This window comes from Blautia sp. BIOML-A1, assembly GCF_009883055.1.
GTDB lineage: Bacteria > Bacillota > Clostridia > Lachnospirales > Lachnospiraceae > Blautia_A.
In genome coordinates, this window is the sequence record NZ_WWVR01000024.1 from 1 (window position 1) to 51,316 (window position 51,316).

53 protein-coding genes and 1 tRNA gene are annotated in these 51,316 nt (G+C 42.7%); 48 read left to right on the plus strand and 6 right to left on the minus strand.

Annotated features, from left to right (window positions below; genetic code table 11):
* Positions 1-150: 150 nt before the first annotated feature.
* A complete protein-coding gene (locus GT674_RS11190; RefSeq protein ID WP_161285767.1) occupies positions 151-1,029 on the minus strand; it encodes an aldose 1-epimerase family protein in 879 nt (292 codons plus the stop codon).
* Positions 1,030-1,255: 226 nt separating this feature from the next.
* Between GT674_RS11190 and GT674_RS11195 the strand changes: the two genes are divergently transcribed.
* From GT674_RS11195 to GT674_RS11275, 17 genes are all read left to right on the plus strand, one after another.
* Positions 1,256-1,882, plus strand: coding sequence for a hypothetical protein (locus tag GT674_RS11195; RefSeq protein WP_161285768.1), 627 nt, complete (start codon positions 1,256-1,258; stop codon positions 1,880-1,882).
* Positions 1,883-1,934: 52 nt separating this feature from the next.
* Positions 1,935-2,696, plus strand: a complete 762-nt coding sequence (larB, locus tag GT674_RS11200) for a nickel pincer cofactor biosynthesis protein LarB (RefSeq protein ID WP_161285769.1) — start codon at positions 1,935-1,937, stop codon at positions 2,694-2,696.
* Between the two features lie 8 nt (positions 2,697-2,704).
* Entirely contained in the window at positions 2,705-3,979 is a 1,275-nt protein-coding gene (gene larC / locus GT674_RS11205; protein WP_161285770.1) for a nickel pincer cofactor biosynthesis protein LarC, read from the plus strand.
* A gap of 7 nt (positions 3,980-3,986) precedes the next feature.
* Positions 3,987-4,841, plus strand: coding sequence for a patatin-like phospholipase family protein (locus tag GT674_RS11210; RefSeq protein WP_161285771.1), 855 nt, complete (start codon positions 3,987-3,989; stop codon positions 4,839-4,841).
* Positions 4,842-5,540, plus strand: a complete 699-nt coding sequence (gene tsaA, locus GT674_RS11215; protein WP_161285772.1) for a tRNA (N6-threonylcarbamoyladenosine(37)-N6)-methyltransferase TrmO — start codon at positions 4,842-4,844, stop codon at positions 5,538-5,540.
* Positions 5,541-5,672: 132 nt separating this feature from the next.
* On the plus strand, positions 5,673-5,954 hold the full coding sequence (locus GT674_RS11220; RefSeq protein ID WP_161285773.1) for a DUF2325 domain-containing protein: 282 nt from the start codon (positions 5,673-5,675) through the stop codon (positions 5,952-5,954).
* Between the two features lie 130 nt (positions 5,955-6,084).
* The gene (locus GT674_RS11225; RefSeq protein WP_161285774.1) at positions 6,085-7,404 is read left to right on the plus strand and encodes an aspartate kinase; all 1,320 of its coding nucleotides are present in this window, start codon (positions 6,085-6,087) and stop codon (positions 7,402-7,404) included.
* A 64-nt stretch (positions 7,405-7,468) separates the two neighbouring features.
* Entirely contained in the window at positions 7,469-7,696 is a 228-nt protein-coding gene (locus GT674_RS11230) for an HPr family phosphocarrier protein (protein WP_161285775.1), read from the plus strand.
* Positions 7,697-7,775: 79 nt separating this feature from the next.
* Positions 7,776-10,157, plus strand: coding sequence for an ATP-dependent DNA helicase (locus tag GT674_RS11235; protein WP_161285776.1), 2,382 nt, complete (start codon positions 7,776-7,778; stop codon positions 10,155-10,157).
* Positions 10,158-10,295: 138 nt separating this feature from the next.
* Positions 10,296-11,756 (plus strand): serine hydrolase, encoded by a 1,461-nt coding sequence (locus GT674_RS11240; protein ID WP_161285777.1) that lies wholly within the window; start codon positions 10,296-10,298, stop codon positions 11,754-11,756.
* Positions 11,757-11,961: 205 nt separating this feature from the next.
* Positions 11,962-13,236, plus strand: coding sequence for a sn-glycerol-1-phosphate dehydrogenase (locus GT674_RS11245; RefSeq protein ID WP_161285778.1), 1,275 nt, complete (start codon positions 11,962-11,964; stop codon positions 13,234-13,236).
* 2 nt (positions 13,237-13,238) lie between these two features.
* Entirely contained in the window at positions 13,239-13,733 is a 495-nt protein-coding gene (gene ispF, locus GT674_RS11250; protein WP_161285779.1) for a 2-C-methyl-D-erythritol 2,4-cyclodiphosphate synthase, read from the plus strand.
* Between the two features lie 17 nt (positions 13,734-13,750).
* Positions 13,751-15,160, plus strand: coding sequence for a cysteine--tRNA ligase (cysS, locus tag GT674_RS11255; RefSeq protein ID WP_161285780.1), 1,410 nt, complete (start codon positions 13,751-13,753; stop codon positions 15,158-15,160).
* On the plus strand, positions 15,145-15,570 hold the full coding sequence (locus GT674_RS11260; RefSeq protein ID WP_161285781.1) for a Mini-ribonuclease 3: 426 nt from the start codon (positions 15,145-15,147) through the stop codon (positions 15,568-15,570). The genes cysS and GT674_RS11260 overlap by 16 nt, the downstream gene beginning before the upstream one ends.
* On the plus strand, positions 15,567-16,310 hold the full coding sequence (rlmB, locus tag GT674_RS11265) for a 23S rRNA (guanosine(2251)-2'-O)-methyltransferase RlmB (RefSeq protein ID WP_161285782.1): 744 nt from the start codon (positions 15,567-15,569) through the stop codon (positions 16,308-16,310). Before GT674_RS11260 ends, rlmB begins: the two co-directional genes overlap by 4 nt.
* 16 nt (positions 16,311-16,326) lie before the next feature.
* Positions 16,327-16,926, plus strand: a complete 600-nt coding sequence (locus GT674_RS11270; protein WP_161285783.1) for a sigma-70 family RNA polymerase sigma factor — start codon at positions 16,327-16,329, stop codon at positions 16,924-16,926.
* Positions 16,927-17,027: 101 nt separating this feature from the next.
* Entirely contained in the window at positions 17,028-17,393 is a 366-nt protein-coding gene (locus GT674_RS11275; RefSeq protein ID WP_161285784.1) for a hypothetical protein, read from the plus strand.
* Positions 17,394-17,449: 56 nt separating this feature from the next.
* On the opposite strand, the gene GT674_RS11280 is transcribed toward GT674_RS11275, so the two are convergent.
* The 3 genes from GT674_RS11280 to GT674_RS11290 all read right to left on the minus strand — a co-directional run bounded on the left by GT674_RS11280 (position 17,450) and on the right by GT674_RS11290 (position 20,249).
* The gene (locus tag GT674_RS11280; RefSeq protein ID WP_161285785.1) at positions 17,450-19,117 is read right to left on the minus strand and encodes a glutamine--tRNA ligase/YqeY domain fusion protein; all 1,668 of its coding nucleotides are present in this window, start codon (positions 19,115-19,117) and stop codon (positions 17,450-17,452) included.
* A gap of 314 nt (positions 19,118-19,431) precedes the next feature.
* Complete coding sequence (locus GT674_RS11285) at positions 19,432-19,941, minus strand: Uma2 family endonuclease (RefSeq protein ID WP_161285786.1); 510 nt, start codon at positions 19,939-19,941, stop codon at positions 19,432-19,434.
* A gap of 235 nt (positions 19,942-20,176) precedes the next feature.
* Positions 20,177-20,249 (minus strand) — tRNA-Thr (locus tag GT674_RS11290).
* A 194-nt stretch (positions 20,250-20,443) separates the two neighbouring features.
* Here GT674_RS11290 and GT674_RS11295 point away from each other — a divergent pair.
* The 7 genes from GT674_RS11295 to GT674_RS11330 all read left to right on the plus strand — a co-directional run bounded on the left by GT674_RS11295 (position 20,444) and on the right by GT674_RS11330 (position 28,629).
* Positions 20,444-21,037, plus strand: a complete 594-nt coding sequence (locus GT674_RS11295; RefSeq protein WP_161285787.1) for a Maf family protein — start codon at positions 20,444-20,446, stop codon at positions 21,035-21,037.
* Between the two features lie 4 nt (positions 21,038-21,041).
* A complete protein-coding gene (locus GT674_RS11300; RefSeq protein WP_161285788.1) occupies positions 21,042-21,722 on the plus strand; it encodes an HAD family hydrolase in 681 nt (226 codons plus the stop codon).
* On the plus strand, positions 21,700-22,527 hold the full coding sequence (locus GT674_RS11305; protein ID WP_161285789.1) for an HAD family hydrolase: 828 nt from the start codon (positions 21,700-21,702) through the stop codon (positions 22,525-22,527). Before GT674_RS11300 ends, GT674_RS11305 begins: the two co-directional genes overlap by 23 nt.
* Complete coding sequence (locus tag GT674_RS11310; RefSeq protein ID WP_161285790.1) at positions 22,506-22,763, plus strand: glyoxalase; 258 nt, start codon at positions 22,506-22,508, stop codon at positions 22,761-22,763. The genes GT674_RS11305 and GT674_RS11310 overlap by 22 nt, the downstream gene beginning before the upstream one ends.
* Before the next feature lie 239 nt (positions 22,764-23,002).
* Positions 23,003-25,798, plus strand: coding sequence for a hypothetical protein (locus GT674_RS17425; RefSeq protein ID WP_243149110.1), 2,796 nt, complete (start codon positions 23,003-23,005; stop codon positions 25,796-25,798).
* Positions 25,799-25,926: 128 nt separating this feature from the next.
* Entirely contained in the window at positions 25,927-27,972 is a 2,046-nt protein-coding gene (gene htpG / locus GT674_RS11325; RefSeq protein ID WP_161285791.1) for a molecular chaperone HtpG, read from the plus strand.
* 273 nt (positions 27,973-28,245) lie between these two features.
* Positions 28,246-28,629, plus strand: coding sequence for a sporulation initiation factor Spo0A C-terminal domain-containing protein (locus GT674_RS11330; RefSeq protein WP_161285792.1), 384 nt, complete (start codon positions 28,246-28,248; stop codon positions 28,627-28,629).
* Here GT674_RS11330 and GT674_RS11335 read toward each other — a convergent pair.
* On the minus strand, positions 28,605-29,108 hold the full coding sequence (locus GT674_RS11335; protein WP_161285793.1) for a DUF5721 family protein: 504 nt from the start codon (positions 29,106-29,108) through the stop codon (positions 28,605-28,607). The genes GT674_RS11330 and GT674_RS11335 overlap by 25 nt on opposite strands.
* Positions 29,109-29,263: 155 nt before the next feature.
* Here GT674_RS11335 and GT674_RS11340 point away from each other — a divergent pair, with 155 nt between their 5' ends.
* Together GT674_RS11340 and GT674_RS11345 are read left to right on the plus strand one after the other, a co-directional pair.
* Complete coding sequence (locus tag GT674_RS11340; protein WP_161285794.1) at positions 29,264-30,103, plus strand: DegV family protein; 840 nt, start codon at positions 29,264-29,266, stop codon at positions 30,101-30,103.
* A gap of 83 nt (positions 30,104-30,186) precedes the next feature.
* A complete protein-coding gene (locus tag GT674_RS11345) occupies positions 30,187-30,438 on the plus strand; it encodes a hypothetical protein (protein ID WP_161285795.1) in 252 nt (83 codons plus the stop codon).
* A 96-nt stretch (positions 30,439-30,534) separates the two neighbouring features.
* Here the strand turns inward: GT674_RS11345 and GT674_RS11350 are convergent, their stop codons facing one another.
* Positions 30,535-30,735 carry a cold-shock protein gene (locus GT674_RS11350; protein ID WP_005425201.1) on the minus strand — a complete coding sequence of 67 codons (201 nt, stop codon included), beginning with the start codon at positions 30,733-30,735 and terminating at the stop codon, positions 30,535-30,537.
* 277 nt (positions 30,736-31,012) lie between these two features.
* Here GT674_RS11350 and pyrF point away from each other — a divergent pair, with 277 nt between their 5' ends.
* From pyrF to GT674_RS11455, 22 genes are all read left to right on the plus strand, one after another.
* A complete protein-coding gene (gene pyrF / locus GT674_RS11355; RefSeq protein ID WP_161285796.1) occupies positions 31,013-31,939 on the plus strand; it encodes an orotidine-5'-phosphate decarboxylase in 927 nt (308 codons plus the stop codon).
* Positions 31,940-31,960: 21 nt separating this feature from the next.
* Positions 31,961-32,743, plus strand: a complete 783-nt coding sequence (locus GT674_RS11360; RefSeq protein ID WP_161285797.1) for a dihydroorotate dehydrogenase electron transfer subunit — start codon at positions 31,961-31,963, stop codon at positions 32,741-32,743.
* Positions 32,740-33,645 (plus strand): dihydroorotate dehydrogenase, encoded by a 906-nt coding sequence (locus GT674_RS11365; protein ID WP_161285798.1) that lies wholly within the window; start codon positions 32,740-32,742, stop codon positions 33,643-33,645. The genes GT674_RS11360 and GT674_RS11365 overlap by 4 nt, the downstream gene beginning before the upstream one ends.
* A 78-nt stretch (positions 33,646-33,723) precedes the next feature.
* Positions 33,724-35,073: an MATE family efflux transporter gene (locus GT674_RS11370; RefSeq protein WP_161285799.1), complete on the plus strand. Its 1,350-nt coding sequence runs from the start codon at positions 33,724-33,726 to the stop codon at positions 35,071-35,073.
* 76 nt (positions 35,074-35,149) lie between these two features.
* Positions 35,150-35,626, plus strand: coding sequence for a hypothetical protein (locus GT674_RS11375; RefSeq protein WP_161285800.1), 477 nt, complete (start codon positions 35,150-35,152; stop codon positions 35,624-35,626).
* Positions 35,627-35,648: 22 nt separating this feature from the next.
* Positions 35,649-36,437 carry a hypothetical protein gene (locus GT674_RS11380; RefSeq protein ID WP_161285801.1) on the plus strand — a complete coding sequence of 263 codons (789 nt, stop codon included), beginning with the start codon at positions 35,649-35,651 and terminating at the stop codon, positions 36,435-36,437.
* 91 nt (positions 36,438-36,528) lie between these two features.
* A complete protein-coding gene (pyrE, locus tag GT674_RS11385; RefSeq protein WP_161285802.1) occupies positions 36,529-37,209 on the plus strand; it encodes an orotate phosphoribosyltransferase in 681 nt (226 codons plus the stop codon).
* Positions 37,210-37,247: 38 nt separating this feature from the next.
* Complete coding sequence (locus tag GT674_RS17130; protein WP_192926025.1) at positions 37,248-37,400, plus strand: hypothetical protein; 153 nt, start codon at positions 37,248-37,250, stop codon at positions 37,398-37,400.
* Between the two features lie 35 nt (positions 37,401-37,435).
* Complete coding sequence (locus GT674_RS11390) at positions 37,436-37,912, plus strand: VanZ family protein (RefSeq protein ID WP_161285803.1); 477 nt, start codon at positions 37,436-37,438, stop codon at positions 37,910-37,912.
* Positions 37,896-38,210: a hypothetical protein gene (locus GT674_RS11395; protein WP_161285804.1), complete on the plus strand. Its 315-nt coding sequence runs from the start codon at positions 37,896-37,898 to the stop codon at positions 38,208-38,210. The genes GT674_RS11390 and GT674_RS11395 overlap by 17 nt, the downstream gene beginning before the upstream one ends.
* A gap of 3 nt (positions 38,211-38,213) precedes the next feature.
* The gene (locus GT674_RS11400; protein ID WP_161285805.1) at positions 38,214-38,801 is read left to right on the plus strand and encodes an HD domain-containing protein; all 588 of its coding nucleotides are present in this window, start codon (positions 38,214-38,216) and stop codon (positions 38,799-38,801) included.
* A 40-nt stretch (positions 38,802-38,841) separates the two neighbouring features.
* The gene (locus GT674_RS11405; RefSeq protein ID WP_161285817.1) at positions 38,842-40,860 is read left to right on the plus strand and encodes an aminopeptidase; all 2,019 of its coding nucleotides are present in this window, start codon (positions 38,842-38,844) and stop codon (positions 40,858-40,860) included.
* 111 nt (positions 40,861-40,971) lie between these two features.
* Positions 40,972-41,472: a 5-(carboxyamino)imidazole ribonucleotide mutase gene (purE, locus tag GT674_RS11410; protein WP_161285806.1), complete on the plus strand. Its 501-nt coding sequence runs from the start codon at positions 40,972-40,974 to the stop codon at positions 41,470-41,472.
* 140 nt (positions 41,473-41,612) lie between these two features.
* On the plus strand, positions 41,613-42,638 hold the full coding sequence (gene purM / locus GT674_RS11415) for a phosphoribosylformylglycinamidine cyclo-ligase (RefSeq protein ID WP_161285807.1): 1,026 nt from the start codon (positions 41,613-41,615) through the stop codon (positions 42,636-42,638).
* Positions 42,632-43,261 carry a phosphoribosylglycinamide formyltransferase gene (gene purN, locus GT674_RS11420; protein WP_161285808.1) on the plus strand — a complete coding sequence of 210 codons (630 nt, stop codon included), beginning with the start codon at positions 42,632-42,634 and terminating at the stop codon, positions 43,259-43,261. The genes purM and purN overlap by 7 nt, the downstream gene beginning before the upstream one ends.
* 4 nt (positions 43,262-43,265) lie before the next feature.
* Entirely contained in the window at positions 43,266-44,540 is a 1,275-nt protein-coding gene (purD, locus tag GT674_RS11425; RefSeq protein ID WP_161285809.1) for a phosphoribosylamine--glycine ligase, read from the plus strand.
* Positions 44,541-44,551: 11 nt separating this feature from the next.
* Positions 44,552-45,316, plus strand: coding sequence for an SseB family protein (locus tag GT674_RS11430; RefSeq protein WP_161285810.1), 765 nt, complete (start codon positions 44,552-44,554; stop codon positions 45,314-45,316).
* A gap of 201 nt (positions 45,317-45,517) precedes the next feature.
* Positions 45,518-45,895, plus strand: coding sequence for a GntR family transcriptional regulator (locus GT674_RS11435; protein WP_161285811.1), 378 nt, complete (start codon positions 45,518-45,520; stop codon positions 45,893-45,895).
* 55 nt (positions 45,896-45,950) lie between these two features.
* Positions 45,951-48,422: an ATP-dependent Clp protease ATP-binding subunit gene (locus GT674_RS11440; RefSeq protein ID WP_161285812.1), complete on the plus strand. Its 2,472-nt coding sequence runs from the start codon at positions 45,951-45,953 to the stop codon at positions 48,420-48,422.
* A gap of 161 nt (positions 48,423-48,583) precedes the next feature.
* The gene (locus GT674_RS11445; RefSeq protein WP_161285813.1) at positions 48,584-48,997 is read left to right on the plus strand and encodes an endosialidase; all 414 of its coding nucleotides are present in this window, start codon (positions 48,584-48,586) and stop codon (positions 48,995-48,997) included.
* Positions 48,991-50,388, plus strand: a complete 1,398-nt coding sequence (radA, locus tag GT674_RS11450) for a DNA repair protein RadA (RefSeq protein ID WP_161285814.1) — start codon at positions 48,991-48,993, stop codon at positions 50,386-50,388. The genes GT674_RS11445 and radA overlap by 7 nt, the downstream gene beginning before the upstream one ends.
* A 24-nt stretch (positions 50,389-50,412) precedes the next feature.
* Positions 50,413-51,084: an HAD family hydrolase gene (locus GT674_RS11455; protein WP_161285815.1), complete on the plus strand. Its 672-nt coding sequence runs from the start codon at positions 50,413-50,415 to the stop codon at positions 51,082-51,084.
* The last annotated feature ends 232 nt before the right edge of the window (positions 51,085-51,316 follow it).

The window sequence follows — 51,316 nt, forward strand, 5'->3', positions numbered from 1 at the left end:
GCTTACATCCGCCAAGATGCAACTCAATCATACCTTGAGGTTCTTTTTTATTCAATTGGCGCTTTTAATGAATTACAAGAATGCTCCTTAAAAAGTATTTGTATGGATGATAATTCTATTTTATCTTATGGCCAGGAAAATCTGTGTTTTTTATTTAACAGAGATCATATAAGACTGATCAAAAATTTCATCTGGTTTCAGTTCATTGACGTTTGGTTTCTGAGATAATTCTTTATCGTATCCTGTATTATCGCAGCGGCCCATCCATGGTTCCAGGCATACGAACGGAGCACCAGCAGCGGACCAGATGCCGAAGTTGGGGAATCCATCACAGCTGATCTCTACATAAGGAGTTCCATCCGGAAGGGCAATCCCGGCTTTTGTAATCTGACCGTTGTCAAAGACCAGAGCATCGTGGTCAAACATGTGCTCATCGATCGGGTAGGAGTTATTTTCAAGATGAAGAGTATAGGTTGTGTCAGGAATGACAGTGCCGTATTCTGGATTGAGCAGGTGGTAGCTCAGTTCTTTTGATCCATTAAAGGTGAGGTGATACTGGCTTTGTACGGTATCAGGGAGGACCGGTACGTTAAAGGCTGGATGCGCACCGATTGTGAAGTACATGGTTTCCTGAGATTTGTTTACAACTTTCCAGGAGACGGTCAGATTACGTTCGTTAAGTGTATGCGTGATGTAGAGCTGGAAGATATATGGCCAGTGTTTGAGAGTTTCTTCGGTGGATTCCAGCAGATGTGTAACGGATGTATCGGTCTTGTCCGTGCAGATAAATTCCATATCGCGGGCAAATCCGTGCTGACCGGAAGTATAAGATCTGCCATTGATCAGACAGTGGTCTTCATAATAGCGTCCGACATTCGGAAAGAGAACCGGAGCATGGCGTTTCCAGTAGGCAGGATCGGCATTCCAGAGTACCTGGCGGTCGTTTGTCTTATCGTAGATTTCTGACAGTTCAGCACCGTGATCGGCGATTTTGATACGAAGCTGGTCGTTTTCAAGTGTGTGTATCATAGAAAAACCTCCATAATAAATATTTGATTCAGGGTAACTGTGAGGGTACTGGACAGTTACAGTTTGAAGTAAGTATAGCAGAAATTATGCAGGATAACGACAGAAAAAGAAAAAATTTTCCGGATATTTTTCCGGAAAAAAACAGTATTTAATTTTGCTGCAAAATGTGATATAGTTACTTGCATAGTACCGGTCTGGTGCTGATGATGGGGAGGGGGAAATGGTGATGCAGACCGATTTACATAAGAAAAATGAACTGGATTACTTCTTTGTAGAGGAATCTTACGGTGGAAATCAGGATTTGTTTCCGGAAATTGCGATGAGAGATGGGGGATGTGGTGCAGTGGCAGCTTGCGAGAGCTGTATTTATTTTGCCCGCAGAGCAGGTAAGCATAAACTGTATCCGCATAAACTTACGGAGATTGCATGGGAAGAATATCATGATTTTGCATATATTATGAAGCATTATCTCTGTCCAAGACCGAACGGGATCGATACCCTGGAATTATTTATGGAAGGTTTTGGAGAATATCTGAAGGATGTAAACGAAGAAACGCTCGAAATGGAGGCTTTTCACGGTACCCACAGTTATGAGGAGGCAAAGGATGCCGTCCGAAGACAGATCGACAGTGACAGTCCGATTCCATATTTGCTGCTGAAGCATCAGAACAAAAACGGTCATCTGGAGGATTACATATGGCACTGGTTTATCCTTGCCGGTTACAGAGAAACAGAGGAGGATCTGCTGGTAAAAGCAGTTTCCTACGGGGAATATAAATGGTTTTCACTGAAAGAACTCTGGGATACCGGATATGACAAAAAAGGCGGAATGATTTTGTATCATATACAGTAACGGACAGGGAGGATGCGGCTGGCATGCTCCTTTGTTTTTCAGGAGGTATATTTTGGAAGCAAGAGAAATATTGACTCGGTTTAAACGAAATGAGATTACACTGGAGGAAGCGGAACATTATTTTCGAAAAGAACCCTTTGAGAAAATGGATGATTATGCAAAACTGGATTCGCACAGGGAAATTCGTTCCGGTTTTCCGGAAGTAATTTTCTGCAGCGGCAAGGCGGACGAACATTTTGTCCGTATCTTTCAGAAGCTGTATGAGCAGAACGGAGAGGTTCTGGGAACCAGGGCCTCCAGACACCAGTATGAGCTGGTGAAGGAGCTTCTTCCGGGCGTAGAGTATGATGAGGTGTCACATATCATCAAAATAGAAAAAAAAGAAAAGAAACATACAGGAAAGATTGCAGTCTGTACAGCTGGCACAGCTGACATTCCTGTTGCAGAAGAAGCGGCGCAGACAGCAGAATATTTTGGTGCACATGTAGATCGTATTTTTGACGTTGGAGTCAGTGGGATCCACAGACTTTTTTCCAGCCTGGATGTGATCCAGGAGGCAAACTGTGTGGTTGCAGTGGCAGGAATGGAAGGGGCGCTTGCAAGCGTTCTCGGCGGGCTGGTGGATAAACCGGTGATCGCAGTGCCGACTTCTGTAGGATACGGTGCGAGCATGCATGGACTTTCTGCACTTCTGACGATGATCAATTCCTGCGCAAACGGGATTGCGGTGGTGAACATTGACAATGGATATGGCGCAGGATACATTGCAACACAGATCAACCGTCTTGCAGTCAGAGAAACAGAGGAAGAATAGGAGTTATTATGGGAAAAACTTTATACCTGGAATGTTATTCGGGAATCAGCGGTGATATGACTGTTGCAGCACTTCTGGATCTTGGTGCAGACCAGAAGCATCTTGAGGAGGCTCTTTCCGGTCTTTTGGTTCAGGGATTTCGGATAGAAATTTCAAGAGTTATAAAATCAGGACTGAATGCCTGCGATTTTTCTGTGATCCTGGATCAGGATAACCACGATCATGATATGGAATATCTTCATGGACAAAAGAACATGGAGGAATCTCATGAACATCAGGGCCATGGACATATGCATAAGCATGACCATGAGCATCGAGGAATGAAAGAAATCCGGGAAATCATCCAGAGATCTTCCATCACAGAAAGGGCAAAGCAGACAGCACTCAGGATTTTTGAAATCCTGGCAGAAGCAGAGGCAAAGGCACACGGTGTTTCTGTGGAGAAGGTACATTTTCATGAAGTCGGAGCGATCGATTCCATCGTAGACATAGTGTCGATCGCGGTATGTCTGGATGATCTGGATATTACAGAAGTTATCGTACCGATGCTCTGTGACGGAACCGGATTTATCCGCTGTCAGCATGGCCAGATTCCGGTGCCGGTGCCCGCTGTGGTAAATGTGGCACAGATGCATCACCTTAAGCTCAAGATCACAGATATCGAGGGAGAAATGGTAACGCCGACGGGAGCGGCAGTCGTGGCGGCGATCAGGACTTCAGAAAAATTGCCGGAGAGTTTTGAAATCTTGGCGACGGGACTTGGAGCAGGTAAACGCCAGTATCGCTGCCCGGGAATTCTAAGAGCAATGCTGATCTGCCAGACGGAAACAGAAACACAGGAGTCAGATCGTATCTGGCGTCTGGAAACGGATATTGACGACTGCAGCGGAGAGGCTATGGGACATGTAATGCAGACACTTCTTGAAAACGGTGCGAGAGAGGTACACTATACACCGGTTTTTATGAAGAAAAACAGGCCGGCATATGAACTGGTGGTTCTCTGTAAGAAAGAAAAAATCTCCAGGATGGAAGAGATTATTTTTACAGAAACGACGACGATCGGTATCAGACGGAATGAACTGGACAGGACAATTCTGAGGCGCAGCGAGGAAGAGATTCAGACTCCTGTAGGAAAAGCGCAGGTGAAGATCTGTACGCTTCCGAATGGAACGAAACGGTGCTATCCGGAATATGAAAGTGCAGCCGCTCTTGCAAAAGAGGCGGGATTAAGCTTTCGAGAAGCATATGACAGGATATTAGACTGCTGGAAGACAGAAAGGTGAGACAATAATGAAGACAGGACTGGTTTTGGAAGGCGGAGCAATGCGTGGTATTTATACCGCAGGTGTGCTGGATGTATTTATGGAGCAGGGATTACATTTTGATGGAGTTATCGGAGTGTCAGCAGGGGCACTTCACGGATGTTCTTTTGTGTCAGGGCAGAAAGGCAGAAGTATCCGCTACTTTAAGAAATACAGAAATGACAGACATTTCATGAGTATGTGGAATCTTGTTCATACAGGAGAAATAGTAGGAGAAAAGTTATGCTATCATGACATCCCGGAAAGACTGGATCCATATGATTATGAGACATTTCTGAAGTCGGATACAGAGTTTTATGCGACCTGTTCTAATGTAGAAACAGGAAAAGCAGAATATATAAAAGTGACAGATATGATGAATCAGATCGATGTTCTGCGTGCATCTGCATCTATGCCGTATGTGTCAAAGATTGTAGAATATCAGGGAATGAAACTGTTAGATGGCGGATGTACAGACAGTATTCCGGTAGAACAGTTCAGAAAGATGGGATATGAGAGAAATGTAGTGATTCTCACACAGCACAGAGATTATATAAAAAAGCCTCAGAATCCCAGGATGGCAGAGTTGAGATACCATAAATATCCGGAGTTCGCCAGGGCGCTGAAAGAACGACACCTTGTATATAATAAGTCACTGAAAGAGATCCACCGTCTGGAGGAAGCTGGAGAGGTTTTTGTGATCCAGCCATCAGAAAAACTGAATATCAGTCGTATGGAAACAGATCTCGATGTGATCCAGAGTGTATATGAGCAGGGTATGATGGAGGCGAGAGTCAGAATGAAGGCACTGAAGGAATGGATGGCTGAGGGGAAAGAAGAATAAATGTCAGAACAACATAATATGAAGGTCATAGCAAGGATCCATAATGATTTTCCGACCAAGTTTGGGATACCACATCAGAGTAACCGTCTGAGTGCACTGAAGGCGACCATTGTGTTTGAACCGGAATACCGGGTGGCGGAAGCATTTCGGGGTCTGGAAGATTACAGTTATATCTGGCTTATCTGGCAGTTTTCGGAAGCAGTGAGAGAAAACTGGTCTCCGACAGTAAGGCCGCCGAGGCTTGGGGGAAATACGCGAATGGGAGTATTTGCGACCAGATCTCCGTTTCGTCCGAATCATCTGGGACTGTCATCCGTCTGTCTTGAAAAGATAGAATATCATCCAGAGTTTGGACCGGTACTGCATATTTCGGGAGCAGATCTAATGAACGGAACACCAATTTATGACATCAAACCATATCTTCCGTATGTGGACAGTCATCCAAAGGCAAAAGGAGGATTTACCGATCATATTGAAGAACATATTCTGAAGGTGGAATTTCCAGAAGCTCTGCTGGAGAAGATACCAAAGCCACAGCGGGAGGCACTGCTGGAAGTGCTTGCGAATGATCCTCGTCCAAGATATCAGAAGAATCCAGAGAGGGTTTACGGGATTGCCTATGGTCAGAAGGATATTCGTTTTCAGGTAAAAGACGATATCCTTTTTGTCTGTGATGTGACAGAACAAAAAATCCTTTGACAGACGAAGCAATATATGATACCATACACTTACAGAGGTTAGAATAAGCTAACTAAAAATAGGGCGGACATACTGTGCCGCTTTATTTTAGAAATCGAAGTTAGATAAGAATAACAAATAAGAGGTGAGAATATGAGTATTGTAATTGTTGGTGGAAATGAAAGAATGGTATGTCAGTATGAAGATATCTGTAAAGGGTTCGGATGTAAGGCAAAAGTTTTTGCCAAGGAAAAAGGTGCCATGAAGAAGAAAATAGGTGCACCGGATCTTCTGATCCTGTTTACCAGCACGGTATCTCATAAGATGGTAAACTGTGCGGTTGAAGAAGCAAAAAGAAAATCGATTCCGGTATGTCGGTGCCATACCAGCAGTGCATCTGCTCTTGAAAATATTCTCCGTGAGTACTGCGCATAATAGTTTTTTCAAGATTTTTCGCCAAAATACTTGCAAAACCTTCTGCTTTTCAATACAATATAAGCGGATTTGCAACAAATACTGACAGTGCGGGAACTGTCACGAGGAACACAGAAGGGTGATAAGTATTATGAAAAAAGTTGTAAAATTTGGAGGAAGTTCCCTTGCGAACGCAGAGCAGTTCAAAAAAGTTGGGGATATTATTAAAAGTGAGGAGAGCAGACGCTATGTGGTACCGTCTGCACCGGGTAAGAGATATTCCGGAGATACAAAGGTGACAGACCTTTTGTATGCATGTTATGACAAGGCAGCAGCAGGTGCTGATTTTACAGGAATCCTCAACGAGATCAAAGAACGTTTTTATGAGATCATCAAGGGTCTGAAGCTGGATTTTTCTCTGGAGGAAGAATTCCGTCAGATCGAAGCAGATTTCAAGGCACAGGCAGGTACAGAATACGCTGCATCCCGAGGAGAGTTTCTTAATGGTAAAGTTATGGCGGCATATCTTGGATATGAGTTCGTAGATGCGGCAACCGTCATCCGTTTCGACAAAAACGGAAATTTTGATGCAGATAAGACAGACAGACTCCTTTCAAAACGTCTTCAGAAATGCGAGAAGGCAGTTATTCCGGGATTCTATGGTGGAATGGAGGATGGAACGGTCAAAACATTTTCCAGAGGGGGATCTGATGTTACAGGCTCTCTGGTAGCCAAGGCAATTCATGCAGACCTCTATGAGAACTGGACAGATGTTTCCGGTTTTCTGGTAACAGATCCGAGGATTGTTGAGAATCCGGCGGTTATTGAGACAATTACCTACCGTGAGCTGAGAGAACTTTCCTATATGGGCGCGACGGTTCTTCACGAGGATGCAATCTTCCCGGTACGTAAAGAGGGAATTCCGATCAACATCCGAAACACCAACCGTCCGGATGATAAGGGAACCTTTATCGTAGAGAGTACATGCCGTAAACCAAAATATGTAATCACAGGTATTGCAGGCAAGAAAGGATTCTGTTCTATCAATATTGAGAAATCCATGATGAACAGTGAAGTTGGTTTCGGAAGAAAGGTACTTCAGGTATTTGAAGATCAGGGAATCAGCTTTGAGCATGTACCGTCAGGTATTGATACTATGACAATCTATGTTCATCAGGATGAGTTTGAAGAAAAAGAGCAGCAGGTAATTGCCGGAATCCACAGAGCGGTACAGCCTGACTTTGTAGAGATGGAATCAGATCTTGCTCTGATCGCAGTTGTAGGCCGCGGCATGAAATCACAGAGAGGAACTGCAGCACGTGTGTTTGCAGCACTGGCACATGCACATGTGAATGTCAAGATGATCGATCAGGGTTCCAGTGAGTTGAACATCATTATCGGTGTGGAGAACAGAGATTTTGAGACTGCATTAAAAGCAATTTATGACATTTTTGTTCTGACACAGATCTAAAGCTAAATAAAAAGATCCGGGAAGCCGGGTCTTTTTGAGGTTGAGTTCAGAGGAGAATGAAGAAATGATTGAAAGACAGATTAAATTAAATGAGACAGAAGACGTACAGGAGTTTGTAAAAGAAGCTGCAAAATGCAGTTTTGATATTGATATTTCCTATAACAGAATTATCATCGATGCCAAATCTCTTCTCGGGATTCTGAGCATGGATCTTACACGGGAACTGACGGTCAGATGTTATGGGGAAAGCCAGAGATTTAATGCGGTCATGGATAAATTTGCAATTGCATGATCCTGTTATAAATCCAGGCGGGAATGGGCACATATTCAGAAAAGGGATATGTGCCTTTTTATATAAATGGAGATATAAAATGGAAAAACCGATAATTCGTATTTCAGTCCGAAATCTGGTGGAATTTATTTTAAGAAGCGGAGATCTGACCAGTGGCGGCACAACGGCGGCCGACAAGGAAGCAATGCTGAAAGGAAGTCGTTTGCACAGAAAAATCCAGAAACAGATGGGAAGTACCTATCAGGCAGAGGTTCCGCTAAAAAAAGAAAGTGAATATGAAGATCTGATCCTGTATGTAGAGGGAAGAGCGGATGGTATTTTTTCTGAGGGAGAAACGATCTGTATTGATGAGATAAAAGGTATTTACAGAAGTCTGGACAGTCTGGAAAAACCGGTGGAAGTGCATCGGGCACAGGCACTTTGTTATGGCTGGATCTATATGGAGATGCATGAGCTGGAGAGTATCGATATTCAGATGACCTACGGGCAGCTTGACACAGAAGAAATACGAAGATTTCGAGAAACACTTACCAGAGAGGAGCTTGAGAACTGGTACCAGGAACTTACTGATTCGTACCATAAATGGATATCCTATCAGCTGGCATGGAGAAAACAGAGAAATGAGTCCATGAAAAATCTGGAATTTCCGTTTTCATACCGTAAAGGTCAGAAAGAAATGGTAGCAGGAATCTATCATGCGATAGCAGAAGAAGAACAGATCTTTATTCAGGCTCCGACAGGAATCGGCAAGACGATGTCTGCAATCTTTCCGGCAGTCCGTTCTATGGAAAACGGAAAAGGAGAAACGCTTTTTTATCTGACGGCAAGAACGATCACGAGGACGGTGGCAGAAGATGCATTTGCAATTCTTCGGAAGAATGGCCTGCATTTCAAATCGATCACGATCACGGCAAAAGAAAAGCTGTGTTTTTGTGATGAGATGGACTGTGATCCACAGAAATGTCCTTACGCAAAAGGACACTATGACAGAGTAAATGATGCCGTATATGAACTGTGGACAGAAACAGAGAATTTTGACAGGGAGACGATTCTTGGACAGGCAGAAAAATATAGAGTCTGTCCATTTGAGATGACGCTGGATCTTGCCATCTGGATGGATGGAATCGTCTGCGATTATAATTATGTATTTGATCCAAATGTTTACCTAAAACGATTTTTTGGAGAAAACATAAAAGGAAACTATATTTTTCTGATCGACGAGGCCCATAATCTGGTAGAACGTGGAAGAGAAATGTACAGTGCAGCCATATCTAAAAAGGAAATGGAAGATGTTCGTAAATTTGTCCGTCCATACAGCAGCAGACTGTATCGTATGCTGGGAAAAGCAATCAGGCAGATGGATGCTGTGCAGAAGGAATGCAGCTTAACAGGAAAAGTTCTGGAAAATGCAGGAACGCTGCCAATCACTCTTTTGGGTATTCAGGGAGAGATGGACAAATTGCTGGAAGAACCACCGTCACAGGAGTTCAGAGATGGGATTCTGGATTTTTATTTTGTAGTGCGTGATTTTTTGAATATCTCGGAACTGACAGATGAAAATTATGTGACGTATGTTTTGAATGGCGAAGACGGAAAGTTTCGGATGAAACTGTTTTGTGTAAATCCGGCAGCCAATCTGCAGAAATGTCTGGATCGTGGCATCAGTACGGTGTTTTTTTCGGCAACACTTCTGCCCCTTCCATATTATAGAAAAATGCTGAGTACGAGAAATGAAAATTTTGGAATGTATGTAAATTCTCCCTTTGAGGAGAAAAAAAGATGTCTTCTTCTTTGTCGTGATGTCAGCAGTAAATATACAAGAAGAGGATATGAGGAATATCACAGGATCGCAGAGTATATTGCAAGAATGTCCTGGCAGAAAAAGGGAAATTATATGATCTTTTTTCCTTCCTATAAACTGCTGGAGGATGTTTTTAAAGTATATCAGGAAGAATTTTCTGCTGACTGGGTAGATTGTATCTGTCAGCAGGCCTCTATGAATGAACGGGAGCGTGAAGAATTTTTACAGGAATTCCAGGCACAGGGAGAGAAAACACTTCTGGGATTCTGTGTGATGGGAGGAATTTTTTCGGAAGGAATTGATCTGATCGGAGACCGGCTGATCGGCGTGGCGGTTATTGGTACAGGAATTCCGCAGATTGGTTTTGAAAGAGAAGTCCTGAAGGATTATTATGACCAGAAGGGAGAATCTGGCTTTGATTATGCATATCGCTATCCGGGAATGAATAAGGTGCTTCAGGCGGCTGGACGGGTGATCCGTACCAGAGAGGATACAGGTGTGATCCTGCTTATGGATGAACGCTTTTGGAATCGGGAATACAGGGCTCTTTTTCCGAAAGAATGGTCGTCAGTGAAAACCTGTACGATCGGAACGATAGAAAAATCTCTTCATGAATTCTGGAAGCAGACAGCAATAGAGGATGAAAATAAATCTGTCTGAGAAAAACAAATATCCGGCATATCGTGTTCGGCAGGAATGCTTGACATATACAGGATTTCGGTTATACTATGAACAATCAGTCTGCAAAAAACAGGTTATTATAAGTGGGAATAACCTTATTCATAAAAGGAGAAGATAATGAAATCTGAACGCAGCTATAAAAAAATAACAGCTCTGGCACTTGGCCTGTGTCTGACGATTTCCAGTGTGACTGTAAGTACAGCAGCAGCTTCGGACAGTCTTTTGTCCGTTACGGAAGAAGCACAGATCAGACCCATCCAGGATAGATCAGGCAAATATCTCATGAAAAGTGACGGATTTTACTGTCTGAAAGAAGATGGCGGTAAGGATGCGGCGGCAGCCGTACACTATTTTGATGAAATGAAAATCGATGGAACAGTGCTGGATGGATTTTATTATCATGATGAAAGTGGCTGTTATCGGGCAGAAAGTCCTCACATTGTAAAGATCAGCAATCTTACCTGCATGAAACCTGATGAAAATGGAGACACAGTCGAACAGAGTTTTGACGGATATTATATGGTGAATAATCTTGGAAAGCTGACGGCAGCCCCTCAGGTGAGATATATAGATAATCTTACAATGGATGGAATCACATTTAACGGATACTACTATTTTGATGAAAATGGACGAATGGTGACAGAGACCGGAATGCATGAACTGGAAATGTCATCCAATGGACAGATGTTTTCCGGAACATATTATTTTGGCGGTACGAATGGTGTGCTTGTACAGGAGGCCGGAACCACACCGGATGGATTTCCGGTAGATGAGACCGGTAAGGTACAGGAATTAGAAAATCTTGGAATAGAAAATCTGAAGCCTCAGCTGGAATCCGTAATTGCAGGGTACGATGGCAGCTGGAGTGTTTATGTCCAGGATCTGGAAACAGGAGAGGAAATTATCCTGAATGATACGCCAATGTATTCGGCAAGTCTTATCAAGGCATTTGTGATGGCAAAGACGTTTGAGGATATGGAACTTGTTCTTGAAAATGAAGCGAAGCAGATGAAAACGGATGCAGAGAATGCGGCAGTACAGATAAAGGTGGATGATCTTCTGACGAATATGATCACTGTCAGCGACAATGAATCCTGCAATGAACTTGGCAGACTGCAGTCAGAGAAACATGATTTTCTGGATGGGGCACGAAAGGTAAATGAATATCTGGAAAAAGAAGGATATATGGAGACAAGTTATCAGAGCACTCTTCATCCATCGGCTTCTCCAAAGCTTAGTCTGGGTGAAAGAAATATGACCTCCGTAAAGGACTGTGGACTTTTGCTGGAACGGATTTACAGAGGGGAATGTGTCAGCGAAGAAGCATCTGAGCAGATGCTGGAACTTCTGAAGAAACAGGAGAATACAACAAAGATCCCGGCAGGAATAAAGGATGAAGTAGAGACGGCAAATAAGACCGGAGAAACTGACGAGGATCAGCATGATATTGCAATTGTATATGGAGCTAAAACTACATATGTCCTGTGTGTGATGTCAGAGGGCTGGAAAAACAGTGATGATGCTGTCGAAAATATCCGGAATATTTCCAGCATGGTCTATAATTATCTTAATCTCTGAATATGTTGCTGTGAACGGAGTGAACAGTAATTTTACCTGAATATAGCCTGATAGATACATACCTGCCTGCGTTGCTTTTTGGCAGGAAATCATGTATAATATCGAAATGTAATAATCTGGAATAGATTTTGACTAAGTTGCTGTGAACAGAGTGAACAGTAACGATTTCATCAGACACAGTATAAAATCAGGAGGAATAAATTACATGCGAGTCGATACGGATGACTTTGCCCGACCTTGTGGGTGCGGGAAGAATCACCATGTAGAAGTAAAGGAAATTTTAATTGAAGAAGGAGCAGTAGAAAAGCTTGAAGAGGCAATGTCGGACGGCTTTCTTAAGAAATATATATCACCGCTTCTTATCTGTGATACTAATACATGCAAGGTGACAGAGGATATCATGGAGGATATTTATGACCGCTGTCAGGTGCTTGTACTGGACGCTGAGGAGCTCCATGCGGATCAGCATGCGATCAAGATCGTGGAGAATAATATGGAAGAAGATATTGACCTGATCCTGGCAGTAGGAACAGGAACGATCCATGATATCAGCCGGTATATGGCTTTTCAGTACAAAATTCCCTTTATTTCTGTTCCAACGGCAGCAAGTGTGGATGGATTCACATCTACAGTTGCGGCAATGACCTGGAATGGACTCAAAAAGACAGTACAGTCGGTACCGCCTGTTGCTGTTTATGCTGATTCAAATATTTTTGCAGAGGCACCTAAGCGTCTGACTTCATCAGGCGTATCGGATCTTCTGGGAAAATATATCTGTCTTCTGGACTGGAAGATCGCCCATATGCTGACAGACGAATATATATGTGATGAAATCATTAAATTAGAGGAAAAAGCAATGAGGACGGTGCGCTCCTGTCTGGCAGATATTTCAGAAGGAGATAAAGAAAGCTGTGAGAAGCTGATGTATGCTCTGATCTTATCCGGTCTGGCAACCCAGATGGCCGGCAATTCCAGACCTGCTTCCTGTGCGGAACATCAGCTTTCTCATTTGTGGGAACTGGAAGTGCTCAATGGCCCTCTGGATGCACTTCACGGAGAAATGGTTTCTGTGGGAACGATGATCGTTCTCCGGGAATATAAACGCGTTGCAAGAGCAATCCGGGAGGGAAGATGCAGTGTCCGCACACAATGGGAAGATGACACGGAACTTCTTGAGAAGACTTTTGGAAGCAGAGGCTTTTTTGAGGGAATTGTTGAGGAAAATACACCGGAACCTCTTTTGAAGATCAGTCCGGCAAGGCTGGAGGCTTGTCTGGATGAAATTGCCGGTCTTATAGAGGAGCTTCCGGAGGAAGAAGAACTTGCTCGCATGATGGACAGAGCGGGATGTAAACGGAGTGTGTATGAAATCGGTCTGTCGGAGGAAATTATACCTCAGAGTCTGAAATTGGCTCCTTATGTAAGGCGGAGACTCAGTTTCTTAAGAATCTTACGGATGCTCAGAATAGAAGGAGAATGATCATGAGAGTTGGAATGGGATATGATGTACATAAGCTGACAGAAAACAGAGACCTGATCCTTGGAGGAGTCAAAATCCCCTGGGAAAAGGGACTTCTTGGACATTCTGACGCAGATGTACTGCTTCATGCAGTGATGGATGCCCTGCTTGGAGCAGCAGCACTTGGAGATATCGGGAAACATTTTCCGGATACAGATCCGAAATATAAGGGGATTTCCAGTGTGAAGCTTCTGATCCATGTTGCTGAACTTCTGAAAGAACATGGATATGAAATCGGAAATATTGATGCAACGATCATTGCACAGAAACCAAAGATGGCACCGCATATTCCGCAGATGCGTAAAAATATGGCCGATGCGCTTGGAATCCTGGAATCAAAGATCAATATTAAGGCAACCACAGAAGAAGGACTTGGATTTACCGGAACAGGAGAGGGAATCTCTTCTCAGGCAATCTGCCTTCTCACGGATATACAGGATGCCCCTGTCACTAAATAATACTGGAGGAAAGAAACATGAGACTTTTTAATACAATGTCACGTAAAAAAGAAGAATTTGTACCGCTGGAAGAGGGAAAGGTGCGCATGTATGTGTGCGGACCTACGGTATATAATCTGATCCATATCGGAAATGCAAGACCGATGATCATTTTTGACACTGTTCGCCGTTATCTGGAATACAAAGGCTATGATGTCAATTATGTTTCAAATTTTACAGATGTAGATGACAAGATCATCAAGAAAGCAAATGAAGAAGGAGTAAGTCCGGAAGAGATTTCACAGCGTTATATTGCAGAGTGTAAGAAAGATATGGCAGGCATGAATGTGAAGCCAGCTACCACACATCCTCTTGCAACACAGGAAATCGATGGAATGATCGATATGATCCAGACCCTGATTGACAAAGGCTATGCATATCCTGTCGCTGATGGGACTGTATATTTCCGTGTAAAGAAATTCAAAGAATACGGCAAACTTTCTCATAAGAATCTTGATGATCTGCAGTCAGGTTTCCGTTCTCTGCAGGTATCCGGTGAGGATCAGAAGGAAGATCCGCTGGATTTTGTACTCTGGAAACCCAAAAAAGAAGGAGAGCCATACTGGAAATCTCCGTGGTGTGACGGAAGACCGGGCTGGCATATTGAATGCTCTGTCATGTCAAAGAAATATCTTGGTGAGGAGATTGATATCCATGCAGGTGGAGAGGATCTTGTATTTCCACATCACGAGAATGAAATTGCACAGAGTGAATGCTGCAATGGAGTTCCTTTTGCAAAATACTGGATGCACAATGCATTTCTGAACATTGATAACCGTAAAATGTCAAAATCTCTTGGAAATTTCCGCACAGTTCGAGAAATTGGTGAGAAATATGATCTGCAGGTTCTCCGCTTTTTCATGCTGAACGCGCATTACAGAAGCCCGCTCAACTTCAGTGCAGATTTGATGGAAGCTTCAAGAAATGCTCTGGAGAGAATCACAGAGGCAGCAGCAAGACTTCGTGACCGCAAGGCAGCAGCTGCTGCTCAGGAAGCAGCAGAAGAAGAAAGAAAGCTGATGAAGGAAGAGGAAGCCTTTGTAACCAAGTTTGAAGAAGCTATGGATGATGATTTTAATACAGCAGACGCACTGGCAGCAGTATTTGAACTTGTTAAATTTGCAAATACTAATGTGCAGGAGGGAAGTTCAGCAGAATTTGCAGCCTATACTCTGGAAGTGATGACCAAACTCTGCGATGTTCTCGGACTGACTCTTGAGAAAAAAGAAGAAATTCTTGATGAAGAAATTGAAAATCTGATCGCTGAACGTCAGAATGCAAGAAAAGCAAAAGATTTTGCCAGAGCAGATGAAATCCGAGGACTGCTTCTTGAAAAAGGTATCGAACTGAAGGATACTCGTGAGGGTGTAAAATGGAAACGAATCTGATGCAGCTTGAAGAACAGTTTCATTTAAAACAGCAGGATCTGCGGAGCTATTCTCCGCTGACCCTGGCATATATCGGTGATGGGATTTATGAACTGATCATTCGCACGATTCTTGTCAAGAAGGGCAATTGCCCGGTTAATCAGCTTCACAAAAAGGCAAGTGCACTGGTAAAGGCCGCTTCACAGTCAGCGATCATGGAAGTGATCGAGGAGAAACTGACCCAGGAAGAACATGATATTTACCGCAGAGGCCGTAATGCACATTCACCCACCATGGCAAAGCATGCCACTATGGCAGATTACCGAAGGGCAACAGGGTTTGAGGCGTTGATGGGATATTTATATTTAAAAGAAGATTACACACGGATGATCGAACTGATCCGTATGGGAATCGGAGAGGACAGATTATGAGTGAACAGATTGAAGGACGCAATGCGGTTCTGGAAGCTTTTCGTTCAGGAAAGTGCGTAGATAAACTTTTTATCCTGGATGGTTGTCAGGATGGACCGGTACGCACGATCGCGAGAGAAGCACGCAAAAAAGACACGATCATTAATTATGTATCGAAGGAAAGACTGGATCAGCTCAGCGAAACTAGAGCACACCAGGGAGTGATAGCCCAGGTTGCTGCATATGAGTACAGCACAGTGGAGGATATTCTTGCAAAGGCAGAAGAAAAGGGCGAACCGCCATTCCTGATTCTTCTGGACAATGTGGAAGACCCTCATAATCTTGGGGCGATCATCCGTACTGCAAATCTGGCGGGAGCACATGGTGTTATCATCCCGAAGAGAAGAGCTGTCGGCCTGACATCCACAGTTGCCAAAACATCAGCAGGGGCAATTAATTATACTCCGGTTGCCAAAGTAACGAATCTGGTACGTACTATGGAGGAACTCAAAGAAAAAGGAATCTGGTTTGTCTGTGCCGATATGGGCGGAGAAAGTATGTACCGTATGAATCTGACAGGACCGATCGGACTTGTGATCGGAAATGAGGGAGAGGGAGTCAGTCGTCTGGTGAAGGAAGCATGTGATTTTACTGCATCGATTCCGATGAAGGGGGATATCGATTCCCTGAATGCGTCTGTTGCAGCTGGCGTTCTTGCCTATGAGATCGTAAGACAGCGTCTTGCATCAGAAAGCAAATAAGAAATGGAGTTTCTTTATGTGCCGGTATGCGAAATGCACAGATGAAGAATTGATTGCCAGACTCAGGTCCGGTGAGGCAGAAATATCAGATTATCTGATGGAAAAATATAAAGGATTTGTTCGCAAGAAAGCAAGAACCATGTTTTTGATCGGTGGAGAGACGGATGATCTGATACAGGAGGGAATGATCGGACTTTTCAAGGCTGTCCAGAGTTATCAGCCAGATAAGGAAGCGTCATTTCAGACTTTTGCGGGGATGTGCATTGACAGACAGCTTTATAGTGCTGTTCAGAATTCAAACAGACAGAAGCATAAACCGTTGAATTCTTATATTTCGCTTAGCGAGGAGCAGGAATCGAACGAACTGGAGGCCTCATGGTGGGAAAATCCCGAAAACATTATCATTGATCAGGAAAGTGTCAAGAATCTTGAACAGGAAATCCGCAGGGTACTAAGTCCGATGGAAAATCGCGTTTTGGAATATTATCTGAAGGGCTATGGTTATGTCCGGATTGCAGAAATGATGGGAAAAACACCGAAATCCATTGACAATGCATTGCAGAGGATACGAGGCAAGATTCGAAATTTTTCACTTTCCTTTTGGGATAAACAATAGTATAATTATTCTAATCTTTATGACAAAGAACAAACTGTGAACGGAGCGAACCGTAACAACAAACTGGCTGAAAGCCAGAGAAATGAAAGGAGCAGAGTATTATGGCAAAATTAAACAAATATTGGGGATTTGTTGCAGTTGGAGCAGCTGCGGCCGTAGCAGCAGGAGCAGTGGCAGCACTGGTTTTGAAGAAAAAACCGCTCGATGATTTCGAAGACGATTTTGATGATGATTTCGAAGATGACTGCGAAGAAGAGAAAGAGCAGGAAGAAGACAAGAAAGAAACCAGTGAATCATTTAAAGCCTGGGAAGAAAACGAAGAGGCGGTTGACGAATCTGTCGAGAAAGAAGCGGAAGAAGCAGAGGCAGAGAAAGCAGTCGAAGATGAAATAAAAGAAGAGGTTCAGGAAACTGAGGAAACAGAAGAAACAACAGAAGAAGCAGAAACTCCTGAGACAGAAGCGTAATCGATAAATATGATAAAAAATACCCTGCTGGATTACCGGCAGGGTATTTTTGAGATTCAGGCTTTTGGAAGTCTGAATGAACTTTTGAGAGATACGATACGGTTAAATACCGGTTCGCCTTCCTTAGAATCATGAATATCAGCACAGAAGAAACCGTTTCTTACAAACTGGAAGCTGTCATATCCTTTTGCTTCCATAAGTGCTGGTTCTACATAAGCAGTTACGGTGGTCAGGGAGTTTGGATTTACATTCAGAGAACCATCTTCCTTGTTGTAAACACCCTTTTCTTCATCTACGATATTTTCATAGAGACGAACAGTTGCCTTTCCTGCATTGGAGGCTTCTACCCAGTGGATAGTTCCCTTGACTTTACGTCCGTCCGGAGCGTTTCCTCCTTTGGTTTCCGGATCGTAGGTGCAGTGTACAACACGTACAGTGCCGTCATCGTCTGCCTCGAATCCTGTACAGGTAACGAAATAAGCGTTCATCAGACGAACCTCAGCACCTACAAAAAGCCTCTTATATTTACGCGGCGGATCGATCATGAAGTCATCACGCTCAATGTATAATTCTCTGCTGAATGGAATCTTACGAGTTCCAAGAGCCTCATTTTCCATATTGTTTGGAGCTTCCAGGTATTCTACCTGTCCTTCTGGATAGTTGTCGATCACAAGCTTGATCGGATCAAGAACTGCCATCATACGAGGACGTTTCAGCTTAAGATCCTCACGGATACAGTACTCCAGCATAGCGTAATCAACAGAACTGTTGGCTTTGGAAACACCGCAGAGATCAACAAACATCTTGATGGATTCCGGAGTAAAACCTCTTCTTCGAAGAGCAGCGATGGAAACAAGACGAGGATCATCCCAGCCGTCAACAATACCATCCTCGACAAGTTTTTTGATGTAACGCTTTCCGGTAACAACGTTTGTGAGGTATAATTTTGCAAATTCAATCTGTTTTGGTGGCTGAGGATATTCCAGCTCTCTTACAACCCAGTCATAAAGCGGTCTGTGGTCTTCGAATTCCAGTGTACAGATAGAATGTGTGATGCCCTCGATAGCATCCTCGATCGGGTGGGCAAAATCATACATTGGATAGATGCACCAGGTATCACCGGTTCTGTGATGTGTCATATGGGCAACTCGATAAATAACCGGGTCACGCATATTCATGTTAGGAGATGCCATATCGATTTTGGCACGGAGGACTTTTTCTCCGTCCTGATATTTGCCGTCTTTCATTTCTTCAAAAAGCTGAAGGTTCTCTTCGACGCTGCGGCTGCGGTATGGGCTTTCCTTGCCTGGTTCAGTAAGAGTACCACGGTATTCACGAATCTGATCAGCAGTCAGGTCACAGACATAAGCCTTACCTTTCTTGATCAGTTTGATGGCAGCTTCATACATCTGTGGAAAATAATCAGATGCGAAGAAAAGTCTGTCCTCCCAGTCGGCACCAAGCCATTTGATGTCAGCTTTGATAGATTCTACAAATTCGCTTTTTTCCTTGGTAGGGTTGGTGTCGTCGAAACGCATATTAAATTTGCCGTTGTATTCTTTAGCAAGTCCATAGTTCAAAAGAATGGATTTAGCATGTCCGATATGGAGGTACCCGTTAGGTTCCGGTGGGAAACGGGTGTGTACGGTATCATATACACCTTCGGCCAGATCTTTGTCAATGATGTTCTCAATAAAATTTTTGGAAACAGTTTCGTTCTCCATCTCTGTCCCTCCTGAGTAATTCAATGTTTTCCAGACTTTCGGCTTGATTACTTTTGATTACTCTAACAGTTAAAAAATCAAGAAAATACAAGGCTTTTATCGAAAATCTGGTTTTGATTACTTTGCATTATATCACAGTATAAATGCAAAGTGTATAGAAAGTTAAATAACTTTTATATTGTATAACATAATTCGAAATAAAACAAGGAGGAAATCCTGCATACATGGCAAATAACAGGATGAAGCAAATGAAAAAATGCTATTACACAATACAGACATAGGCACATAGATTATCAATAGAATTATCTTGTGTCTTAATAATCAATTCCGTCAAACAGTTCGTCAAAGGTTATCTTGATATTAGGAAAATGAACGATTCGCAGTTCGTCCTTGTTGGTTTCTGTGATAGTCTTCCACAGATAATATTTCGGAATGTCATTTTCGTAGTCCAGTTCATAGATTTCTACGGTTTTGGTTCGCCAATCAACAATCCAGTATTCTTCTACTTCCTGTTGCCTGTATAATTCCATTTTTTCTGTACGATCGTATTTTTCGGTAGATGGAGATAAAACTTCCATGACAAAACGTGGAGTATCAAAAAAAGAATTCCCCTTTCGCTGATGGATTCTGCAATTAATTGTTGCGTCTGGAATCAGCTTTTTTTCTTCATTATCAACAGTCCATTTATACTGGACGTTATCTCCGTATACCCTGCATACACTGTCTTTCAACTGAGGATAAACAGTTGCAACAAAGTTTGTAATTACTGTGGAATGCTCAATATAAGCACCTGCCATATCTGTAATCTTCAAATTCCAATCCATATTATACACTCCTTTCAAGAGTTAAGTCGTTCAATGCTGTTACCAGTATTATATCTGATTAAGCCAGAACAATCAACAAATTAACTTGCCAGTCAATATTTGCTCCAGTTGTAGGGATTCCACCGTGAAGAGCTGATTTTCAGATGCAGAAACAAAAAAAGTAACCAAACACATGGTCTGATTACTTTTTGATACCAGAATCTCCGAAAACCCTGTAAAATAGGCAAAAAAATAAAGCTGATGACGGGAATCGAACCCGTGACCTCCGCCTTACCAAGGCGACGCTCTACCGACTGAGCCACATCAGCAATTGCTTCATAAAGCGGTTAACTGCCGCTCACAGTTGATAATATTAGCAGAAGTAGAGATTGTTGTCAACACTTTATTTTGACTTTTTTTAATCTTTTTTGGAAAAGAGTTTTTGCTATTTTGATAGTTGCCAGTTTGGTGGGGAGAGGGTATACTGAAACAGAAGAAAATGATATATAAGGAAGACATATACATGAAGAAAATCATACTTGCTTCGGCATCACCAAGGAGAAGAGAACTTCTGGCAAATGTCGGTGTGATCTTTCAGGTATGCCCTGGAAACAGCGAAGAGAGGATCACAAAGGAAATACCGGAAGAAATCGTAGAGGAATTGTCATTACAGAAGGCAATGGCAGTTGCGTCAAAATTTGATATGGAAGATGGAACGATTATTCTGGGTGCAGATACGATAGTGTCTTTTGATGGAAAAATTCTTGGAAAACCCAGGAATGAAGAAGAAGCAGTCAATACACTGATGATGCTCCAGGGAAATACACATCAGGTCTACACTGGTGTGACCGTCATGGAACAGAGGGAGAATTTGTCCTGGAAGACGCTCACTTTTGCAGAATGCACAGATGTTTCTTTTTATCCTGTATCTGAAGAGGAAATTCGGGCATATGTGGCTACAGGGGAGCCGATGGACAAGGCCGGAAGTTATGGGATCCAGGGAGCATTTGGCGCATATGTAAGAGGCATCAGAGGTGACTATACAAATGTGGTAGGACTTCCGGTAGGAAGACTGTTTTACGAAGCAAAAGAACATGGAATAGAATTACGAGGATAGAATCATGATAAAGGCATGTATTTTTGATCTGGACGGAACTCTTGCCAATACACTGGACTCTATGGCATATGTTGCAAATGAGATCCTGAGAGATATGGGACTTAAAGAACAGCCGACAGAAAACTTTAAATATTACAGTGGCGAAGGGGCGGATATGCTTGTGCGCCGATGTCTCAGAGACGCCGGAGACCCTGGGTTTACTCGTTTTGAAGAATGCAGAGAACTTTACAGAAAGAAGTTTGATGAAGATCCCTTATATAAAGTGGTTCCGTATGAAGGAATTATGGAACTTCTGCATGCATTGAGAGCGGCAGGTGTGAAACTGGCAGTGTGTACCAATAAACCGCATATAGCAGCGGTTAAAGTCATTGACAAAATGTTTACAGGATGCTTTGATCTGGTGATCGGACAGAGTGACGCGATCCGCAGGAAACCGGCTCCGGATGGCCCTCTTAAAGCAGCCGCAGAATTTGATGCTTTACCGGAAGAATGTATGTATATTGGAGATACAAAAACGGATATGGAGACAGGTACAGCGGCTGGCATGCATACGATAGGTGCATTATGGGGATTCAGGGACAGGGAAGAACTTGAAAGCAGCGGTGCTGAGATTGTGGCAGAGAAACCTAAGGATTTACTAAAGATATACGAGGAACTAAATTATGACAAAACTGGTTGCAAGTGATCTGGATGGGACACTGCTTCTGAATGGAGCACAGAGCCTTCCAGAGGAACTTTTTCCTTTAATAAAGAAATTAAAAGAACTTGGCATTTTATTTGTGGCAGCAAGTGGAAGACAGTATGCAAATATGAAGCGTTTGTTTGAACCTGTGGCAGATGAGATGGCTTTTATCAGCGAAAACGGAGGCTTGGCTGTCCAGAATGAGAAGGTGCTCTACCAGGATAGTTTTCCACCGGCACTGGTAAAAGAACTTGTAGAAGCAATCTATGACAGAAAGGGAGCGGAATTCACCTGCTCCACGAAAGACTTCTATTATATCCGTCCAAAGACAGCGCATTACAGAGATTTAATGCTGAATGTGGTCAAAAACAACTGCAGAGATATCGAGAGCTTTGATGAGATCAAAGAGCCATGCATGAAAGTGGCCGTATATGAAAGAGGAGGAATTCAGGAAGAGTCTATCCGTTACTGGCGAGAACGCTTTGGAGATAAGTGTACAGTAGTGACATCGGGATTTGCCTGGGTAGATTTTGTTCCGTTTGAGACGAACAAAGCAAGAGGTCTTAAGGAGTATCAGAAGCGTTTTGGCATAAAACCAGAAGAGTGTGTTGTATTCGGTGATGAATATAATGATATAGCAATGCTGGAATCGGTACCGTACAGCTTTGCCATGGCTCATGCGAAGCCAGGTGTCAAGAGGGCGGCTGCCTATCAGACAGAACGAGTAGAACTGATCCTGGAGAAACTGATCCGGGCAGGAGGAAATATAGAGGAGGTATTGAGAGAATGTATACAAAAGAAAGCATAGAAACATTTCTGCAAAATCAGGGACGGCTTTTTGATGAAGAAGTCGCAGCTTCTTATGAAGAGGCAGAGGAATTTCTGGAAGATTGTATGGCAATGGAATTAAAAACATTAAAGGAAGTTCGTGCGTATTTTGATGAGTCAGGGGCGGATATAAGCGGAATGACAGACGAGGAACTGGAAGATGCAAGTGAGGTGTTTAGGCTTCCTTCAGGTGGATATCTTGTAGTAGAAGGATAGAATGAAACTCTGAGACAGTTCCATGAAGAATAAAGAACAGACAAGAAAAAGAACTCCATTCATTTGGCGAAAGAAAGCCTTAAAGAATGGAGTTCTTTTGTGCTTTATGTAAAATAGAGATTACATGATATTGTTGTATCATGCTATAATGACGATACAGGAAGAGAAAAACACAGTAATATTGCGTGCGTGGCATGAGTGAGTTATGATGAAAAATATAATCCAAAAGGAGGAAGATTATGAGCAGAAGGAGATTTCTTGCGATTATTATGTCTGTGTTTATGATATTATCGCTGCTTCCGGCGACAGTATTTGCAGAGACATCCAAGGCACTGGACGGACAGTTAAAAATCCAGGGTCTGGCAGCAGCAGGAACCGTACTGAGTGCTGATTTGAAGGGGATAAAAACAGAGGGAGTAACAGAGGACAGTGTCAGTTATGAATGGTTCCGTAAGACACCAGAGGATGAGAAAAAAGAACAGCAGGGTGAAAAACCGGAACTGAAACAGCTTGGTAAAGAAAAGACATATACAATAGTAAAAGACGATGTGGATTCAAAGATTGTTCTTACAATTACCGGACTGGAAGACAAGGGATTCAGTGGCAGCCTGACGGCAACTACGGCAACTGTCACAGAAACGGTAGAAGCGGCAGAACAGAATCAGACGAAGACAGAATTGAATACTGAGGATATGGGGGAGAATGAGTCCCAGGATGCAAACGCATCCGAGGAAACATCAGAAGAAACACTGGAAATCCCTGAAGCAAAGGAAGAGGATGAAGCGGGATCCGAATCTGTGGATGGAATTCCGGCAGCAACGGAAGATACAGAGACATCACAGCCGGAACAGTATGAACAAAATACAGAAGAAGAGCCGAGTTTAAATGAATATCAGGAGGAACTTTATCCAGAGGAAGGCAACGAAAGTTCAGAAGAAGCAGAGAATGTAGAAAATACAGAAGATACAGAAAATGCGGCAGATAATGAACAGACTTCCGGTGATGCAGGAAGTTCTTCTGTGGATGGAATCCCGGCAGCAACGGAAGATGGAACCTATGGAGAGGGAGATACCATTCCGGAAGATACAGACGAGAAAGCCTATCAGGCAGAAGCAGAAGTCGGAGATGGAAGCAGTGATGTTCTGAACTTTGGAAATGTTGTTCCGGGGCAGGAGGATGAGCTGGCACAGTATATTACGATCAAGAACACAGGAACAGAAACACTGAATTTTGTGGGAATCAGTCCGGAACATTTTGCAGTACAGGATATTACAGAACCATTGGAGGCCGGACAGAGTGTGCAGGTATGGATTGCACCGAGAGTAGGAACACAGCCTGGTACTTACGATGATACAATCACCTATCAGACAGAGGAGGGAGCAGAAGCTTCTTTTAAAGCACAGATGACCATCACAGAAGAGGCACCGGAAGATACACCGACGCCGGAACCGACACAGATACCGGAAGACACACCGACGCCGGAACCAACACAGGTACCGGAAGACACACCGACGCCGGAACCAACACAAGTACCGGAAGACACACCGACGCCGGAACCGACACAAGTACCGGAAGATACACCGACGCCGGAACCAACACAGGTGCCCCTGGAGAGTAAGGTTCGTTCTGATATGGCTGAAGCGGATTTTGGAAGCGTGGTAGAGGGTTATACAGAGGCACCGCAGGCAAAGACCGCAACGTTGACGAATGAAGGTAATGCAGATGCAGTTCTGTCAGATGTTTTTAGTGATCAGGGAGAAATTCGATATTTTGATGTTTCCTTATCATCGCAGCAGATATCTGCAAATGGCGGTACAGCTGCATTCTCAGTACGTCCGAAGAATAACCTGTCAGCAGGTACTTATACAGAGTCGTTTACAATCACAGATACCACTTCCGGACAGAATATTGTGCTCACAGCATCTGTCACGGTTGATACAGCAAAGCACAGTCTTGGAATTTCAACAGATACACTTGATTTTGCAAGTGCCAAAAAGGGGTACAGCGGAATTGGCGGACAGCAGGTCACAGTGACGAATAATGGCAATGTGACGGAAACGCTCATTCAGCCGACTGCAAAATATTTTACAGTAACAGCCTCTTCTGCACTGACTATCCAGCCAGGGGAAACAGCAGTATTTACAGTAATACCAATATCCGGCCTTGATGTGAACAGTTATCAGGAAACGATAAAAATTTCTTCAGAGGCGACAGAAACTGCTTTCGATGCATATTTTCAGGTACTTAAAGGAACAGTTTCTCTTACAAAGATCCAGAATCCATCAGATATCAGTGGAATTGCAAACGGTACAGCAAAAGACGCACAGAAATTGCAGCTGCCTTCCGTTGTAGTAATTGAAACCACTGGAGGAAAGGCAAAGGCGAAGGTTGCCTGGGATGTTCAGAACTGTTCCTATAAGGTTTCTGATACAGCAGCACAGAGTTTTACAGTGAAAGGAGCAGTGACACTTCCGGATGGAGTGGACAATGATAATAAGGTGGAACTGGCGGCTTATGTCAAAGTCAATGTAGAAGCCTATACACCTAAGAAAGCTTCAGCAGATGACAACAAGATCACAGGAATTGAGCATAATGGCGTTTATACAACACAGTCCAAAATATCTTTTACAGCAGTGGGAGCAGGAATGGATAACAGCTCACCTAAGAAGGGGGATATCCGTTATATTCCGCTGAACTGGACTGTTATTAATACAAATACATGGGACGAAGCACCGTATACCGCCTGCTTTGGATTAGCCAAAAGCGGAGATTATAGATTGAAGGTTGTTTTTCAGCAGCAGCAGTATAATGGAGAAAGCTGGAAAAACACGGATGCACAGGATGCCAAACAGGTGGCATTCAGTATTACCAAAGCAAAGGTTACTGCACCGGGAACAAATGTAACGCCGACTGCAAATCAGAAAAAATCAGTGCGAACAAATGATGCTACAGTGATTCTGCCCTTTGTCATTGTATTACTCATTGCAGTTGGAGCAATCTGCGGTATAATCTATTATAAAAAGAAAAAGAAATAAGAAACGATATAAATACTGATTTGTTAGCACTCATTTTAAATGAGTGCTAATTTTTTCTTGACTTTTATAAAAAATGGTATTAGTATATATAAAAATGAAATCAAAAGAAACAAAGGAGCGTGTTTTTTATGGCAGCAAAACATGGAAATTTGTCAATCAACAGTGAAAATATTTTTCCTATAATAAAAAAGTGGCTGTATTCAGACCATGATATTTTTGTAAGAGAACTGGTGTCCAACGGATGCGACGCGATCACCAAACTTAAGAAGCTGGAAGTAATGGGAGAGTATACATTCCCGGATGATTATAAACCAGCAGTACAGGTAGTGGTGGATCCAGATGCCAAAACCCTGAAATTCATTGATAATGGTATCGGTATGACAGGTGATGAAGTGGAGGAATATATCACACAGATCGCTTTTTCCGGTGCAACAGAGTTTCTTGAGAAATATAAGGACAAAACTACAGATGATCAGATGATCGGACACTTTGGACTGGGATTCTATTCTGCATTTATGGTTGCAGATGAAGTGCATATTGATACACTTTCTTACAAGGATGGAGCAACAGCTGTACACTGGACCTGTGATGGCGGAACAGAGTACGATATGCAGGATGGTGACAGAACAGTACCAGGAACAGAAATTACTTTATTCCTGAATGAAGAAAGCCTGGAGTTCTGTAATGAATATCGTATGCGCGAAGTGATTGAGAAATACTGTTCTTTCATGCCGGTAAATATTTATCTCTCCAAGGCAAATGCAGAACAGGAATATGAGACGATCGATGAATCAGAACTTCGTGATGATGATGTGGTTGTAGAGCATATTCATGAAGAAGCCAAAACCGAAGAGAAAGAAAATGAAAACGGTGAGAAGGAAGTTGTAGAAGTTTCTCCTGCAAAGGATAAGGTTAAGATCAATAAGCGTCCGGTATCTTTAAGCGATCCTAATCCATTGTGGATGAGACATCCGAATGAATGCACAGATGAGGATTACAAGGAATTCTATCGTAAAGTATTTATGGATTACAAGGAGCCTCTGTTCTGGATTCATCTGAATATGGATTATCCATTTAATCTGAAAGGTATCCTGTACTTCCCGAAGATCAACACAGAGTATGACTCTATTGAGGGAACCATCAAGCTGTATAACAATCAGGTATTTATTGCGGATAACATCAAGGAGGTAATTCCGGAATTCCTGCTCCTTCTTAAAGGTGTGATCGATTGCCCGGATCTTCCACTGAACGTATCCAGAAGTGCTCTGCAGAATGATGGATTTGTCCAGAAAATTTCAGAGTATATTTCCAAAAAAGTTGCCGACAAGCTGACAGGTATGTGCAAGACTGACCGGGAATCCTATGAGAAATACTGGGATGACATCAGTCCGTTTATCAAATTCGGCTGCATCAAAGATGGTAAGTTTGCAGAAAAACTGCATGACTATATTCTGTTCAAGGACCTCGACAATAAATATATGACTCTGAAAGACTGTATTGAACAGAATAAAAAAGAAGAGCCAGAAGAAACTGCCGAAGCAAAAGATACAGAGAAAACTGATGAGGATAAAGAACCGGAAAAAACCACTATTTTCTATGTGACAGATCCTGTGCAGCAGAGCCAGTATATCAATATGTTTAAGGAGGCAGGAAAGAATGCTGTGATCCTGTCACACAATATTGATACTGCATTTATCTCACATCTTGAGCAGAAAGATCAGACCATTCAGTTTAAGAGAATTGATGCTGATCTTACAGAAGAACTCAAAGGTGACGGAGCAGCAGATGAAGAGACTGCCAAGACCCTGACAGAACTGTTTCGTAAGAGCCTGAACAAGGATAAACTGGAAGTTAAGGTGGAGAACCTTAAGAATGAATCCGTAGCAGCAATGATGACACTTTCTGAGGAAAGCCGTCGTATGCAGGATATGATGAAAATGTATAATATGTATGGAATGGATCCATCTATGTTTGGTGGACAGGAAACACTCGTACTGAATGCAAATCATCCTCTGGTGCAGTTCCTTGGCAAGAATCAGGAATCTGAGCATGCAGCAGTGATCTGTGAACAGCTGTATGATCTGGCTATGCTCAGTCATAAACAGCTTTCACCGGATGAAATGACAAAATTTGTTAAGAGAAGCAATGAGATTCTGATGATGATCGCAAAATAAGAGCGTCACGGAGATTAAGTGAGGATATTTACAGGATTCCCGGATATGGAAAATAATAAAATCCATATTCGGGAATCTTTTTGCTTTATATGATTGACAAATGGTGTAAAAATTTTTATTCTATTTCTGTGTGGTGATATTGTTTTGTCGAAAAATCGAGATATTTTTCCGGAAATGTATTCTTTTATCGAGGAAGGACTATTTTGCTAGGAAAACAGAAAAGAAGCAAAATATGTCGTATAATATTGAAAATGAAAAGCGGAGGGAAAAGGTATGAGAAACGTATATCGATTGATACGGCAATTAGGTGTAACTTCCAAATATAAGGGATACTATTATGTCGCGGAAGCTGTAAGGATGTTTATGGAGATTCAGGATCATCCCATTAAAATTACAAAAGACATATATCCATCTCTGGCAAAACAGTTCAAGTCGACCTCAGTAAATGTAGAACATGATATCAGAACGGTAATCAATGTCTGTTGGGAATCAAATAAAGAAGCCATGGATGAGATTGCGGGTTATCCGCTGCGATATAAGCCGACAAACAGCGAATTTATTGATATGATGGCATACTATCTGGCCCAGATCGAAATAGAAACGACAGACTCTGACAGGATGCCCTATTTAGATTACAGTATGGTAAAATCAATCTGATGATACCTGAAAAAATCTAATACAGCGTTATCCCATGTGGTTTCAGATGTTTTATCAAGGGTAAAGACCTGAGAAAAAATGCCGGTTGTGCAAAGAAGTTCATTATTTTTGAACTGAATATTTAAAAACAGATCTGATAGTTCGCTGTCGGAAAAAGAAAAAATATTATTTGCAGGCAGGATATTTATCTGAGACGGAGAAAGGCGCATGATAAATTTAAACTGAAGAGGAGGAAGCTTCCCGCGGATAATGGAGTAGCAGTATGCTTTTACATCACCCCAGGAAGAATAGATGATCTTGTCCGCGGATAATTGCTGTTCAGTATCTGTATCAAAAAAATCCATATGCAGTTTTCCGTCTATATGAAACTGATTAAAGGTTGTAATAGATGCCTCGACAAGTGAAAAAACATGAAAGGCATCTCCGATCAGTAACTTGTGCATAAAAGTTTTGGTGGTGTTGATTTTGAGTGCAAGCATTTAAAATCTCCTTCATATTTGCTGTTTCTTCTATTATAGAACAGAACCGAAAAAAAGAATATAGTTTTTACAAAAACTCTTTTCAAACAATGGTCTATATGTTAATATAGATGTGGTATTCGAAACTACATATTACGGGAAAGAGGACGATATAATTGAGTTATAAGATTATTATAGATAGTTGCGGTGAATTGTTAGACGAATGGAAGAAAGACGAACATTTTGAATCAGTAGCGCTTACTTTGAACGTGGGTGGAGAGAGTATTATAGATGATGAGACTTTTGATCAGGCTGATTTTCTGAAGAAGGTGGCTGCTTCTCCGGAGTGCCCGAAATCAGCATGCCCCTCTCCGGAACGATATATGAAGGCGTTTGACTGTGACGCAGATCATATTTATGCAGTAACGCTTTCGGCAGAACTTAGTGGATCTTATAACAGTGCTGTGCTGGGAAGAAATCTTCTCGAGGAAGAAAAGCCGGGCAGAAAGATCCATATTTTTAATTCGAAATCGGCATCTATAGGGCAGACATTGATTGGAATGAAAATCCAGGAATGCGAGGAAGCGGGATATTCCTTTGAGAAAGTAATCGAAACGGTTGATGAATATATTGCCGGACAGCATACGTTTTTTGTTCTTGATAATCTGGAGACTCTTCGTAAGAACGGACGCCTGAGTAAAGTGAAGGCTCTTGTTGCAAGTGCATTAAAGATTAAACCGGTTATGGGGTCTACAGATGAGGGGAATATCTGCCAGCTGGATCAGGCACGTGGCATTAACAAAGCACTGGTAAAAATGGCAGGACAGATTGCAGAGAAGACACAGAACAGTGAAGAGAAAGTACTTGCAATTTCACATTGCAACTGTCATGAGAGAGCAATACTTCTGAAGAATGCACTTCAGGAAAAAATGCCGTTTAAGAATATTGTGGTTCTTGACACTGCCGGAGTGAGCAGTATGTATGCAAACGACGGTGGCGTGATCGTTGCGGTATAGGCCAGAAAGGTACTTCACTTTTGTACTTCTCTGTGATATAATGCAAGAAGTATGAGCTTATATGCAGCAAAGGAGATTCGCAGATGAGTCAGAAAAAAGTAGACAGTTATAAAGCTGGCAAGAATAATCGCAGCAGAACAGCCAAAAAGGAAAAACTGATCGACAGATTAGAGATTCTTGCGTGGGTAATGATTTGTGTTGCCATGGTTGCATGGATCGGATATTCCGCCTATGCAAAAGTAACTGCAAAGGAAGCTTCTATCGTGAAGGAAACCGTTGTAGATACCAGTGCGATTGATAATTATGTATCCGGGCTTTCTGCCGATACACAATAAGCTAAGCTAAATAAGTGAGAATAATAAAAACCCCCGGCTGTTTCAGCCAGGGGTTTTTATTTAATGGTTTATGAAACCTGAAGTATCGGATGTTAATTATAATTTTGTAACGTTAGCAGCCTGCATTCCGCGAGCGCCTTCTGTTAAATCATAAGTTACTGCCTGTCCTTCGTCTAAGGATTTGAATCCTTCGCCATTGATTGCGGAGAAGTGTACGAATACGTCAGCTCCATCCTCTCCTGTGATGAAACCATAGCCTTTTTCTGCGTTGAACCATTTTACAGTTCCCTTGTTCATGATGTTACCTCCATAAAAAATAAAAAGTTAAAAGCCCATCTGACGACAAAAATCACCAGATTTTACAGACTATATTAATAATATATAATCTCTAAAAACTAGTGATTTTACATTAAGAATCTATCGGTCTATGCCATGAATTATATATCCCGTGGATAAAATTGTCAAGGTTATTTAAAAAAGACTTTATTAAATCAAATATTTCGTGTATGATGTTATTGATAATGTAATTGTGCAGAGAGAAATAATTACAAAAAAATTTTAGCAGGAGGCCGTTATGATTAACAAACTTATTGAGAAAATCCGTAAAACAAATGCACCGATCGTTGTAGGACTGGATCCTATGCTGAACTATATTCCGAAGCATATCCAGGAAAAGGCATTTGCGGAGTTTGGAGAGACACTGGAAGGTGCAGCAGAGGCAATCTGGCAGTTCAACAAGGGCATCGTTGATGCAACTTATGATCTGATCCCGGCAGTGAAACCACAGATCGCCATGTATGAACAGTTTGGGATTCCAGGACTTCAGGCATACAAAAAGACCATAGATTACTGTAAATCCAAAGACCTTGTAGTAATGGGCGATATTAAGAGAGGCGATATCGGTTCTACATCAGCAGCATATGCAGTCGGACATCTTGGACATGTTCAGGTGGGTTCCAAGAAGTATGCCGCATTTGATGAGGATTTTGCAACAGTCAATCCATATTTTGGAATTGATGGCGTAAAACCTTTCATCGATGTCTGCAAGGAAGAAAATAAAGGACTTTTTATCCTTGTAAAAACATCCAATCCTTCCAGTGGTGAATTCCAGGATCGTATGATCGAGGGCAGACCGCTTTATGAGTGGGTAGGCGAGAAGGTTGCACAGTGGGGCGAAGATCACATGGGCAAGGAATACAGCTATATTGGAGCAGTTGTCGGAGCTACTTATCCGGAAATGGGCAAAGTTCTTCGTGAACTGATGCCGAAAACCTTTATCCTGGTACCGGGATATGGTGCACAGGGTGGTAAAGGTGCAGATCTTGTTCATTTCTTCAATGAAGACGGACTTGGTGCAATCGTAAACTCTTCCAGAGGTATTATTGCAGCATACAAGCAGGAAGCATATGCATCATTCGGTGAACTGAACTATGCGGATGCATCACGTAAAGCAGTAGAAGCAATGATCGAGGATATCAGCGGTGCACTTAATAACCGCTAAGATGATTTTGGAGGGAAACAGATGAGCACAAAGACAAAAGAAAGTCTCAGGATCGTGAGCCAGGAGGAGATTGGTAAGGGAATCTTCAGTATGTGGCTTCAGGCTGATCGTATGGCAGAAGCTGCCAGACCGGGACAGTTTTTATCTTTATATACAAGAAACGGAAGCAAACTGCTTCCGCGTCCGATCAGCATCTGTGAGATAGACAGAGAAAATGGAAGAATCCGCCTTGTATATCGAGTTACAGGCAAAAATACAGGAACAGAAGAATTTTCCAGACTTCATCCGGGAATTACCGTTGAGGCAATGGGACCTCTTGGAAATGGTTTCCCGCTTGAAGAAGCCGAAGGAAAGAAGGTATTTCTGATCGGTGGCGGAATTGGTATTCCGCCGATGCTTCAGACTGCCAAAGAGCTTAAGGCAGAGAAAACAGCGGTTCTCGGATACAGAGATGAGCTTTTCCTGAATGAAGAATTTGCAGAGTATGCAGATGTTTATGTTGCAACAGAAGATGGAAGTGCAGGAACGAAGGGAAATGTTCTGAATGCGATCAAAGAGAAATCACTGGAGGCAGATGTGATCTTTGCCTGCGGTCCGACCCCGATGCTCCGTGCACTTAAGGAATATGCGGCAGAAAAAAATATTACCTGCTGGATTTCTATGGAGGAGCGTATGGCGTGCGGCGTTGGTGCCTGTCTTGCCTGTGTCTGCAAATCAAAAGAAATCGATGCACACTCCCAGGTGCACAATAAACGTGTCTGCAAAGACGGACCGGTATTCTTGAGTACGGAGGTAGAGTTATGATAAAAACAGGTGTGACTCTTGCCGGAGTTGAATTAAAAAATCCTGTTATGACAGCTTCCGGAACTTTTGGCTCCGGAGCAGAGTACAGTGAATTTGTAGATCTGAATCGTCTCGGTGCAGTGGTAACTAAGGGCGTGGCCAATGTGCCATGGTCGGGAAATCCGACACCGCGTGTGACAGAGACCGCGAGCGGTATGCTCAATGCAATCGGACTTCAGAATCCGGGGATTGATCTCTTTTGCAAGAGAGATATTCCGTTCCTGAAACAATATGATACCAAAATCGTTGTTAATGTCTGCGGAAAGAGTACAGAGGATTACTGTGAGGTTGTAGAGCGGCTGGCAGATGAGCCGGTAGATCTTCTTGAAATCAATGTTTCCTGCCCGAATGTGAAGGAAGGTGGAATTGCCTTTGGACAGAATCCTAAGGCACTGGAAGCAATCACAAAAGAAGTTAAGAAATATGCAAAACAGCCGATTATCATGAAACTCAGTCCGAATGTAACAGATATCACAGAGATGGCGAGAGCAGCAGAGGCTGGTGGAGCAGATATTCTGTCCCTGATCAATACTCTGACAGGAATGAAGATTGATATTTACAGAAGAGCGTTTGCTCTGGCAAATAAGACCGGAGGAATGTCAGGACCGGCAGTGAAGCCGGTGGCAGTCCGCATGGTTTATCAGGTTGCACAGGCAGTTTCCCTTCCAATCATTGGAATGGGAGGAATCGCAACTGCAGAGGATGCACTGGAATTTATCATGGCAGGTGCGACAGCAGTATCTGTAGGAACAGCGAATTTCTTTAATCCGTATGCAACCGTGGAGATTGCAGAGGGAATTGAGAACTTTATGAGAGAACAGCATGTGGAAGATATCCATGAGCTGATCGGAGCAGTAAAATAAAAGCATGAAATGTTAGAACCACAAAATGGCAGGAAAGAGCAGAGTGCTTTTTCCTGCTTTTTGTGAAAGGGGAGTAAAATGGAAAAAAATCGAACAAATGATATGACAGTTGGCAGTCCTGTGAAACTGATCATACAATTTATGATTCCGATGTTTCTGGGAAATATTTTTCAGCAGTTTTATAACATTGTGGATTCTATTGTTGCGGGACAGTTTATTGGTGTGGATGCACTTGCTGCAATTGGAAGTACAGGATCGCTGATGTTTTTTGTGACAGGATGGCTAAATGGATTAAGCAGTGGATTTGCGATTATCGTGGCACAGATGTTTGGTGCGAAAAGATACGATGATATGAGACATTTTGTGGCAATGTCCATCTATCTGATGTTTGGATTTGCAACGGCAATGACGGCTGGATTTCTGGTATTCAATGTCCCGATCCTGAGATTGATGAATTCTCCGGCAGATCTGATGGGGGATGTGGCCGGCTATATGGGGATTATTTATGCCGGACTTCTGGTAACAGCGGCATACAATACGCTGGCTGCCTTTTTGCGGGCACTGGGAGATTCCAAATCACCGTTATATTTTCTTATCATCTCGGCAGGAATCAATGTTGTTCTTGATATTGTTCTGATCCGCTTTGTGGGAATGGGAGTAGAAGGATGTGCATATGCGACTGTCATTGCACAGGGTGTGTCTGCGGTATGCTGCCTGATCTATATTAAGAAAAAATATCCGATCCTCCATCTGGAAAAGAAAAATTTTGAGTTTCGGAAAGGCAGCATGAGTAAATTGCTGATCCTTGGAATCCCGATGGGACTTCAGTTTTCTATTACAGCGATCGGAACTATCATAGTTCAGAGTGCGGTGAATATTTATGGTGCCACTTATATGGCAGGATTCTCGGCGGCAGGAAAGATTCAGAATGTGATAGGCATGGTGGCTGTTTCTATGGGGGCAACCATTGCGACCTATGTTGGCCAGAATCGTGGTGCAGGGCGTATGGACAGGGTAAAACAGGGTGTGAATTATTCCTGTATCATGCTCTGGATCTGGAGTGTACTTGAGATGGTAATCGTATATTTCGGAGGAAAATATTTTACCTATCTGTTTATTGATCCGTCTGAGACGGATGTTGTGCATGTGTCCGTAACTTATTTCCGTACAGTGTTCTGGGCCTATCCGTTTTTGAGTACGATTTTTGTATTTCGAAATGCACTGCAGGGTATGGGATATGGACTTGTACCGATGCTGGGAGGCGTCTTTGAGCTTGTGGCAAGAACATTGATCGTAGTGCTTGTCGCCGGAAAGACAAGCTTTGCAGGTGTCTGTCTTGCCGATCCGATGGCATGGATCGCGGCACTGATTCCATTGATCCCGTATTATTTTTATATCATGAAGAAATACAATCTTCGAACGACGTAGATACGGTATTGTGTGGACAAAACAGGAGTTTTATGTGACAATGATATTATCATAGTATTTGGAAAGGGGGGAAGCGATGAAGAAAACAGGGAGACAGTTTCTGGTGTTTCTGGCCTTGCTTGTGCTTTTTGCACAGGTTCCGTGTATGAATCAGAGAGTTTCTGCTGCAGCAAAGACAACGACAGAGAAGAAAACGACAGTAAAAACAACCAAAAAGAAAAATGGTCTTTACAAAGAAGGAAATGGTAAGTTCTGCTATTATCAGAATAACAAAAGAATAAAAAATACATGGAAAACCATAAAAGGCGGGAAATATTATTTTGACAAAAATGGGTATGCACTTATTGGCTCTTCCAAAGTTGGCAGAACATTGTATCTGTTTAAGTCAGATGGGAAATTATACAAAAGAAACAAAAATGGCTTTGTAAAAGTTCTGGGTAATACTTATTATGTGCTTAAGAGCGGAGAGCTGCGAACCGGCTGGAGCGGATGCTATGGAACCAGAAATTTCAGAACTCCGTATAAGCAGCTAAGAAAAGTGAGATTTGATTAAACAGTAAAGGGAGGCACGGACTATGAAAGGTAAAAAAACAGTTATATTTTTTTTGTTGGCAATATGCATCTGTCTTTTTCCGGCAAGGAATGCCGAGGCAGCTGTGAAATACAAAAACTGTTTTGTGAAAGCACAGAATGGAAATCTCAGTTATTATAATGCAAAAGGCAAGAAAGCAAAGGGCATTGTGACCGTAAAAGGGAAAAAATATTATTTCGATTCCAAAGGAGTTCTCCGTACAGGCTGGCGAAAGATCAATAAGAAATATTATTTTTTCAGACAGTATAATACCAGAGCAGGATACATGGTGACTTCTTCAAAAGTTAACGGAATCCGGATCAGGAAAAACGGAAGTGCAGTCTATAACAAAACTCAGCTTGCAAAGCTGAATCTTATGGTCAAGGCAAGTCAGACTGTGGACAGAGTTACGAACAACAGAATGACAAGAGAACAGAAACTGAAAGCCTGCTTCAGATATATTGTAAGCTGCAATTACGGAGATGGCGGAGATTTTGTCGGAGGTTCAAACTGGGATGTATATTATGGAAGCCGGGTACTCAGCAGAAGAAGAGGCGATTGTTTTGGGTTTGGCTGTGCAGTTGCCTATCTGGCTGATGCAGTAGGGTATACATCATATGCGGTTTCATCAGGAGGACATGGCTGGGCAGAGGTAAACGGAAAAGTCTATGATGCAAACTGGGCAAAGGTGACCGGCAAAATTGACGGGTATTGTGGTATGAGCTATGATCTCAGCGGCAGAGGCGGACGTCCAAACTATAAACCAAACAGAGCATATGTGAAACGCATCTGATATGAAAGAGAGTTTGTTATTTGAATTAAAATATGCTAAAATAACAGTTAGCTAACGAAAGATTAATACAGTTGATATGGAGGAATGAAAAATGGAAGCATATAAGCAGGAATTTATTGAATTTATGGTAGACAGTAATGTACTGAAATTTGGAGAGTTTACACTTAAGAGCGGAAGAAAGTCTCCGTTTTTTATGAATGCAGGTGCATATGTGACAGGTTCCCAGCTTAAGAAACTCGGAGAATATTACGCAAAAGCAATCCACGACAAATATGGTGATGATTTTGACGTGTTATTTGGACCGGCATATAAGGGAATTCCGCTTAGTGTAGTGACAGCAATCGCATTCAGTGAATTATACGGAAAAGAAATCCGTTACTGCTCAGACCGAAAAGAAGAAAAAGATCACGGTGCAGATAAGGGAAGTTTTCTTGGAAGCAATTTAAAGGACGGAGATCGTGTTGTTATGATCGAAGACGTAACAACCTCCGGTAAATCCATGGAAGAAACAGTTCCGAAGGTAAGAGGTGCAGCAGATGTAGAGATTGTCGGCCTTATGGTATCTCTTGACCGTATGGAAGTTGGAAAGGGCGGCGTGAAATGTGCCCTTGAAGAGGTTCATGATCTGTATGGATTTGAAACAAACGCCATCGTAACGATGGAAGAGGTTATTGAACATCTTTATAACAGGGAATACAAGGGAAAGGTCATTATTGACGATGAGCTTAAAGCTTCAATTGATGCATATTATGCTCAGTACGGTGCAAAATAAAACACCTTTCGGCGGAAGAATGTTCAGGAGGAATGAAGTTGAACGAAAAAATCTATAAAACGATGTCAAGAACAGGAGCATGCAGTGTCGCAGTGGGAATTGTTACTCTTGTTATCGGAGCAGCTGCGGGAATTCTGATGATCGTCAGCGGTGCACGCCTTCTCAAAAGAAAAGGTGACATTTTGATATAGCAATTGGAGGCAGCACAAGGTTGGGATAGTATAGTATGTCAAGAAACAGTGCAAAACGCAGGATTAAACATCTGGGAACTATGCTGTTTGTATTATATGTTCTGCTGCTGACCTATTTCCTTTTCTTTTCGGAAGAATATGGACGGGTCGCAGCAGAAGAACGAGTGTACAGATACAATCTGATCCCATTTATAGAGATCAGAAGATTCTGGATTTACAGAGAGCAGTTGGGGGTGTTTGCGGTTGTTACAAATCTGCTGGGAAATGTGATTGGATTTATTCCCTACGGATTTATTCTTCCGGTCATAGCAAGGAAATGCCGCAGCGGATTTTTTATAATTTTATCAGGATTTGGTATCAGCCTTCTCGTAGAAACAATCCAGCTTATTACGAAGGTAGGATGTTTTGACGTAGATGATCTGATCCTGAATACTTTGGGAGCGGCACTGGGATATCTGGCTTTTGCCGTTTGTAATTATCTGAGGAGAAAATGTTATGGCAAGAAGATATAGATATGCGATCATAAAGAAAAAAGAACCAGGTAAAGGGAAGCTGTCAGTGGGACTGGCGATTGCTTCCCTCCTTCTGTTTGTGGCGGCAGTAACCGCAGCTTATATGCTGGGAGGAAAATTCGGGTTCATCATAGGTGGAGTCTGCCTGTTTGCAGCATTGCTTTCTGCTTATGGGTTTGTGATGGGACTTATGAGCTTTTCTGATGAAGAGTGTATGCATCGGACCAGTGTTGTGGGTTCAATCCTGAATGGAGTGATCACAGTAGGCTGGCTGGTCTTTTTTTTGATGGGAGTATAAGAAATGGAACGATTACAGAAACAGATGGAATTTATTGTTGAGGTAGACAAAGTAAAGCAGATCATCCGCCAGACATATCTGGCAGATGCAAGCCGTAAGGAAGATGATGCGGAACATTCCTGGCATCTGGCACTGATGGCGGTTCTCCTCAAAGAATATTCTAATGAAGAGGTTGATCTGGCGAAGGTTGTACCGATGGTGCTGATTCATGATCTGGTTGAGATTGACGCTGGTGATACCTACGCATATGATGATGCGGGAGCTGAAACAAAAGAGGATCGGGAGACGAAAGCGGCGAATCGTATTTTTGGCCTCCTTCCAGCTGATCAGGGGAAATATTTCCGTGAACTCTGGAATGAGTTTGAGGCATATGAGACTGCAGAAGCCAAATTTGCTCATGTGCTGGATAATTGTCAGCCGCTTCTTCTGAATGATGCTTCCAATGGCAGAAGCTGGGCGGAACATGGCGTCCGTAAAAGCCAGATATACAGACGAAATGAGCATACATCAGAGGGATCTGTGGAAATCTGGAAATATATGCAGAAACTGATCGATAAACATGTGGAGCTTGGGCATGTTATCGACGAATAAAGTTATAACGGAAAGGAAGAATGTTTTGGACGAATTGTTGATGGAACGTTATGATCTGGCGAAAAATCGAATCTGTGAAATCTGTACAGAGAAGAGTGCACAGCCGGATTTTGAAGATTTTTTTAAGCGTATGGCGGAATTCCTGAAGAAAACAGCTGTAATTCTTGAAAGACAGACAACAGATCAGACGGAAGAAGAACTGATGCAGGAGAACAGAGACCTTTATGAGGAACTTTTTCCTGAGAATTATGGAAGCTGTTATGGAAATCCTTCTTATGCAGCAGAGAAGCTTGGCGCATACGGAAAGGTATTCTGTCTTTTATATGCAGAACTTCGCGGTGTAATTGCCTATGCATATGAGAAAAAATGGTGGGATTATACCGTTGCGGCAGAACTTTTCCTGGAAGTATATGCGGCATTTGAAGACAGTGAACTGCCGTCAGTAAAGAGCGTAGAGGATATTCTTAAGTCTTATGTCAATGACTATTGCCAGGATATGATCGAGCAGAGAGTTGCAGAAGCTGTTGATCCTGAGCTTGATTTTGCAGTACGCATCATTATGGATTCTGATCTGTCAGATCTTCGATATCTGTATTTTTATGGGGAATATGTTTCTGCAAATGAGAGAGGTGTGGCAGAATTTCTGAACAGCCTTTCACAGGAACAGATTGACAGTATGGCAGAAACCTATACAGAAGGCTACCGCATCGGATTTATCAATGGAAGAAAAGATATCACAAAGAAAAAAACGGTCAACATCCGATATAATCTTGGGTTTGAACGAATGGTCAGATCGGCGGTACTGAAATTCCGTGAGATGGGGCTGGAACCGGTTATTTATCGTCATGCCACACATATAGTCAATAAACGGGGAAATGCAAGAATTGGTTTTACCGGAGGTGTTGCCAATCCACAGTATGATTATGATCACAGACAGGATCAGGCGCTTTTTCTGGACAGTGATTTTGTGCAGCGTAAACTGCGTTCCATGCAGAATGCTTATGAGAATTACAAGGAACTGTCAGCAGTGCATGGCGGTCCGGCATGCATTGAAACGTTTGGCGAGGAACCGTTTGCACCGGAAACAAAGACAGATGCCTGGGTGCTTTCTGAGGCACAGCAGAAATTACAGGTGGATCTCGACAACGAATCCGGCCAGATCGTTAACCGTTATATCAAAGGTGATGAACGAAGCTTTACGATCATTGCTTATCCGATTCCTGAGATTGGAGAGAAATTCTCTGAGATTTTTGCGGAAATCGTTAAGATCAATACGCTGGATTACAAATTATATGAAAGAATTCAGCAGACGATCATTGAGACTCTGGATACCTGTCAGTGGGTGGAGATAAAGGGCTGTAATGGAAATGAAACAGATCTGATTATTCATCTTCATGAACTGGAGGACATCAAAAAGCAGACAAATTTTGAAAACTGTGTGGCAGATGTCAACATTCCGGTAGGAGAGGTCTTTACTTCACCGGTACTTGCCGGAACAGGTGGAGTCCTTCATGTTAAGAAGGTATATCTCAATGGATTACAGTTTAAGGATCTGAAGCTTGTATTTGACTGCGGACAGGTTATCGACTACAGCTGTTCGAATTTTGAAACAGAGGAAGAAAACCGTGCTTATATAGAGGATAATATTCTTTTTCATCACAACAAGATCCCGATGGGCGAATTTGCGATCGGAACCAATACAACAGCATATGTTGTCGCAGAAAAATATGGAATTGAAGACAAACTTCCGATTCTGATTGCAGAAAAAATGGGACCTCATTTTGCAGTGGGCGATACCTGCTACAGCTGGGCGGAGGACACACCGGTATTTAATCCGGATGGAAGAGAGATCATTGCCAGAGATAATGAGATTTCTGCACTTCGTAAGGAGGATATCAGCATGGCATATTATGGCTGCCATACAGATATCACAATTCCGTATGAGGAACTGGGAAGCATCAGTGTGATTGATGAGGATGGCGAGAGTCTTCCAATTATTGAGAATGGCCGTTTTGTGCTTCCGGGAACAGAAGAACTTAATAAACCATTTGAAGTGTAGGCTGTATACAAAAAGAGTTTGCATAGCTAAATATTTCTTTTATGGAATTTGGTTGACACAAATTTAGAATCTTAGTAGAATCAACCTGGGATAGAAAAAAGGAGGCCACCAATGAAAAAAGTTGGAATTGTAATGGGAAGCGATTCAGATATGCCGGTTATGAGCAAAGCGGCAGCAATTCTTGACAAGCTGGGCGTTGAGTACGAAATGAAGATTATCTCTGCACACAGAGAACCGGATGTGTTCTTTGAATATGCCAAAAGTGCAGAAGAAAGAGGATTTAAAGTGATCATTGCAGGTGCAGGAATGGCAGCACATCTTCCGGGAATGTGTGCGGCAATTTTTCCAATGCCTGTAATCGGTATTCCAATGCATACTACATCTCTGGGAGGACGTGATTCACTGTACTCAATTGTACAGATGCCATCCGGAATTCCGGTTGCGACAGTTGCAATCAACGGAGGAGCAAATGCAGGACTGTTGGCAGCCAAGATCCTGGCTACTTCAGATCCGGAGCTTCTTGAGAAACTCAAAGAATACAGCCGGGAACTGAAAGAACAGGTAGAAGTAAAGGATGCCCGTCTTCAGGAAGTTGGATATAAGGCTTATTGAATATAAATTCGCAAAAACCAGGTAAAGTGATATTAAATTTTAAGAAAGGAAAAGCTATCTTAGATGAAAGGCTGTGCCGGGCAGGAGCGCGGCAATTCATCTAAGCATATATTGAGATATATGTTATAGCAGCAGAAAATATGGATTACAAGAACGCAGGCGTTGATATTGAAGCAGGCTACAAATCAGTTGAACTTATGAAGAAACATATTGCAAGAACCATGAGACCGGAAGTTCTGGGTGGAATCGGTGGATTCTCAGGAGCTTTCTCTATGAATTCTTTCAAAAATATGGAAGAGCCTACTTTGGTATCCGGTACAGACGGATGTGGAACCAAGGTAAAACTTGCCATGATCATGGACAAGCATGATACCATAGGAATTGATGCAGTTGCCATGTGCGTGAATGATATCGCATGTGCAGGTGCAGAACCTCTGTTTTTCCTGGATTATATTGCATGTGGCAAGAACTATCCGGAAAAAATTGCTGAGATCGTAAGCGGTGTGGCAGAGGGATGCGTACAGTCCGGTGCGGCCCTGATCGGCGGTGAGACAGCAGAACATCCGGGACTGATGCCGGAGAAGGAATATGACCTTGCCGGTTTTGCAGTTGGTGTGATCGACAAAAAAGATCTTCTTACAGGAGAAGAACTGAATCCGGGAGATGTACTGATCGGTATGGCATCTACAGGTGTACACAGCAACGGATTTTCTCTTGTGCGTAAGGTATTTGAGATGACCAGAGAATCTCTGGATACTCATTATGATGAACTGGGAACAACACTTGGAGAAGCTCTCCTTGTGCCGACAAGAATCTATGTAAAAGCACTTAAGAGCATCAAAGAAGCAGGGGTAAGAATTCATGCATGCAGCCATATCACAGGCGGCGGTTTCTACGAGAATATTCCGCGTATGCTGAAAGAAGGAACACATGCAGTCGTAGAAAAAGACAGCTATCCGGTTCTTCCGATTTTTAAACTTCTTGCAAAAAAAGGACACATCGAAGAGAAAATGATGTATAATACATTTAACATGGGGCTTGGAATGGTGCTTGCAGTAGCTCCGGAGGATGTGGACAAGACAATGGAAGCAATCCGTAAAGAAGGAGATACTCCTTATGTAGTTGGTCGTATCGAGGCTGGTGAAAAGGGAGTGACCTTATGTTAAAGCTTGGCGTTCTGGTATCCGGAGGGGGTACGAATCTTCAGGCAATCATGGATGCAATGGATGCAGGGGCGATCACCAATGCAGAGATTGGTCTTGTGATCAGTAACAATAAGGGTGCGTATGCTCTTAAACGAGCAGAGAGCAGGGAAATTCCAGCGAAATGCATTTCTCCAAAGGATTATGCAGACAGAGAAGAATTTCACAGAGCACTTCTGACAGAACTTCAGGAGAATCAGGTAGACCTTGTGGTGCTGGCAGGTTATCTGGTGGCAATACCACCGATGATCGTGGAAGCTTATCCGAATCGTATTATCAATATACATCCGTCATTGATTCCTTCTTTCTGTGGAACGGGATATTATGGACTTCGTGTTCATGAGGGAGTTCTTGCAAGAGGCGTTAAAGTGACAGGTGCAACGGTTCATTTTGTGGACACGGGCACAGATACAGGACCGATCATTCTTCAGAAAGCTGTAGAAGTACATCAGGGAGATACTCCGGAAGTGCTTCAGAAGCGTGTAATGGAAGAAGCTGAATGGAAGATACTGCCGGCTGCGATCAATCTGATCGCCAATGGCAAAGTATCGGTACAGGATGGTAAGGTTATCATCGCAGAGGAGTGAAAATATGAAAGTATTAATTGTTGGAAGCGGCGGAAGAGAGCATGCAATTGCATGGAGTGTAGCCAAAAGCCCAAAAGTAGATAAAATCTACTGTGCACCAGGAAATGCCGGAATTTCTGAATATGCAGAGTGCGTGGATATCGGTGCGATGGAATTTGAGAAGCTTGCTGATTTTGCAGAACAGAATTCTGTTGACCTTACGATCATAGGAATGGATGATCCGCTGGTTGGTGGTGTTGTGGATGTATTTGAAGCACGCGGGCTTAAAGTGTTCGGACCGCGCAAAAACGCTGCAATTCTGGAGGGCTCTAAGGCTTTTTCCAAAGACCTCATGAAAAAATACGGAATTCCGACAGCGGGATATGAGAATTTCGATGATCCGGAGAAAGCACTGGATTATTTACATACACAGGCAAAATTCCCGATCGTACTTAAGGCAGATGGACTTGCACTTGGCAAAGGCGTTCTGATCTGCAACACTTTGGAAGAGGCAGAAGCCGGCGTCAGAGATATCATGGAAGACAAGAAGTTCGGCAGTGCAGGAAATACGATGGTCATCGAGGAATTTATGACAGGACGTGAAGTGTCTGTTCTTTCTTTTGTGGACGGCAAGACAATTCGTCCGATGACATCTGCACAGGATCATAAACGTGCCAAGGACGGAGATCAGGGACTGAATACAGGCGGTATGGGTACTTTTTCACCGAGTCCGTTTTATACAGAAGAGGTAGATAAGTTCTGTAAGGAGCATATCTATCAGGCAACGGTAGATGCTATGGCAGCAGAGGGACGTCCGTTTACAGGAATTATTTTCTTTGGACTGATGCTGACGGCAGAGGGACCGAAAGTGCTAGAATATAATGCCCGTTTTGGCGATCCGGAAGCTCAGGTTGTTCTTCCGAGAATGAAGACAGATATCATTGAAGTGATGGAAGCCTGCGTGAATGGAACTCTTGATCAGATTGAACTTGAATTTGAGGATAATGCAGCTGTCTGCGTTGTTCTGGCAAGTGACGGATATCCGGTAAAATACGAAAAAGGAATTCCGATGCATGGATTCGAGAACTTTAAGAATAAGGATGGTTATTACTGCTTCCATGCAGGAACCAAGTTCAAGGATGGAGAAATCGTTACTAACGGCGGTCGTGTCCTTGGAATCACTGCAACTGGAAAGGATCTGAAGGAGGCACGCAAAAATGCGTACGAGGCGACAGACTGGATTCAGTTTGCAAATAAATATATGCGCCACGACATAGGAAAGGCTATTGACGAGGCCTGAAAGGACAGAATATGGGAACAAGTGAAGTAGAAACAATTAAGGAAATTCAGGGAAGGGAGAATATTTTTGTAGCATACTCTCAGACTACGAAGCTTCCTTATGTAACCTGTGGGGAAGAATCATTTAATGATCAGGCATGGTTTTTTACAGAAGAAGAAGCAATTAAGGAATTTGGCAAAAAGAAAGTAGAAGAAAAGATCCTTCTCATGGGAATGCGTTATGAGAAGAAAGATTTTCCGAGGCTGTATGGTCTGTTGTTTGCAATCGGTGTAAACACAGTTATGTGGAATGATGGTGATGAACAGATGGAGATCGATCTGGAAAAGATTGTAAGAAAACCAGATCTGAGCAATGTAGAACCACAGAAACGTCCGCTGATCAATCCGACACTGCAGCTTTCCGGTATCTATTTTATACAGGAACTTCGTCGTCCGGTACCTAAGGAAGAACACAAGAACTTAAGGGCACTGGAGGAGGAAGTGATCGTGAATCTGAGAAAGTCAGAATTTTTGATCGCTATGCAGAAAAAGGGTGATGAGCCGGATAAGGTGAACATTCCTTATCTTAAGGATAAAGAGGGCAAAATCCTTCAGCCGGTATTTTCTGATGTACTGGAATTTGAGAAATTTGCCAAAGGCAAGAGACTTCGTATTGCCAAGGTTCCATTTGATAAACTTCCGAATGTTCTGATCGAACAGGCAGAAGCACTGGTTGTCAACCCTATGGGATTTAACCTTGTTCTCAACAGAGATCAGCTCAAAAAGATCATTGGATAAGAAAAACATAAAAGGCAGACAGTCGTTGGACTGTCTGTTTTTTTCTGCTACATTCAAACTCTGAAAAATTGCACTTGCAAAATCTGAATTATGTGCTACCATATGTATAACATGATGTTCATGTAGCACATATAAATCATACACGGTATTTCAGGGCACATGCTGCGAAGCATCATATTACAAAGATAAGGGGCTGAAATTATGGTCATAGAAATAGACTTTAACAGCGATGAGGCTATTTATGTACAGCTGATGAATCAGATTATCATGGGAATTGCCACATCCAGGCTTCAGGAAGGAGATGCGCTTCCTTCAGTACGGCAGCTGGCAGATACGATCGGCATCAATATGCATACAGTGAATAAGGCATATTCTTTGCTTCGACAGGAGGGATTTGTCACTATTGACCGTAGAAGGGGTGCGATCATCGCCCTTGATGTAGACAAGATAAAGGCACTGGAAGAGATGAAGCAGAATCTTATGGTTGCATTGGCAAGGGGATGCTGCAAAAATATTACCAGAGCAGAGGTTCACAATCTGATTGATGAAATTTTTGACGAATATGGAATCGAAGAATAAGAGTAACTATTCAGAAAGTGACAACAAATATGAATAACAGAAAGAGGAGGAAAGAATGCAGGCAAAATTTACCAGACAGGCCAAGGCGGCATTACAGATAGCAGAAAGTGCGGCCAGATCCTGGAAACATTCATATATTGGGACAGAACATATACTGGTAGGACTTCTTAAAGAACAGGAAGGGACTGCAGGTAAGATCCTTGAAGAATTTGGTGTAGATCCGGAAAAACTGGAAACTCTGATCACACAGCTGATAGCACCATCCGGAGTGCTTGTGGCAGAAAAATCTGCCGGTTATAGTCCGAGAGCCCAAAAGATCAAAGAGCAGGCTGTAAAAGAAGCAGAGAAACAGAAAGAGGAACAGGCAGGAACAGAACATCTGCTTCTGGCAATGCTGCGGGAAACAGACTGTGTAGGCACCAGACTTTTATATACCATGGGAGTGAATATCCAGAAACTATATAGTGCGGTTCTTTCGGCGGCTGAAATAGATTCCAATTCTACATTGGAAGAACTGCAGATGCAGAAGAAACAGAAGGAAAATAAAAACTCCACAACTCCTACGCTGGACCAGTACAGCCGTGATCTGACTGCAATGGCAGCAGATGGAAAGCTGGATCCCGTGGTAGGCAGAGAAAAAGAGATTGCTCGTCTGATTCAGATATTAAGCAGAAGAACCAAAAATAATCCGTGTCTGGTGGGTGAGCCGGGTGTCGGTAAAACGGCAATTGTAGAAGGCCTTGCACAGAGGATTATTTCCGGTATGGTTCCGGATTCTGTCAAAAACAAGAGAGTGGTTGTCCTTGATCTGTCCGGAATGGTGGCAGGAAGCAAATACAGAGGAGAATTTGAAGAACGTATTCGAAACGTGATCAATGAAGTACGCAGCAATCAGGGAATTCTTCTTTTTATTGATGAACTTCATACGATCATTGGAGCAGGTGGAGCAGAGGGAGCACTGGATGCTTCCAATATTCTGAAGCCATCTCTTTCCAGAGGAGAAATCCAGCTGATCGGTGCGACAACACTGGAAGAATACAGGAAATATATTGAGAAAGATGCAGCTCTGGAGAGGCGTTTTCAGCCGGTAACCGTGGAGGAACCATCAGAAGAAGAAACTTTGGAAATTCTTAAGGGACTTCGTCCGTATTATGAACAGCATCATGGCGTGGCAATTGAGGACAGTGCACTTGAGGCGGCAGTAAAAATGTCTGTACGTTATATCAACGATCGCTTCCTGCCGGATAAAGCAATTGATATTATTGACGAGGCCGCGTCAAAGGTCCGCCTTGGAGGATATCACGTGACGCCGGAAATGGATGTTCTGGAACTTAAACTTCGTGAGATTCAGAATGATAAGGAAAAAGCTGTCAAGGCGGCAGATCTTTCCATGGCAAAAGAGCTTCAGGCACGTCAGCGTGAGATAGAGGCAGAGATTGCCGGATATAAAGAAAAAGAAGAAAGAAGAAATAAGAGAAAGAAAATATCCGTAACGGAGAGTTCTGTGGCAGATATTATCTCAGACTGGACCAAAATTCCGGTACAGCGTCTTACAGAGGGGGAAACCAGGCGTCTGGCACGTCTTGAAAAAGAACTGCATAAACGTGTGATCGGACAGGACGAGGCAGTGAAATCAGTGGCTCAGGCAGTCAAGAGAGGTCGTGTTGGCCTGAAAGATCCGAATCGTCCAATTGGTTCCTTCCTTTTTCTGGGACCGACAGGTGTCGGTAAAACAGAACTTTCCAAAGCACTGGCAGAGGCTGTATTTGGAAGTGAGCAGGCAATGATCCGTGTTGATATGTCGGAATATATGGAGAAACACAGTGTATCCAAGCTGATTGGTTCTCCTCCGGGATATGTCGGATATGATGAAGGCGGACAGCTCAGTGAGAAGGTTCGCAGGAATCCGTACAGTGTTCTTCTTTTTGATGAGATTGAAAAAGCACATCCCGATGTGTTTAATATCCTTCTTCAGGTACTGGATGATGGACATATCACAGATGCACACGGAAGAAAAGTGGATTTCAAACAGACGATTATTATCATGACATCTAATGCAGGCGCACAGTCGATCATTGAACCAAAGAAGCTTGGTTTCATGTCAAATCAGGATGAAAAACAGGATTATGACAGAATGAAGTCCGGCGTTATGGAAGAAGTACGCAGACTGTTCAAACCGGAATTCCTGAACCGTATTGATGAGATCATGGTATTCCATCCTCTGAACAAAAGTCATATCAAAAAAATTGTCAATATCATGCTTAAGAAACTGGAAAAACGCTGCAGAGAACAGCTTGAGATCGAACTTAAGATTACAGAATCTGTCCGGGAGTTCCTTGCAGAATCAGGATTTGACAGTAAATATGGTGCAAGACCATTGCGAAGAGCCATTCAGACAAAACTGGAGGATCCAATGGCAAATGCTCTTCTTGAGGGCAGGATCAAAAGAGGAGAAACTGTCAGGATCCAGCTTCGCCAGAAGGAAATCTGTTTTACTCCGGTATCTGAAGAGAAGAAAGCAAAATAGTCCTTGCTTATACGCAATTATAAAAAAGCTGTAAAATCTTGGACAGGATACTGGTCAAAAAAAGTGGTCAATGTTATAATTAAGAATACCAGGATACTATGGAACAATTCGCAGGTATTTGGTAAAACACAACAGAAAAGTCTTTGGGAGGACATAAGATTATGGCAGTAGTAAAGGAACTGATCCGTACAGAAGAAAATCAGAGCATCAGCTTTGGCAATTATGAATTGCCTCAGAAATCTAAGGTATCAGATTTTGAATTTCAGGGAGATATCTATAAGGTAAAAACATTCAAGGAGATTACAAAGCTCGAGAGAAACGGAATGTTTGTATATGAGTCTGTACCGGGAACTGCTGTGTTTTCCTTGAAACAGGATGGCTCCAGCATGAGCTTTAACGTAGAGGGAACTGAGGATGCGCAGATTACTGTGGAAATGGAAGCAGATACAGAATATGACATTTCTATTGATGGTGCAGAAGCCGGCAAAATGAAAACAAACCTCGGCGGCAAACTTTCTTTCAGTGCAGAACTGGGAGGCGATAAAGCCGTATATGTTGAGATCAAAAAATGCTAAAAAACAAAAAGATCGTTTATTTTTGTCAGGAATGTGGATATGAATCCTCAAAATGGATGGGACAATGTCCGGGATGCAAAGCCTGGAATACCCTTGTGGAAGAAACGATTTCTACAAAGAAAGGAACTTCATCTGGTATAGGTTCTTTTCAGAATTCAGGTAAACGTCCGGAACCAGTCCGGCTAAAGGATATTTCGCTGTCAGAGGACGAACGTCAGCTGACAAAAATTGGAGAACTTGACAGAGTACTCGGGGGCGGAATCGTCCCCGGGTCTCTGGTTTTGGTGGGTGGAGATCCGGGAATCGGAAAATCCACCCTTCTTTTACAGGTATGCAGAAATCTGGCACAGTCCGGAAGAAATGTGCTGTATATTTCCGGAGAGGAATCCCTGCATCAGATTAAGCTTCGGGCAGAGCGGATCGGAGAATTTAACGAAAATCTTCAGCTTCTGTGTGAGACAAATCTGGAAACGATTCGTGAAGTGATCGAGAGAAAGAAACCGGATATGGTTGTGATTGACTCGATTCAGACAATGTTTCATGAGGACATCAGCTCTGCACCGGGAAGTGTATCGCAGGTAAGAGAATCCACCAATATACTGATGCAGATTGCCAAAGGACAGGGAGTATCTGTTTTTATTGTCGGACATGTAACAAAAGAAGGAAATGTGGCAGGTCCCCGTGTACTTGAGCACATGGTGGATACGGTACTTTATTTTGAAGGAGACAGACATGCTTCGTATCGGATTCTGAGGGCGGTTAAGAATCGTTTTGGCTCTACGAATGAGATTGGTGTGTTTGAAATGAGAAACACGGGACTGGAAGAAGTAAAAAATCCGTCAGAGTTTATGCTAAACGGAAAACCAAGTGATACTTCAGGCTCGATCGTAGCATGCTCCATGGAGGGAACGAGGCCAATACTGGTAGAAATCCAGGCGCTTGTGTGTCAGAGCAATTTTGGGATTCCGAGAAGAACTGCGGTGGGTACAGACTTTAACAGGGTAAATCTTCTGATGGCAGTCCTGGAGAAAAAAGTCGGAATTCGTCTGGCTTCCTGCGATGCCTATGTGAATATCGCGGGTGGAATGAAAATGACAGAGCCGGCAATAGACCTTGGAATTGCACTGGCGGTAGTTTCAAGCTGCAAGGATATCATTATTCCGGATTCTGTGATGGCATTCGGAGAAATTGGACTGAGCGGAGAAGTACGTGCTGTGAGCATGGCGGGACAGCGAGTGGCAGAAGCAAAGAAGCTTGGCTTTGAAACCGTGATCCTGCCGGAAGTATGCAGATCTGTTACAGAGAAAATAAAAGGAATCAGACTGGTGTACGTATCCTGGATACAGGATGCAATCCGTTTTATTATGCAGAATATTAGCTGTGAACGGTAATAAAATAAGCACAAGGGAGAAAAGATGAAGGCAGTTGTATTTGATATGGATGGAGTTATTTTTGACTCAGAAACGCTTGTGATCCAGATGTGGAAAGTAGTAGCAGAGAAATATGGAATTGAAGACATAGAAGCAACGTGTCGGGAATGCCTTGGGACGAATGCTGCTGTAAGTAAAGAAAAATTTTTTAAACGTTATGGACAGGAGTTTCCCTATGACAAATACAAAAAAGAAATGGCTGATCTTTTTCATGCGAATGCAGCAGGCGGGAAGCTTAAGCAGAAACCAGGAATCCGAGAACTTCTGGAATATCTTCAAAAGAATCATATAAAGGCAGCAGTAGCTTCTTCTACAAGAAGAGAGGTTGTAATGCGAGAACTTGAAGAAGGAGGACTGCTTCCATACTTTGATAAGGTCATCTGTGGAGATATGGTTCAGCGAAGTAAGCCGGAACCGGACATTTATCTGGAGGCCTGCAGACAAATTCAGGAGCAGTCGGAAGAGTGTTATGCGATTGAGGACTCTTATAATGGTATCAGAGCTGCAAAACGGGCAGGACTGCATCCGATCATGGTGCCGGATCTGTCGGCTCCTACTATGGAGATGGAAGAATTGTCAGATTGTATATTACCATCTTTGCATGAGGTACAGCAGTATTTTGAAAAAACAAAAAAAGCTGATAAAAAAATAAAATAGTTATTGACAAGCTGATACAGATATGATAAAGTGGTCAAGTCGCCTGAACGGGCAACATGATCATAAAAAAAAGATGCTTCAAAAAACTTAAAAAAGTTCTTGACAAGCATGAATGAATATGATAAAGTAAATGAGCTGTCTGAGAGAAAGTACAGCAAAGAACCTTGATAACTAAACAGTGAAACACATACGATTCTCGAAAATTCTTAACGAATCATCATTCAATAGAATG

Bases quoted from the DNA above. Each gene is read 5' to 3' on its own strand.
- GT674_RS11190 (WP_161285767.1), bottom strand. From the start codon at position 1,029: ATGATACACACACTTGAAAACGACCAGCTTCGTATCAAAATCGCCGAT.
- GT674_RS11195 (WP_161285768.1), top strand. From the start codon at position 1,256: ATGCAGACCGATTTACATAAGAAAAATGAACTGGATTACTTCTTTGTA.
- larC (WP_161285770.1), top strand. From the start codon at position 2,705: ATGGGAAAAACTTTATACCTGGAATGTTATTCGGGAATCAGCGGTGAT.
- GT674_RS11210 (WP_161285771.1), top strand. From the start codon at position 3,987: ATGAAGACAGGACTGGTTTTGGAAGGCGGAGCAATGCGTGGTATTTAT.
- tsaA (WP_161285772.1), top strand. From the start codon at position 4,842: ATGTCAGAACAACATAATATGAAGGTCATAGCAAGGATCCATAATGAT.
- GT674_RS11220 (WP_161285773.1), top strand. From the start codon at position 5,673: ATGAGTATTGTAATTGTTGGTGGAAATGAAAGAATGGTATGTCAGTAT.
- GT674_RS11225 (WP_161285774.1), top strand. From the start codon at position 6,085: ATGAAAAAAGTTGTAAAATTTGGAGGAAGTTCCCTTGCGAACGCAGAG.
- GT674_RS11230 (WP_161285775.1), top strand. From the start codon at position 7,469: ATGATTGAAAGACAGATTAAATTAAATGAGACAGAAGACGTACAGGAG.
- GT674_RS11235 (WP_161285776.1), top strand. From the start codon at position 7,776: ATGGAAAAACCGATAATTCGTATTTCAGTCCGAAATCTGGTGGAATTT.
- GT674_RS11240 (WP_161285777.1), top strand. From the start codon at position 10,296: ATGAAATCTGAACGCAGCTATAAAAAAATAACAGCTCTGGCACTTGGC.
- GT674_RS11245 (WP_161285778.1), top strand. From the start codon at position 11,962: ATGCGAGTCGATACGGATGACTTTGCCCGACCTTGTGGGTGCGGGAAG.
- ispF (WP_161285779.1), top strand. From the start codon at position 13,239: ATGAGAGTTGGAATGGGATATGATGTACATAAGCTGACAGAAAACAGA.
- cysS (WP_161285780.1), top strand. From the start codon at position 13,751: ATGAGACTTTTTAATACAATGTCACGTAAAAAAGAAGAATTTGTACCG.
- GT674_RS11260 (WP_161285781.1), top strand. From the start codon at position 15,145: ATGGAAACGAATCTGATGCAGCTTGAAGAACAGTTTCATTTAAAACAG.
- rlmB (WP_161285782.1), top strand. From the start codon at position 15,567: ATGAGTGAACAGATTGAAGGACGCAATGCGGTTCTGGAAGCTTTTCGT.
- GT674_RS11270 (WP_161285783.1), top strand. From the start codon at position 16,327: ATGTGCCGGTATGCGAAATGCACAGATGAAGAATTGATTGCCAGACTC.
- GT674_RS11275 (WP_161285784.1), top strand. From the start codon at position 17,028: ATGGCAAAATTAAACAAATATTGGGGATTTGTTGCAGTTGGAGCAGCT.
- GT674_RS11280 (WP_161285785.1), bottom strand. From the start codon at position 19,117: ATGGAGAACGAAACTGTTTCCAAAAATTTTATTGAGAACATCATTGAC.
- GT674_RS11285 (WP_161285786.1), bottom strand. From the start codon at position 19,941: ATGGATTGGAATTTGAAGATTACAGATATGGCAGGTGCTTATATTGAG.
- GT674_RS11295 (WP_161285787.1), top strand. From the start codon at position 20,444: ATGAAGAAAATCATACTTGCTTCGGCATCACCAAGGAGAAGAGAACTT.
- GT674_RS11300 (WP_161285788.1), top strand. From the start codon at position 21,042: ATGATAAAGGCATGTATTTTTGATCTGGACGGAACTCTTGCCAATACA.
- GT674_RS11305 (WP_161285789.1), top strand. From the start codon at position 21,700: ATGACAAAACTGGTTGCAAGTGATCTGGATGGGACACTGCTTCTGAAT.
- GT674_RS11310 (WP_161285790.1), top strand. From the start codon at position 22,506: ATGTATACAAAAGAAAGCATAGAAACATTTCTGCAAAATCAGGGACGG.
- GT674_RS17425 (WP_243149110.1), top strand. From the start codon at position 23,003: ATGAGCAGAAGGAGATTTCTTGCGATTATTATGTCTGTGTTTATGATA.
- htpG (WP_161285791.1), top strand. From the start codon at position 25,927: ATGGCAGCAAAACATGGAAATTTGTCAATCAACAGTGAAAATATTTTT.
- GT674_RS11330 (WP_161285792.1), top strand. From the start codon at position 28,246: ATGAGAAACGTATATCGATTGATACGGCAATTAGGTGTAACTTCCAAA.
- GT674_RS11335 (WP_161285793.1), bottom strand. From the start codon at position 29,108: ATGCTTGCACTCAAAATCAACACCACCAAAACTTTTATGCACAAGTTA.
- GT674_RS11345 (WP_161285795.1), top strand. From the start codon at position 30,187: ATGAGTCAGAAAAAAGTAGACAGTTATAAAGCTGGCAAGAATAATCGC.
- GT674_RS11350 (WP_005425201.1), bottom strand. From the start codon at position 30,735: ATGAACAAGGGAACTGTAAAATGGTTCAACGCAGAAAAAGGCTATGGT.
- pyrF (WP_161285796.1), top strand. From the start codon at position 31,013: ATGATTAACAAACTTATTGAGAAAATCCGTAAAACAAATGCACCGATC.
- GT674_RS11360 (WP_161285797.1), top strand. From the start codon at position 31,961: ATGAGCACAAAGACAAAAGAAAGTCTCAGGATCGTGAGCCAGGAGGAG.
- GT674_RS11365 (WP_161285798.1), top strand. From the start codon at position 32,740: ATGATAAAAACAGGTGTGACTCTTGCCGGAGTTGAATTAAAAAATCCT.
- GT674_RS11370 (WP_161285799.1), top strand. From the start codon at position 33,724: ATGGAAAAAAATCGAACAAATGATATGACAGTTGGCAGTCCTGTGAAA.
- GT674_RS11375 (WP_161285800.1), top strand. From the start codon at position 35,150: ATGAAGAAAACAGGGAGACAGTTTCTGGTGTTTCTGGCCTTGCTTGTG.
- GT674_RS11380 (WP_161285801.1), top strand. From the start codon at position 35,649: ATGAAAGGTAAAAAAACAGTTATATTTTTTTTGTTGGCAATATGCATC.
- pyrE (WP_161285802.1), top strand. From the start codon at position 36,529: ATGGAAGCATATAAGCAGGAATTTATTGAATTTATGGTAGACAGTAAT.
- GT674_RS11390 (WP_161285803.1), top strand. From the start codon at position 37,436: ATGTCAAGAAACAGTGCAAAACGCAGGATTAAACATCTGGGAACTATG.
- GT674_RS11395 (WP_161285804.1), top strand. From the start codon at position 37,896: ATGGCAAGAAGATATAGATATGCGATCATAAAGAAAAAAGAACCAGGT.
- GT674_RS11400 (WP_161285805.1), top strand. From the start codon at position 38,214: ATGGAACGATTACAGAAACAGATGGAATTTATTGTTGAGGTAGACAAA.
- GT674_RS11405 (WP_161285817.1), top strand. From the start codon at position 38,842: ATGGAACGTTATGATCTGGCGAAAAATCGAATCTGTGAAATCTGTACA.
- purE (WP_161285806.1), top strand. From the start codon at position 40,972: ATGAAAAAAGTTGGAATTGTAATGGGAAGCGATTCAGATATGCCGGTT.
- purM (WP_161285807.1), top strand. From the start codon at position 41,613: ATGGATTACAAGAACGCAGGCGTTGATATTGAAGCAGGCTACAAATCA.
- purN (WP_161285808.1), top strand. From the start codon at position 42,632: ATGTTAAAGCTTGGCGTTCTGGTATCCGGAGGGGGTACGAATCTTCAG.
- purD (WP_161285809.1), top strand. From the start codon at position 43,266: ATGAAAGTATTAATTGTTGGAAGCGGCGGAAGAGAGCATGCAATTGCA.
- GT674_RS11430 (WP_161285810.1), top strand. From the start codon at position 44,552: ATGGGAACAAGTGAAGTAGAAACAATTAAGGAAATTCAGGGAAGGGAG.
- GT674_RS11435 (WP_161285811.1), top strand. From the start codon at position 45,518: ATGGTCATAGAAATAGACTTTAACAGCGATGAGGCTATTTATGTACAG.
- GT674_RS11440 (WP_161285812.1), top strand. From the start codon at position 45,951: ATGCAGGCAAAATTTACCAGACAGGCCAAGGCGGCATTACAGATAGCA.
- GT674_RS11445 (WP_161285813.1), top strand. From the start codon at position 48,584: ATGGCAGTAGTAAAGGAACTGATCCGTACAGAAGAAAATCAGAGCATC.
- radA (WP_161285814.1), top strand. From the start codon at position 48,991: ATGCTAAAAAACAAAAAGATCGTTTATTTTTGTCAGGAATGTGGATAT.
- GT674_RS11455 (WP_161285815.1), top strand. From the start codon at position 50,413: ATGAAGGCAGTTGTATTTGATATGGATGGAGTTATTTTTGACTCAGAA.